A 55,357-nucleotide genomic window follows, 5' to 3' on the forward strand; every position below is an offset into this window, starting at 1 on the left:
ATCGTGGCATTGAGGGCAAGCAGGTTGGTCTGGCTGGCGATCTCGCTGATCAGGCTGGTGACGGCGCCCACCTTGCCCGCCGCGTCCGACAATTTGGCGATGGTGACCTGGGCCTGGCTCGATGCTTCCACCGCTTCCAGCGTCAGGGTGCGCGACGAATTCACCTGGGTTGCAATCTCGGCGATCGATGAGCTGAGCTGCATCGAGGCGGTCGCCACTGTCCGTGCGGTGGACAGTGATTGTTCGGCGGCTGCCGCCACGCTGCTGCTGTTGTTGCCGAGCTTGACGGCGCTGTCGCTCATCAGGCCGGCATGTTCGTTCATCCGCTGGGTACCGGCGGCGACATCGCCGACCACATGCTTGACCTCGCGTTCGACCGTCTCTGCCATCTCGCGCAGCGCCTTTGTGGTGGCTTCGCTCGTCGCGCGGTGGCGCTGTTCTTCCTCATGGGCCTCGGCCTCGGCCTTTTGCGCGAATTTGAGTTTGAACTGCTCGATTGAACGCGCCATGTCGCCGAGTTCATCGTGTCGCTTCAAGCCGGGCAGGGCTATGCCGAAATCGCCTTCGCCGAGCTTGGTCACGGCGGTGGTCATGGCGACAATGGCGCGCGACATGGTCCGCGCATTGCCGATGCTCGACAGGCCAAGCAGGACGATCACGGCGAGGGCGACGATGATCACCTGCCGGTTGTTGTCCCAGACCTGCGCCTTCAGATCGTCCACATAGGCGCCCGTGCCGATGACCCAGCCCCAGGGCGCAAAGCCCGTGACATAGGACGTCTTCGGCTGCGGCGCATCGACGCCCGGCTTCGGCCACTGATAGTCGTAATAGCCGCCGCCGGAGGCGCGCACGAGTGCAGCGAAGTCCACGAAGATCGACTTGCCGTCGGGATCTTTCGTGGTCGACAGATCGGTGCCGTCGAGTTCGGGGCGGGTCGGATGCATGATCATCCGCGGCGTCAGGTCGTTGATCCAGAAATAGTTGTTGTTGTCGTAGCGCAGTTTTGCGATGCGCGTCGCGGCATTCTGCTTGGCCTGCGCTTCGGTGCCGCGTCCCTTTTGCGCCTGGTCGTATTCGTCCTGCGCGATGCTGCGTGCGAGATCGACGAGATGATGCAGTTCAGCCTGACGCTGCTGCTTCAGCGCATCGGCGAGCTTGGTGGCCTGGAATGTCGCGAGTCCGATCAATCCGCAAAAGCTGAGCCCGATGATGCAATAGATGCGCAGGCTGATCGAAAACCGAAGATGCGTCATGGATATGCCCCGAACAGATTCGCTCAGTGAACGAGCGGCCCGTCGTAGGTCACATTGCGGGTACTTCCATAAAGTTAATCCGCGCGTCCTCGCGCGTGCGGAAACGCCTTTATTTATAGATGATTTGATCTAGATCAATTGTCGGACGTGTGGCGTCCTGTGCTCACAAATCTGCTTTCACAAGATCCCACATCAGCCGATAGGTCCCGCGCGAAATCAATGTCGCGCCGGCTGTGGCGATGGCGGAATCAAACCGGCCCTCCATGGTGCGCGCGACGGCATCGGCATCGGTGCCGTCGATCAGCACATACCAGTCGCGGGCCGCCGGGTTCGGCGCGGCGGGATCATCCGTCAGCGGCTTCGACAGCCGCGGATCGCTCTCCATCAGATGCATCGAGATGATGTCATGGATCATGCCGGGATCGAGCAGGGCGCGCAGCGCCTCGCGCAGGCTATCGACATCGCCTTCCGGCGGCCGGATGCGGACCAGGCCGAGCGCGGCACCGCGCCCCTGGCCGCGGCTCACGGTGATCCGTGCCACCGAGCGCAGCATGTTCTTGAAGCGGCCGATATTGGCGAGCGACCAGGCGGTCTGGTTGGCCAGTGCCGTGCGATAGGCGTCGCTGTCCAGCACATCGAATGTCGCGGTGGAATACAGGCCGAGATATTTCGGCGCGGCATTCACCGCGACATAGCGCCGTGCTTCGAGAAATCCATCGATGGCAACGCGCTCGGCGAGATGCTCGCGGTCATACCATTGGTTGAACTCCTGTTCATGCACGGCGTCGATATCCATCGACGTCATCAGCATTCCGGTTCCGGCCATGGGCATGATGCAGTCCTATTTCAATTTTGACGCCACATCCGCGATCGCCTTCATGACAGCATCGCGCACGCCGGGATCATACAGGCTATGTCCGGCGCCTTCGACGATTCGCACCTCGGCATCGCTCCAGCGCGCAGCGAGGGCATGCGAATTCACGGGCGGGCAGAGCAGGTCATAACGGCCCTGCACGATGACGCCGGGGATGCCGTTCAGCTTTCCCGCCTCGTCCATCAACTGCCGCGGCCGCATGAAGGCGCCATGCAGGAAGTAATGCGCTTCCATCGCCGGTGTGGCCGGCATCGGCCCGGTCGTGCTGGCGAGTGCCGCACGATCGAGCCGCGTGCGTTTTGGCGCCACTTCGGAAAGGATCGACTCGGTGCCGCCCCAGGCGCGGATCGCCGGGATGTGCACGGCCGGATCGGCATCGAGAATGCGGCGATAGAAGTTAGGTAGCGGATCGCTGCGCTCGCTCTCGGGCAGCACGCTGAGATAATCCTCGTGCAGGCCCGGATAATGCCGTGGCAGGATCACGTTGAACACATCGTGCAGCTCGTCACGCGTGCCGAAGAACGTGGCGCGCAATACGATCCCACTGACATGCTCCGGATGCGCCTGCGCATAGGCCAGCGCTAGCGTGGCGCCCCATGAGCCGCCGACCACCAGCCATTTGTCGAAACCGAATTTGCGGCGGATCGTCTCCATATCCGCAATCAGATGCGGCAGCGTGTTGTGCTCGCGCAGTCCCTTCGGCCTGCTGCGCCCGGCGCCGCGCTGGTCGAACAGAACGGTGTGAAAACGTTGCGGATCGAACAATCGGCGATGATCGGGCTGGCAGCCCGAGCCCGGCCCGCCATGCAGATAGACCGCAGGAATGCCGTCGTTGCGGCCGACGCTCTCCACATAGATGGAATGGCCGTTGCCGACATCGAGATGGTCGGATGTAAGCGGCGTAAACGCATCGCCGGATACGGGGGCAGGGGAGTCAGCGGCCATGCGTGTCGTCGGCTTCGAGCGTGCCGCCCTTGAAATTGCGATAGAGGAAGCGATCGGCGCCCTCGCTGGATTCGGTCTCGGCGAGCTTGAAGATCTCTTCATGCCGCGGTGACAGCGTGCAGGCGGGATCGGTGTTGCCCGCATCGCCGGTCAGCGCAAAAGCCTGGCAGCGGCAGCCGCCGAGATCCACTTCCTTGAATTCGCAGCTCTGGCACGGCTCCGGCATCCATCCGGTGCCGCGATAGCGGTTGAAGGCTTCGGAATTCTGCCAGATCCACGCGATGGAGTGATTGCTGCGCACGCTTTCGAAATCGAGCCCGGTGATGGTCTCGGCCGCGTGGCAGGGCAGCACCTTGCCCGCCGGCGAGATGTTGAAGAACTGCCGGCCCCAGCCGCCCATGCATTTCTTTGGCCGCAGCGCGTAATAATCCGGCACTACATAATCGATATCGAGAATGCCCTTGAGGCGGACACGGGCGTCATCGACAATGCGGGAGGTGTCGTCGATCTGGTCGATGGTCGGCATCAGGGCAGCGCGGTTCTTCAGCGCCCAGCCGTAATATTGCACATTGGCGACTTCCAGCCGGTCGGCATCGAGGTCGACGGCCATCTGGATGATGTCAGCCAGCTGATGCAGGTTCTGCCGGTGCATCACCGCATTCACGGTCAACGGCAGGTCCAGCTCGCGCGTCCAGCGCGCCACCTCGATCTTCTTCGCATGGCCGCCGCGATAGCCGCCGACGCGGTCGGCCACCATAGGCTCATTGCCCTGGAAGCTGATCTGCACATGGCAAAGCCCCGCATCTGCCAGCGCTTCAAGCTTGTCGCGCGACAGCAGCACCGCCGACGTAATCAAATTCGAATACAGCCCGACATCCGTCGCATGCTGCACCAGCTCCACGATATCCTTGCGCGCCGTCGGCTCGCCGCCGGAAAAATGGATCTGCAGCACGCCGATCTCGGCGAGTTCGCTGAGCACCTTCTTCCATTCGTCGGTGCTGAGTTCGCTATTGGCGCGATCCAGCTCGACCGGATTCGAACAATAGGGGCACTGCAGTGGGCAGCGATGCGTCAGCTCGGCCAGCACCGCGAGCGGAATACCAAAAGTCTCCGCCGTCGAACGTGTGCGCTCCAGCACGGCGAGGCTGTCATGGGGCACGATCGGTGAGGCATCGGTGAGTGCAGAATCTTGAACAAAGTTGCTCATACGGTCTTCTCCCGCGCTTGCGTGAGAAAGCCCTTGTCGGCGAGATCCTGCAGCATGGCGATGACGTCATTGCCGATGTCGCCGCGTGGCGCATTGTATTTGGCGGCCAGCAGATCGACGATCTCGGCGACACTGCGCACGCCATCGCACAGCTGCAAGATCTCCACCGCGATCTCATCGGGCGCCAGCACGCGTTCGGGCGCCAGGATCACCCAGACCTGCCGCGTCTCGTCGAATTTCAGCCGGGCGTGGCGCGGCAAGATCGGCTTGCTCGCCTCGGAGACTTCCATGCGACGGCTGCGCGGCTGCTCCGTCATGATCGATCTCTAGTTGGCCGTGGGCACAAAGGCGCCCGGCGGCACATGGCCATCCACATAGGCATGATATAGCGCGTCGAGCTGCACCCACAACACATTGGTCTTGAAGATCAGCGCATTGGCCACCAGCCGGCGTTCCGCGGGCGTTGTGGCATGCTGCTTAACGTAGTCGAGCGCGAAACCGGCATCGCGCGGTGCCTGGGTCAGGCGGCGGCTGAAATAGCTCATGATGTCCGGATTGACGAAATCATAGTGCGTCAGCATGCCGGAAATGCGTTCTTCATGCAGGTTCGGCGCAAACAGCTCTGTCAGCGAGGAAGCGATCGCCTCCAGCGGCGAGCGGTCGCGGACATAATGCACATAGGCCTCCACGGCGAAGCGCGTGGCGGGCAGGATGCCTTCGGTGGATTCGACATAGGCGCTGTCGAGCCCGAGACCCTCGGTCAGCTTCAGCCAGCGCTCGATGCCGCCTTCCGCGCCGACATCGCCATCGTGATCCTCGATGCGATGCCGCCATTCCAGCCGCGTGGCGCGATCGCGGAAGCGGGAGATGACCACCGCATCCTTGATGGGGATCGTGCTCTGGTAATAATAGCGGTTCAGCGCCCAGGCCTGCACCTGGCCCTTGTTGAGCTTGCCGCCATGCAGCAGCTTATGAAACGGATGCAGGCTGTGATAGCGCGTGGCGCCGATCTCGCGCAGCGCTGCTTCCAGCTGCTCGGCATTGTCGAGCGGCACGCTGTTGTCGATCGAAAGCGCGGATAGTTTCACAGCGTGATCTCCATCCCGTTATGGGGGATCTGCCAGCCGGTGGTCGTCAGTGCCGCGCGCTCGGCGGAGTCGCGCAGCAAGGCTGGGTTCGAATTGTTGATGTGCAGAAAGAATTTCTGCCCGATGCCTGCATTGGCCAGCGACGCAATCGCGCCGTCCTCGCCGGACATGGCGATATGCCCCATGCTCTGTCCGGTCTTCTGGCCAAGCCCGGCCGCGATGAGTTCATCATCGCGCCACACCGTACCATCGAAAAACACCAGCGGCGTGCCGCGGATGCGTTCGGTCAATTCCGGCGTCACGCGCGCGCAGGCGGCGATGAAATAGAAATGCTTGCCGCTCGCGGTTTCGCTGATGCGCAGGCCCAGCGTATCGCCGTCGCCATCGGCGCCAGCCGGATGCGCCTCTCCTTCGAGATACCATGCACCCTTGCCGGGTACCGTGAACGGCAGCACCTCGAGGCCCGATGCGGTGCCGTCCTGCAGGCGTGGCGCAAAACTGCGATCCACCTCGATCGCCTCGCGCTTCACGTTCGTCTCGGAAAGCACGTTGAAAATACTGTTGGCTTTGAGGATCGCCAGCACGCGCTCATGCCCGTAGATGGTGAAGGGCGAGCCCTCGCGCATGGAGAGCAGCCCGGCCACCGCATCCACTTCGGCATTGGTCAGGATCACGCCTGCGATCGGCGAATGGCGCAGCGCGCCATCCTGCGGATGTAGCTGCGGCGTCTCGGTGACCTGTTGCCGCAGGTCGGGGGAGGCATTGATGAGGAACCAGTTGCGGCCATCGGCGCTGACAGCGATGGAGGCCTGGCCGCTTTGCAATTCAGGCTTGCCGCTGCGTGCGGCCCGGCACATCGGGCAGCCGCAATTCCACTGCGGAATGCCGCCGCCGGCTGCGGCTCCAAGAACGACGATACGCAACATCAGGTCGCCTCAAGCCAGCGAGATAAAAGAGAGCGGAGAGTCGAAAAGGGCGCCTTCCCGGAAAAACCGGCAAGACGCCCTGTTCGGCTCCGACGTCGAATCTTACTTGCGCGCGGCGCAAGCGTACATGTTGATTTCCATGCCGACCGCAACTTCGACGATTTTCGGTGCTTTCCAGGCCATGATGCTCTCCCGCTCTTGAATGCAGTCGATCCTGCATGGGGTAAGTGTAATCGCTGGCAAAAGGTTCGCCAACTGCTTCGTCATCAGAATGTGAGGGATGGGATGCAGCTTAGAGGATAAAAAATCACGTTTGCGTGCGCTGCACCATAATCCGCAATGCAACATTGCAAAGGCTGCCGTGTTTCTTAACCTTGTATGAGTGATTGCGGCAAAAACCATCGCCCGCTGCTCGCAGCAATATCCAGGAAGTTCGGGGATCGTCATGCCACGTTATTTCTTCAACACCCGCCTCGGTGAGGAAGTCGTCGATGATCCCGATGGCGAATTGCTGCGCAATCCCGATCACGCCTGGGAAGTTGCACGCTCCATGATCATGCAATTGCTGCGCTCAGAGGGCACGCAGCGCGATCTTTTGGCCGCAGTGCTGGAAGTCACCGACGAGCAGGGCGAGATCGTGCTGGAATTCCCTTTCAGCGAAGCGCTGCTGGATTCCGCGGATTCGACCACGCGCCATTGAGGCGTGCGTGGCAGTGGCGCGCATGGTTTTGGTTGCGCGGAGGTACTGAAATATCGGACAGTGAATCTCGGAAAGCCCCGGACTGCGCGACGAGGATTCGTGACGGTCGATAGAGGGCTTCCTTCGAAAGGGAGAGATTCATGACCATTTATGCGTCCGCACGGCAGGCGTTGCTCGCCGGCGTTTTCATTGGCGTCTTTGCAACCGGCGCCTTTGCCCAGCAATCCGATACGGCCCCCGCTGCTTCGCCGCCCGCCGCTGCGCCGGCTCCCGCGGCCACACCTGCTCCGGCCGCTGCTGCCGCACCGGCTCTGCCGCCGGGCTCGCCGCTGATCGGCCGTCCCGCCGACAATGCCGCTGCCGCCAAGCTTGCGCCGGTCGCACCGCCGCCGATTCCATCCGCCGCAGACAAGCTGCCGATCGCCAAGCTGAAAGTGCCGGCCGGCTTCAATGTGGAAGTCTATGCTGCCGGCATGGCCAATGCGCGCTCCATGCGCGAAGGCGACAAGGGCACCGTGTTCGTCGGCTCGCGCCTGGTCGACAAGGTCTATGCGATCGTCAATCAGGACGGCAAGCGCCAGGTGAAAGTGCTGGCCTCGGGCCTCTATCGTCCGAACGGTTTGGCCTTCAAGGACGGTACGCTCTATATCGGCGAGCTGTCGAAAATCTCGAAGATCGAGAAGGTGGAAGACAATCTCGACAATCCGCCGAAGCCCGTGATGATTTACGACAAGCTGCCGAAGGACGAGGCCCATGGCTGGAAGTTCATCGGCATCGGCCCGGACAACAAGCTCTATGTCCCCGTCGGCCAGCCCGGCAACAGCGTGCTGCATAGCGAGGAGCACGGCCAGATCCGCCGCATGAATCTCGATGGCTCCGGCGCCGAAGTCATCTTGCGCGGCATGCGCAACACCGTCGGCTTCGACTGGAATCCCGAAACCAAGCAACTGTACTTCACCGACAATGGCCGCGACTGGATGTCGGAGACGGTTCCGGAGGACGAGCTCAACCGCGTCACCAAGGTCGGCGAGAATTTCGGCGCGCCGTTCTGCCACCAGGGCAATATCCTCGATCCCGAACTCGGCTGGGGCAAGTCCTGCGCCGACTACACGGCGCCGGTCGGCCTGCTCGGCGCACATACGGCGGCGCTCGGCATGCGCTTCTACAATGGCAAGCAATTCCCGGCCGCCTACAAGAACGCGATCTTCATCGCGCGTCATGGCTCGTGGAATAAGTCGCAGAAGCTCGGCGGCGACGTCGTCGTCGCCAAGCTGAACAAGGACGGCACGGTGAAGTCGATCGAGCCGTTCCTCACCGGCTTCATCGAGGACAACAAATATGTCGGCCGTCCCGTGGACGTACTGCCGATGAAGGATGGTTCGCTCTTGGTCTCCGACGACTGGAACGGCGCCATCTATCGCATCAGCTACGGCAAGCCGAAGGTGGCCGACAAGAAGTGACGATGGATAGTGCTGGGCCTGCATGGTTCGAGACGCCCGCTTCGCGGGCTCCTCACCATGAGGGTCTTCTACCAATCCATACTCTTCCCTCATCCTGAGGAGCGGCCTTCTCAGGCCGCGTCTCGAAGGATGGCCGCATCCTCACCCTGATCCTCTCCCCGCAAGCGGGGAGAGGAGACACGACCGCCGTCGCTATTTCAGAATACAGAAAGTAAGTCCCCGATGCGCCCGTTCGCAGTCATCGTCGCTCTACTTGTTTCCTCGTCCTCACTTTCCGCCGCCGAGCCCATCGCCGAACGCGTCGCACCGTGTCTCGCCTGCCATGGCGAGAAGGGCACGTCGGAAACCGAGATCACGCCATCGCTCGGCGCGCAGCAGCCGGCCTACACGCTGATCCAGCTCTATATGTTTCGCGAGAAGCTGCGGACCTTCGAGCCGATGAACGAGATGGCGAAGGATCTCACCGACGACGATCTGCGTACATTTTCCGACTACATCGCCACGCTGCCGAAGCCGGTGGCCGTCGAGGGCGGCGATCCCGCGCGCCTGCAGGCGGCGAAGGCGCTGACCTCGCAATTCCGCTGCGACAGCTGCCACAATGCCGACTTCGCCGGCCGCGACAACATCCCGCGCATCGCAGGCCAGCGCGAGGATTATCTCGCCAAGACCATGCGCGAATATAAGGACAATTCACGGCACGGCTATGATGCGACGATGGCTGACGTGATGCAGCCGATCAGCGACGCGCAGATCGTGGAGCTGGCCTATTATCTGGCGCGGGTGAAGTGACACACGCTCGACGTCCGTAGGATGGGTTGAGCGTCGGCCGTAGGCCGTCGCTATAACCCATCGGCGGAGTTTGCCGCACCGACGGAATGACGGGTTTTCGCGGAGTTTATCATCGGGCGCGCTTCGCGCGACCCGTTGGCTCAACCCATCCTACCACCTGTCGCCTTCGTTCTATTTTTGTTCTTGACAAAATTCCCATCGCCACCATACTCCCTCCCGTCTTGTTCGGTGAGGGGCGCTTCATGAGGCGTCATTGAGCGGAACATGGATGCGGCGCCTGCGGGCCGGGGGAGGACGTATCCCCCAGCACTCGGGTGGTCGAGGGTCACCGTCCGGGCCCAATACGGGGCCCTGCCGCTAGCGCGGCTGGACGTGGTGCGGGCGAAGGCGGAGAAATCCGTCGGATGACTCCCATTGTGGAGTGCCCAGTACCCGGAAGAACGGTCCTTCGATCAGGAAGAACGTCGCGGTGGCGCGCCGTAAGGCGTTGCGGCTCAGGCTTGCTGGCGATCCAGCAGGCAAGAGCAGCGTCAAGTCCACTCAAGTGCGCCTTGCGGCGTGCCACCTCCCCTTATGTCTTTGAGGGGAGAACTGCTCACACCTCGGACGCTCCGGCGCCGCGAGACAGCAATGCCGTACCCGCATTTGGCATTCACGGCACATGCTGCGATAAAACCGGCCGCAAATACGGGAGCACTGCATGAATGATCTCTGGCGTCTGTCGGCCTCGGAACTCGCTGGTCTCATCAAGACGCGGCAAGTGTCTGCAAAAGAGGCGGCGCAATCCGGTCTCGACAGGCTCGATGCTGCGAATCCCGCGATCAATGCCGTGGTCGATCATCGTCCCGAAGAAGTTCTCGCGCAGGCCGAGGCCGTCGATGCCGCGCTCGCGCGTGGCTTGAATGTCGGCCCGCTCGCCGGTGTGCCCGTCACCGTGAAGGTGAATATCGACTACAAGGGCTATGCGACCTCGAACGGCGTCAAGATCCAGAACGAGATCATCGCCACGAGCAACAGCCCGGTGATCGACAATCTTATCAAGGCCGGCGCCGTCATTCTCGGCCGTACCAATTGCCCGGCTTTCTCCTATCGCTGGTTCACCACCAACCAGCTCTATGGTGACACGAAGAATCCACGTGATCCCTCGCTGACGCCCGGCGGCTCATCCGGTGGCGCCGGTGCATCGGTCGCAGCCGGCATCGGCCATATCGCTCATGGCACCGATATCGCAGGCTCCATCCGCTATCCCGCTTATGCCTGCGGCGTGCATGGATTGCGTCCCACCGTCGGCCGCATCGCTGCCTATAATCAGGCGCTGCCCGAGCGCATCATCTCCGGCCAGATCACCGCGGTGTCGGGTCCGCTCGCGCGCACCATCGCGGATATCCGCCTCGGCCTCGAAGCCATGGCGCAACCCGACGTGCGCGATCCCTGGTATGTGCCGGTGCCGCTGATCGGCGAGCCGCGTGAAAAGCGCGTCGCCATGTGTCTGCGCCCGGACGGACTCGAAATCACCAAGGCCGTGGAAAGCGCGGTGCGCGATGCCGGCAAGCGGCTGGAGCGGGCAGGGTGGAACGTCGAGGAAGTCGAGAACACCCCGGCGCTGCGCGAAGCCGCTCTCCTGCAGACGACGATCTGGTTCGGCGATGGCTATCAGGGCATGCTGGACGCGGCCGAGCGCGAGGGCGATCCCGCAGCGCTCGTCTGCCTGCGCGGGCAGAAAGACAAGCTGAAGGACTTCGACAATGGCGGCCTGTCGCGTGCATTGGTGCGCCGCTCCACATTCGTTCGTGACTGGGAACTGTTCCTGCAGCGTTACGCGGTCGTGCTGATGCCGATGTCCGGCGAATTGCCGTTCCCCGACAATCTCGATCTGGAGGGTGAGGAAGGTTTTGCGCGCGTCTGGGCGGCACAAATGCCCCAGATCGGCATTCCCTTCATGGGGCTACCGGCGCTGAGCGTTGCAACGGGCCTCGTTGGCCGCACGCCGACTGGCGTCCAACTCGTTGCCGGCCGCTATCGCGAGGATCTCTGCCTCGCAGCCGGCGAAGCGATCGAGGCCGGCGGCACACCGCCGATGCCTTGCGATCCCATCACTGCATGAGGCCCGATGAGCAGCATCTATGATTTCAAAGCCGACTCGCTGAAAGGCGATACGGTGTCGCTGAAAGACTTCGAAGGCCGTGTGCTGCTGGTGGTCAACACCGCCAGTGCCTGCGGTTTCACGCCGCAATATGAAGGCCTCGAAAAACTGCAGCAGGATTTTGGCGCCCGCGGCTTCACCGTGCTCGGTTTTCCCTGCAACCAGTTCGGCGGCCAGGAGCCCGGCACGGCCGAGGAGATCGCCGGCTTCTGCCAGAAGACCTATGACGTCTCGTTTCCGATGTTTGCCAAGATCGACGTCAATGGCGGGCTGGCCCACCCATTGTATAATTTCCTCAAATCTGAGAAATCGGGCCTGCTGGGGTCGGCGATCAAATGGAATTTCACCAAATTCCTGATCGACCGCTCCGGCCGGGTGGTCGATCGTTTTTCGCCGACCACCAAACCCGAATCCCTGCGCGACAAGATCGAGGCCCTGCTATGACCGAGACCACCAAGCCCGCCATCCCGGACCATCTGTCGGTGGATCCGCGCAGCCCGCATTACAACGAGGCGGTTCTGCAGTTCGATGTCGGCATCCGCTTCAAGGGCGTCGAAAAGAGCAATGTCGAGGAATACTGCATCAGCGAGGGCTGGGTGCGCGTCCCTGCCGGCGCCGCCAAGGACCGCCATGGCAATCCCTTGCTGATCAAGCTGTCGGGCGACGTCGAGGCCTATTACCGCGACTGATCCGTAGGGCGGATGAGGCGAAGCCGTCATCCGCCGCGGAGTTTCAACCATCAAATCGGCCGGCGGATGACGCGTCGTTAATCCGCCCTACGCCATCGCCGACCGCAGTGCAGCACGACTGACTAGCAAAAAGGCGCTGCCCGGCTAAATTTGAAGCTTAAAATAATCGCGGGTTCTGGTTATGCTGCCGGCATTGGGCATGACCAATGAAGGACCGGGAATGAAAGTGGCAACGCTGCGCTCGGACGCTCAGACCAGGCTGGAAGCTGTACGTCAGCCTGCGCAGGCGATGATCGAGATCGATCACGTCTCGCAGCGCTTTCAGACGTCGGGTCGCCAGAGCCATCTCGCGCTGTCGGATATCAATCTCAGCATCGAGGATGGCGCCTTCGTTTCCATCCTCGGGCCTTCGGGTTGTGGCAAGTCCACGCTGCTTTATATCGTCGGTGGCTTCGTCAAGCCGACCGAAGGCAGCGTGAAAGTCAAAGGCAAGGCGATCACGGGTCCTGGTCCTGATCGCGGTCCGGTGTTTCAGGAATTCGCGCTGTTTCCGTGGAAGAACGTCCTCGGCAATGTCATGTATGGCATGCTGCAGCAGGGCATGAAGAAGTCCGAAGCCGAGGCGCGCGGCCGCAAGCTGCTCGAAATGGTCGGCCTCAAGGGCTACGAAAAATTCTATCCGAAAGAACTCTCCGGCGGCATGAAGCAGCGCGTCGCCATCGCGCGCACGCTGGCTTACGATCCGTCCGTGCTCTTGATGGACGAACCCTTCGGCGCCCTCGATGCGCATACGCGCACGCGGCTGCAGAACGACCTGCTCGATATCTGGGATACCCAGCGCAAGACGGTGCTGTTCGTCACCCATTCGGTGGAAGAGGCGGTCTATCTCTCCGACAAGGTGATCGTGATGTCGCGCTCGCCGGGTACCATCAAGGAAATCATCGACATCGACCTGCAGCGCCCGCGCAAGCGCGCTGATCTGTTGCTCGATGCGCGTTTCCAGAAATACATCGTCGATATCGAGAAGATGATCGACGACGGCCAGGAAGCGCACTGATGTCGCCGCGCCGCATCCTCAAGGCGCTGTCGCCGCTGTTCGCGTGCATCGGTCTGCTCGTGGTCTGGCAGATTGCCTCGATGCGATTGGGGACCGAAAGCTTTCCGACCGCGATCGAGACGCTGAAGGCGGTGCCGGCGATCCTCACCGACAAGGAATCGATCCGTAACATTCTCGATTCCATGCGCCGCATGGCCATCGGCCTCACGCTGGCGGTGCTGTTCGCGATCCCGCTCGGCCTGATGATGGGCCGCGTCAAGGCGGTGGCGAATTTCTTCAATCCGCTGATGATGATCATCTATCCCGTGCCGAAAGCAGCGCTGATGCCCATCATCATGCTGTGGCTCGGCGTCGGCGATGTCTCCAAAACGCTGGTGATCTTTCTCGGCGTGAGCCTGCCCATCATCTATCACTCGTTCCAGGGTGGCAAAGCCGTGGAAGAAAAGATGCTGTGGTCGGGTGCGGCGATGGGCATGTCGGCGCCATCGCGCATGCTGCGCATCGTGCTGCCCGCTGCCTTGCCGGAAATTCTCACCGGTTGCCGCACAGGTCTGGTGCTGGCGCTGATCACGATGATCACATCCGAGATGATCGCGCGCCAGTCGGGCGCCGGCAATATTCTCTTCAATGCGCTCGATATGGCGCAATACGACACCGTCTTCGCCATGATCCTGATTGTCGGCCTGATGGGCATCATCTTCGATGCGGTGTTCGAGAAGGTCCGCATGTCGCTTGTGCGCTGGTCGCAGCCGCGCGACGACATGCCCCTGAGCTTTACCTGAGGAGCAGGGCATGAGCGAACGCATCAACTCCTTTCTCTTCGGTCTCATTCCCATCGCGCTGTTCCTGGCGCTGTGGCAGTCGCTGATTTCGTTCGGTTATGCGCCGACCAATCTGTTGCCGCCGCCTGGTGCTGTGTTCGGGCGTCTGGCGACGCAGTTCTTCACCGCCGATTTCATGCATGATCTCGGTGCGACCCTGATCCGCCTGTTCGCCGGCTTCGGCATCGCCGTGGTGCTCGGGGTGTTGATCGGCCTTGCGGCTGCGGTGAATCCGGCGATCAATGCCGTGGTGAAGCCGCTGGTGCGCGTGCTCGCTCCGATCCCGAAAGTCGCGCTCTATCCGGCGCTGCTCTTGATCCTCGGCTTCGATCACGCCTCGAAGATCACGCTGGTCACCGCCGATGCACTGTTTCCGATCCTGCTCTCGACCTATTACAACGCGTCCATGGTCGAGCAGAAACTGATCTGGTCGGCGCAGGCGGCGGGCACGCCGCGCTGGCAGATTCTGTTCAAGGTGGTGTTGCCGGCTGCGATGCCGTCGATTCTCACCGGCTGCCGCATCGGTTTGGTGATCTCCTGCATCGTGGTGTTCCTGGCCGAGATGATCACCTCATCCGATGGCCTCGGTCACATGCTGGTGCAGGCCGCACGCACGTTCCAGACCGTGGACATGTTCGTGCCCCTGATCATGATCTCGCTGCTGGGCCTGATCCTGAACAGTCTGCTGCACACGCTCCGCGGACATTTGCTGCGCGGATTTCCGGAAGTCTAACTCCGATCCCTCATGGTGAGGAGGCGCGAAGCGCCGTCTCGAACCATGAGATGCGGCGCTCCGTCGCCATCCTTCGAGACGCCGCTGCGCGGCTCCTCAGGATGAGGGCAAAGTGTGAGGCGCCTTACAGCACCGGCGGCTTCTGCAACTGGAAATGCTTCAGCAGATCCACGAATGCCGACAGTCGACCCTCGCGATAGGCATCCACATCGAGGCCTTCGTAATTCAAAAAGCCTTCACCCGTCCGCAGGCCGATCTTTCCTTCAGCCATGTTGCGCCCGATGATCTCCGGCGCGGCGTAGCGATCATTGTTCAACGCGCCGGTCATATATTTGCTGGCGTAATACAGAATATCGCCGCCGCCCCAATCGATGAATTCGAGCAGGCCCAGCACGGCGAAGCGGAAGCCGAAGCCGTATTTGATCGCCTTGTCCAGATCTTCCGGCGAGGCGACGCCTTCCTCGACCATGCGCGCGGCTTCGTTCATGGCCAGCGCCTGAATGCGCGGCACGATGTAGCCGGGCGATGCAGCGCAGACGACCGGCACCTTGCCGATACCTTCGAGCAGCTCTTTCACCTTCACGGTGACAGCCGGATCGGTCTTCGCGCCCGGCGAGACTTCGACCAGCGGCACGAGATAAGCGGGGTTCAGCCAATGCGCATTGAGGAAGCGCTCCGGCTTTTCGATCGCGCTGGAGAGATCATCGACGAGAATGGTCGACGTGGTGGAGGCGATGATCGGCTCGGGGCCAGCCAGCTGCGATGCGCGGGCCAGGGCCTCGCGCTTCTGGTCCAGCACTTCAGGCACGCCCTCGAAGATGATCGCCGAGCTGCTGAGCGCAATCCCTGCATCGGCTTCCGGCAGGACGCGGACACGCGACACCAGTGTCTCGATATCGGTGTCTTTCAGCAGGCCGAAGCGCGCCATGCTCGCAAAGGTCTTGCGGACTTCACCGATCGCCTCAACCTGAAGCGCCTTGAACTTGTCGGTCTCGCGCGGCTTGAAATCGACGATGGCCACCTCGTGGCCCGCATAGGCGAAGGCCACGGCAATGCCGCGGCCCATGCGACCTGCGCCAAGGCAGGCGATCAGCGGACGGGCGCTCATGCGGCATAGCCTTCGCGCAACAGCTTCTGCAGCGCATCGCGCGAGAGATCGCCGAAGCCGAGCGAGGCCAGCGTGCGTCCACCCTGCAAGAAGTTCTCGCCGCAGATGGCGCCGCCGATCGCGAGGAACGCCTTCACCAGCGGCGTCTCGACGCCCGCGAGCTGCGCGCAGGACAGGAAGAAGGAGAGGCCGGTGCGTAGATCCTCGCGCATGTAGCGATGCTCCAGCAGCACGATATTCTCGCGCCAGTCGCCGCTGTCGGTGAGGCGATCATGCGAGCCGCGGCCATACATCCACTCTTCGCCTTCGCGATTGTAGTGATGCACCAGCGGGAAATGCGGGCCGTGATAGCCGAGTGCCTCGCGGATCGCGATGCGTTCACCATCGAGCTGGTCGGTGACGCGGCGGATCGCGGCCTGCGTGCCTTCCTTGTGGATGTCCCAGGTCGGGAAATGTTCGAGCGGCCCGGCATTCATCACGATCAGCGGCGGATGGATGATCGGCCCCGCATTCATCAGAGCGCCCGACAGCGCATCGCCGCAGGGCTCGATGACGCCCGGGAATGCCTTGTCGATGACCTTGCAGGCGTAATCAGAGAGCGACAGCGGAAACACACCGGTCGGCAGCCGCTTGGCGCGGATGGTGATGGCGACCTCGAATGGCCCGTGCTTGCGTGCCAGCCATGGCAGCGTGCCGGTTTCCGCAAAGGCGACCTTGGCCTTGTTGCCGGCATCATGCGCGGCCTTGGCAAAAATCATCGCGCCAAACGTCGCGGGCGGCAGATAGACGACCTGGCCATCGGTCAGGTGTGGTGCGATCTGCCTAGCAATATCCGGCTGGGCGAAGGCCGGCGCGGGGCAGAGGATCAGCTCGACGCCGTCGATGGCCGCCGCGATGTCGGTGGTCACGAGCGCAAGCTGCGTGTCATGCGTGCCCTGCGCATTCTTCACGGTGATGCGCGAGCCGGCTGCCTTGTGCGCGGCGACAGCCTCGGCGTCACGCCGCCACAGGCGAACATCATGGCCCTGCAGCGCAAAATCACCTGCGGCCGCGAAAGAGCCGTTGCCGCCGCCGAGTACTGCGATCTTCATTCTCTCAAGCTCCCAATCAATACGGCGCCAGCACACTCAGTCCTCATCCTGAGGAGCGCGCAATTGCGCGCGTCTCGAAGGATGGCCGCAAGCGCCGGTGCCCTGCAGCTCATGGGTCGAGGCGGCGCTCACACGCCTCCTCACCGTGAGGGATCGAGTGTATGGCCTCATGTCGAGGCCTTTGTCTCTTGCTTCAATTTGAAATGCTGCACCTTGCCGAGCGCGGTGCGCGGCAGGTCTGTGACGAAGATGATGTCGCGTGGATGCTTGAAGCGGGCCAGCTGTGTCGCTACATGCGCTTTCAGGATCTCGGCGGTGCAAGCGCAATCCGGCCGCAGCACCACATAGGCGACCGGCACTTCCTGCCATTTCGGGTCGGCCATCCCGATCACGCCCACATCGGCGACGTCGGGATGTTCCAGCAGCACGCGCTCGATCTCGGCGGGATACACGTTTTCGCCACCGGAAATGATCATGTTCTTCTTGCGGTCATGCACGAAGAAATAGCCGTCGGCATCGCGCGTGCCGATATCGCCGGTGCGATACCAGCCGTCATGCAGCGCATCGCGTGTTGCAGTCTCGTTGCCCCAATATTCGTAGAACACGTTCGGCCCGCGCACGATGATCTCGCCGGCCGTGTTTGCGGGGCGCTCAAGGCCGTTATCGTCCACCACCATGGCTTCGCAGCACAGGCCGGGCAGTCCTGTCGAGCCGATCCGCGAATAATCTCCGCCCAGTCGCGTATAGACGGCAATCGGGCATGTTTCCGTCGAACCATAAACCTGCAGCACCGGAATGCCGCGATCCGCGAAGCGCGCGATCAGATGCGGAGGCACGATGCTGGAGCCGGTGGAGACGGCGCGCAGGCAAGACAGGTCCGTGGTTTTCCAGGCCGGATGCTCGCTGACGGCCTGAATTGTGGCAGGCACCAGCACGGTCAGCGTCGGTCGCTCATGGGCAATGGTCGCGAGCGTCGAGTCTGGCGTAAAGCGCGCATGGATGGTCACGGTGGCGCCGTGATGCAGCGCCGGCGTGGTCTGGATATTGAGCCCGCCCACATGGAAGAACGGCAGCACGGTGAGGACATGGTCGTCCGATGTGAGGCCATGCATGTGCTGGCTCATCACCCCGTTCCAGAGCAGCGCCTCCTGGCGCAGCACGGCTCCCTTTGGTCGGCCTGTGGTGCCGGATGTGTAGACGATGAGCAGCGGGCAGGAGAGATCGGTATGCGGGTTGTGGCCGTCGCCGGACGCCTTGGCGAGCAGAGCCTCGAATGTCTGGGCTGGCGCAGGCGGCGTGAAATCCAGCGCGATCACGCGAGTGTCGGGCAGGTCGGTCGCAAGCTGCGGCAGGATCGCGGCAAAGCCTTCTTCCAGCACCAGCACTTTCACCGAGGCATCGGACAGGATGAACAGTTGCTCGGCGACTGCGAGCCGCCAGTTCAGTGGCACGAGGATCGCGCCGAGTCTGGCGCAGGCATAGAGCAGGACGAGATAGTCGGGGCGGTTGAGACTGAGGATCGCGACGCGATCGCCTCGCCCGACGCCGCATTCTGCTTTCAGTGCCTTCGCCGTCGCCTCGATGCGTGTGTTGAACGCGGCATAGGAAAGCGTCGTGCCCTCGAAATGAATCGCAGGCTTATCCGGCGTGAAAGCCGCGTTGCGGGCGATGAGGCTGGAGAGATCCACGATCCATATCCGTTGTAGTCGTCATTGCGAGCGAAGCGAAGCAATCCAGACTTTGCGAGAAGCGAAGGCTGGATTGCTTCGTCGCTCCGCTCCTCGCAATGACGGCGTGTTACTCGTCCTTCTCGCCGGGCTCATACAGCGCTTCGCGCCCGATACGATCGAGGCAAAGTTCGGCCGTCCACGGCAGCATCAGTGCGCCGCAGCGGCTGTCGCGATAGATGCGCTCCAGCGGCAGCGTCTTCAGCATCGACTGGCCGCCGCAGGTGCGGATCGCCAGCGCCGCCAGTTCATTGGCGCCTTCCATCACGGTGAACTGCGCGGCGTAGGCACGCAGCACCTGCTCCTTGGTCGGGTTGGCGCAGGCCTCGGTGACGGCCTGGAACCAGATGCCCTTGATCTGCTCCAGCTTCACCTGCATCTGCGCCACCGCGATCTGCTTGGTCGGATACATGCGGCGCTTCACCGGCGGCATGCCGGGCACTTCGCCGCGCAGATATTTGACGGTGAAATCATACGACGCCTGGGCAAGGCCCATGTAAGTCGGCGACAATGTCATGAACATATGCGGCCAGCGCATCGCGGCCTGGAAATATACGCCGCGCGGCATCAGCGCGGAATCGGCGGGGACGAACACGTCCTTGAAGATCAGCGTGCGCGAGACGGTGCCTCGCATGCCGAGCGGATCCCAGTCGCCGACCACGGAGACGCCGTCGGACTTGGCATCGATCGCCAGATAGAGCGTGTTGCGGCGGGACGCCTTTTCGCCCTCGACGGTTTCGGTACAAAGCACGCCGTAGAAATCGGCGGAGCCGGAGAGTGATGCAAAGATCTTCTTGCCGTTGACGATCCAGCCGCCATCGACAGGTTTGGCTTCGGTGCCGAAAGCCACGCCGCCGGCAGCTGCTGCGCCACCTTCGGAGAACGGCTGCGCATAGATCGCGCCGTCTTCGAGGATACGCTTGTAATGCACCGCGCGGCGGCGCTCGTGATCGGCGCGGGTCTGCGCATCCATGTCGAGGTCATCGGCCAGCGGGCCGGACCACAGCGTCGAACAGACATGCATGTTCCAGGTCAGCGCCGTGGCGCCGCAATAGCGGCCGATTTCGGCGGCGGCGAGCGAATAGGTCTGGTAGTCCGCGCCCGAACCACCATTGGCCTTGGGCACCGAGATGCCGAGCAGGCCGGCTTTGTGCATGTCGCGATAGTTCTCGATCGGGAAGATCGCCTCGCGATCCCATTTCGATGCGCGCGGCGCGAAATTGGTCTGCGCCAGTTCGCGGGCTTTGGTGATCAGTGCAGCCTGCTCGTCTTTGAGACGATAGGCCTTCGGATCGAACATCGGTTTATCGAGCACGATGCCATCGAGCTTGGAGGCGGGCACGTTCATGAGGAAGATCCCGAGAGGTTGTGAGTGGTCTTGAGGAAGTCGGCAATCACGTCGTTGAATTCATTCGGGCGTTCGAAGCTGGCGAGATGTCCGACGCCTTCGAGTTCGACATAGGTCGCGCCGGGCACCATGCTGGCCATCTTCGCCATCGTCTTGGCTGGCGCATTGTTATCCTTGGAGCCGGACAGCAGCAGCGTCGGCACTTTGATGTTTGCAATTTCGTTGCGGAGATTGAATCCGATCATCGATTTCATCGAGGCGCGATAGGTGTCGGGCTTGACGGACGCCATGCAGTCGCGCGCGAGGTCGAGGCCCTTCGGATCGGCATCGTCGCCGATCAGGCCGGCCACGAGATTGGGGGCCATCGACACCATGGTCTCGCCGCGATCCAGCGGGCCCAGACGGGCATCGATAAAGTTCTTCTGCCACTCGCCATCGGAACTGCCGAACACGGATGTGGTCTGCGCCAACACAGCGGCGCCGGCGAGATCGGGATAGTCATGCAGGAACCGCTGCACGATCATGCCGCCGATGGAATGACCGACCAGCACCGGCTTCCTGGCCCCGACCGCTGCGAGAAAGTCTTTCAGCGCAGCTGCAAAATTTGGAATGCTCGGCTCATCGAGCTGCTGCGATCCGCCGTAGCCGGGCGCGTCCCAGCCGATGGTGAAGTAGCGATCGCCGAATGTATCGATCTGGGGACGCCAGCCACGGCCGGCACCGCCGATCCCGTGAAGAAACACCAGCGGCGTCATCGACGCATCGCCTTTGGCTTCGTAGCCGAAGCGGCCGTCCTTGGTTGTCAGGGCTTGCGAGTGCGGCACGTGATGGCCTCCTGTACGAGCGGACGTGATAATCCTAGCACGACCGATATATATGAAAAGCGATAGTTTTAGACTTAAAGGGTCTAGAACTGCCTAGTGCGCGTGCAATGCAGCACCAATTTTCAGCGGTTTGATGTCGGGCGTTCTTAGTCCCCTCGCTCCGCTCTTGCGGGGAGAGGGTCAGGGAGAGGGGAGCCCCCGCGAGCGCGGAATTTGTAGAGGCTCTCTCTCCTTGACCCTCTCCGGCGGGCGGGAGAGGGGACATGACGTGCAGAGCGCAACAACAATCGCCCTTGCCGGAAATTTCTTTAGGTTTAAAACAATCGCGGATCGCGCGAGACAAGGAAGCCGCCATGCCCGACACCACATTTCTCACCTGGCCGTTTTTCGAAGACCATCATCGCAAGCTGGCCACGGATCTGTCGCGCTGGGCTGCGGACAATGTCGCCGGCCTCGTCGATCACCACGACACCGATGGCTCCTGCCGCAAGCTGGTGAAGGCGATGGGCGAAGCGGGCTGGCTGCGCGCCGCGGTGCCGGCAGCCTATGGCGGGCTGTATGACAAATTCGACGTCCGCGCGCTGTGCCTGATCCGCGAGACGCTGGCCTATCAGAACGGCCTCGCGGATTTTGCCTTCGCGATGCAGGGGCTCGGCACCGGGCCGATTACGCTTTATGGCTCGGAAGAGATCAAGCAGCGCTATCTGCCGCGCGTCGCCAAAGGCGAGGCGATCGCTGCCTTCGCATTGTCGGAGCCCGATGCCGGCTCGGACGTCGCCGCAATGAGCACGACCGCGGTATCCGATGGTCCCGATCATGTGCGCATCAACGGTCTGAAGACCTGGATCTCGAACGGCGGCATCGCCGATCAATATGTCGTCTTCGTGCGCACGGGCGAGGCCGGCGCGCGCGGTATCAGTGCATTCGTTGTCGATGCCGATACGCCCGGCTTCACCATCGGCGAGCGCATCGACGTCATCGCGCCGCATCCGCTGGCGACGCTGCATTTCAATGATTGCCGCGTGCCGGTAAAGAACCGCATCGGCGGGGAGGGCGAAGGCTTCAAGGTCGCCATGGCGACGCTCGACGTGTTCCGCTCCACGGTCGGTGCTGCAGCTCTCGGCCTCGGCCGCCGCGCCCTCGACGAAGGCCTGCACCGCTCGGTGACGCGAAAAATGTTTGGCCATACGCTGGGCGATCTGCAGCTCACGCAAGCCGGCCTTGCCGAGATGGCGACGTCCATCGATGCTTCGGCATTGCTGGTCTATCGCGCCGCCTGGACCAAGGATCAGGGCGTGCCCCGCGTGACGCGCGAAGCCGCCATGGCCAAGATGTATGCCACCGAAGCCGCGCAGAGCGTGATCGATCGCGCGGTGCAGATCTTTGGCGGCCTCGGCGTGCAGTCGGGCGTCAAGGTGGAGGAGCTCTATCGCGAGATCCGCGCGCTGCGCATCTATGAAGGTGCCACGGAAGTGCAGAAAGTCGTGATCGGACGTGATCTGATCAAGTCGGCGCAGGCTGGCCTCTAACTGTCTTTTGACCACGCTCCAACTGCCATCCCCGCGAAAGCGGTGATCCAGTAGACACTCACTGGAGTGCGACACGCGACCGTCGCCGTTTACTGGATCGCCCGCTTTCGCGGGCGATGACAACTCGAGTGCAAGGCGAGGTCAGACGAGCGCAGCTTGGTCCTTGGCGACGGGCGCGAGTTTGGGCTCCGCCCGATACCCCGGCGCCGACGCCAGAAACCTTGCATAGGCATCGGCATCAGGCGGCGAAAACTTTTCCGCCAGCGCGCCGCGCCGTTTCACGGTCGCGCCCATATCATCGAGCAATTCGTCAAAATGCTTGAAGTGATACGGCGCCACGCAGAGCCCGCCATAGACACCGGCCGCGGGACGTTCCGTGCGCTTGAAACGTAGCATCATGTCCATATTCGCCTGCATCTCATCAGCCGTCGGCTGTTTCGCCAGCTGGCCATCGGCGTAACGCACCAGCCAGTTTGCGGCCATCTCTGCCGTCAGCACCGAGCAAAAGCTCGAATTGAAGCCGACAAATCCCATCTCCGGCAGATCAGGATTGGCGATCACGCGATACAGCCGATACTGCCCGTCAGGCTGAACGAGCTTGTCGCGATAGGCTTGCGGCAGGAACGGCACGTCGAGCTTGAAGCCGATCGCGAGAATGGCCATGTCGGCCTCCACGCGCTGGCCGCCGGCCATCACGATGGTCTTGCCGTCATAGTGATCGAAGGTGCCGCGGATCGCGGTGATGCGGCCATCGGCCACCATCGGAAAGAAGCCGGGCGTGGCGATGGGCACTGAACAGTTCACGCCATCCTCGAAGCGCGCTTCCGGCACCATGTCGCATTTGCCGAGCTTGAGCTGGACCTTGAGCAGGCTTTCCAGCCCGCGCCAGTGCGCCCAGACGAACGGCTTTGCGATCGCATGCTTGATGCGCGACAGTGCGCTGAGGCCCCAGCCGGGAAACATCTCTTCCTGCGCGCGAATATAGAGGATGCGTTTGAAGTTGATCAGCCCGCCGACGAAATAGGGAATGCGCCACACCGGTTCACGATAGACGAAGGTGACGGCGCTGGCGCCAGCTTTCACCGAATGCACGGCGATATCCGTGGCGGATTTCGAGCCGCCGAGCACCACGACCTTCTTGCCTTTGACGCGCGAGGGATCGGTGTGCTCCGCCGAATGCAGGATCACGCCGCCGGCGGCCTTGAAGCCGTCCTCGCCATAGTGATGCAGCTCCTTGCGTTCGTTGAACTGGCCGGTACAGACGGCGACGAAATCATAGTCGGTGATCGCATCGCGCCCGGCATGATCGCGTGTCGCCACCGCCCAGCCGGGCTGCCCGTCGCCGCGGCGTTCGACGGCACTGACTGTGGTGTTGAAGTGCATCAGCGGCAGCAGGCCATGTCTGCCCGCGTAGTCCGCAAGATAGGCATGCACCTGCGGCCCCTTCGGCCATTCCGGATAGCTCTCTGGCATTGGCTTGTCGGTAAAGCGATAGAGCTCTTTCGGGCTCTGGGTCTGCACCTCGGGATATGAGCGTGCCGGTTCCCAGACGCCGCCGAGATCGCCGCTGCGTTCCAGGATGGTGACGCGGTGGCCATGGCCCTTGAAAGCCTTGGCCGCCGCGAGCCCTGCAATGCCGGCACCGATGACGCAGACATTCTTTTGCATGACCATGACCGTGTCTCCTGTTGTCTTGCAAGAATTTGGGACGCAGATCGCCGGGCGCACAGGCGAGGGCCTGCGCGGTGGGATTTGCGGGGTGAATGAGAGGCCGTCATTGCCAGCGGAGCGAAGCAATCCAGTTCTTCGCTTGCGTCTGTCTGGATTGCTTCGTCGCTGACGCTTCTCGCAATGACGATGGACGGCTAGTCGTTCGCTTCCGGCGGCAGGAAGTCGACGTCGTGCTCGGCGGAAATCCGCACGATCTCGGCGACGTCGCTCAGATTATCCAGCTTCTTGAACAGCGCTTCGAGCTTCGCCGCCGGCGATACCCAGAACAGGGCCCGCGCCGGTTTGTCCGATTTGTTGAAATAGCCATGCGGAATCCCCCGCGGCAGCCGCACGAGATCGCCGGCATGGGCGCGCACCCATTTGCCATCGAGTTTGAGATCGAGCGTGCCTTCCTGCACCAGGATGAATTCTTCCTGGGTGGGATGGATATGCACGGGCACGAACTGGCCGGGCTCGCTGTTGGTTTCGAAAGCGAAGGTCGAGTCGGTCACGGCCTTCGGGAAATAGACCTGGCCGAGAATATTCCAGGTCGTGCCGCCATACCCCGTGCCGTTTTCGGTGATGCCTTTTTCGAGTTCAGCCATGTCTTGCTCCTCCGTTATCTGATCGTGAGATGCTGCGTCGGTTCGCACCCGCCCGCTAGCCGTTGAACGAAATCGCCGTCCGGTGGACGAAATAATTCGAGCCGTTGCAGCCGGCCTATTGCGACGCACATGCGCATTCGTTGTGCAGAGCGGCAAAATTTCCGGCGTCCGGGCGGCTTGTTCGGCCCGGGATCCGTTGATTAGTATCAATCCCGACAAAGCGAGCAGTCGAACCATGGCGATGGGTGGAGCGGTCTCAATGAGCGACGGCGCGGTGCCTGCACGGCTCGCCGCCTTTGCCCGTGTCTGCACCACGGATGTGGACGAGGCTGCCGACGAGATCGGTCGCATCTTCTGCCCGCACGGGCTGGCGCCGACAGGGCGCAGCGGCCCGCATTTCCATGCGCATCACAACAGCGCCGATTTCGGCGGCTTCTCGATCAATTACGTGTCTTACGGCGGCTCGGTCAGCATCGATCCCGGCTGCCTCGATCGCTTCTTCCTGCTGCAGGTGCCGTTGCGCGGCCATGCCCGCGTCAGCACCGGCGGCCGGATGGTGAGTGCGAGTGCTGGACGCACCGCGTCGCTGCTGTCGCCGACATTGCCGACGCGGATGGTCTGGCAGGACGACTGCGCCCAGTTGATCCTGCTGATGGAGAGACGCGTGGTCGAGCAACGGGCCGCGGCGCTGGCCGAGCGCGCCGATGGCGTGATCGAATTCGATCCGGATGTCGATCTGACCACGCCATGCGGCCGCGCCTTGCGCGCGCAGCTCGATTATCTCGTCGATCTCGCCGAACATGCCGGTCCGGATCAGGCATTCTCCGCGACGCTGACGGCCATGCTGCGCGAGGCGGCACTCAGCCTGCTGCTCACCGGGCAGCACCACAGCTTTACCGATGCCATCGCACAGATGGATCATCGCCCGGCGCCATTGCCCGGCGTGATCAGAAAGGCCCGGCACTATCTTGAGGCCCATGCCACAGAGCCGCTGGATCTGGAACGCATGGCGCGCGCGGCCGGCATCGGCATCCGTTCGTTGCAGCTCGGCTTCCAGCGGCACTTCGGCACCTCCATCTCGCAGATGCTGCAGGATATCCGGCTGACGCATCTGCATGCGCGGCTGCACGCCGCCAAGCCCTGCGAGCGGGTGATCGATATCGCCTTCGATCTCGGTTTCACCCATCCGAGCCGCATGGCCAGCGCCTATCGCGCGCGGTTCGGCGAAAGCCCCTCGGACACGCTGCGCCGCGGGGGCTGAGTGAAGATCAATCTCCCTTGTCGTCGCCCGGCCTGACCGGGCAATCCAGTAAACTCAGCTCTTTTGGTGTGTACTGGGTCACCCGGTCGAGCCGGGTGACGACAAGATGAGCAGGTCGCTTTCTTGCAAAAGCTTGAAGTTTAAAATATATCCGGCAGGCGCATCCAAGCTGGAAGGCCTGCCATGTCCTTGTCCCGTTCCTCCCACGCTCTGGTCACCGGCGGCGGCCGCGGCATCGGCCGCGCCATTGCGGCCTCATTGGTGAAGGCGGGTGCGACCGTCACCATCATGGGCCGTAATCTCAAAGTGCTGGACGAAGTCGTCGCGGCCGGCGATGCACATCATGCGCTGTCCGCTGATGTCTCCGATCAGGCTGCGATGCAAGCGGCGATCGCTGAAGCCGCGAAGCGCCAGCCCATCGATATTCTCGTCGCCAATGCAGGCGCTGCGGAATCCGCGCCATTCCTGAAATCCGATGCCGCGCTGTTCCAGCGCATGATGGATGTGAATTTCATGGGCGTCGTGCATGCGATTCACGCTGTGTTGCCCGACATGGTCGCGCGCAAACAGGGCCGCATCATCGCTGTCGCATCGACCGCTGGCCTCAAGGGCTACGGCTATGTCAGCGCCTATGTCGCGGCGAAACATGCCGTTGTCGGCCTCGTGCGCTCGCTGGCGCTGGAAGTTGCCACCAAGAATGTCACCGTGAATGCGGTGTGCCCAGGCTTCACCGAGACCGATCTGCTCGAAGGCTCCATCGACAACATCATGAGCAAGACCGGCCGGACGCGTGAGCAGGCCATTGCCGAGCTTGCGAAACACAATCCGCAGGGCCGTCTCGTGAAGCCCGAAGAAGTCGCCGACGCCGTGCTCTGGCTGGCAGGCGCGGGCGCAGGTTCCATCACAGGGCAAAGCATCGCCGTCGCCGGCGGTGAAGTGTAAGCTTCAATCCAAGAATACGATCTCAGGGAAACGTCATGACTGCACTCGTCAAGAACAAGGTCGCCAATCCCGTCACGCTGCCGCTGGCGGACTACAAGCCCGAGCATTTCCTGCTCAAGGTCGATGGTCGCATCGCCACGGTGACGCTGAACCGGCCCGAGAAGAAAAATCCGCTGACGTTCCAGAGCTATCGCGAACTCACCGATTTCTTCCGCGCTTGCGCGTTCGACGATCAGGTCACCACCATTGTCGTCACCGGTGCCGGCGGCAATTTCTCGTCGGGTGGCGACGTGTTCGAGATCATCGGCCCGCTGATCGAGATGAACACGCGGGACCTCACCGCCTTCACCCGCATGACCGGCGATCTCGTCAAGGCCATGCGCGCCTGTCCGCAGCCCATCATCGCCGCTGTCGAAGGCATCTGTGCCGGCGCCGGAGCGATCATGGCGATGGCGTCGGATATGCGCCTGGCTGCCACCGGCGCCAAGGTCGGCTTCCTGTTCAACAAGGTCGGCCTAGCCGGCTGCGACATGGGTGCCTGCGCGATCCTGCCGCGCATCATCGGCCAGGCCCGCGCCTCGGAGCTGCTCTATACCGGCCGCTTCATGAGCGCGGAGGAGGGCGAGCGCTGGGGCTTCTTCAGCCGCATCGTGGCACCGGAGGCGGTGCTGTCGGACGCACAGACGCTGGCCAGGCAGATCAGCGAAGGACCGACTTACGCCAACACCATGACCAAGCGCATGCTGGCCATGGAATGGGCGATGTCGGTGGACGAGGCCATCGAAGCGGAGGCCGTGGCGCAGGCGCTGTGCATGACCACGGAAGATTTTTCGCGCGCCTATCATGCGTTTGCCAACAAGCAGAAGCCGGTATTCGAGGGGAATTGAAGTCACCATCGTCATTGCGAGGAGCGCAGCGACGAAGCAATCCAGGTCTTTCTTCGTGCGGCTCTGGATTGCTTCGCTGCGCTCGCAATGACGGCGGTTGGGCCCCAGGCCACGGCCACTGACGTTTTGATGTGCATCAAAGCCAGCAGCATGCCGATTGATCAGGCTTGCCAGAAATTGCTTTAGGTTTAAAATATCTCCCATTCAGGCACTGCGGAGGCTGACATGAAGATCGCGATTATCGGTGGTGGGCCGGCGGGCCTCTATTCTGCGATCCTGCTGAAGAAGCAGCGGCCGCAGGCGCAGATCACGGTCTATGAGCGCAATCGGCCGGACGACACTTTCGGCTTCGGCGTCGTGTTTTCCGACACCACGCTCGACACGTTCGAGAAATACGATCTCCCGAGCTATCAGCGCATCACCCAGGAATTCGCCTACTGGGACGACATCGCGATCCATTTTCGCGGCACGCAGCATCGAGTCGGCGGCAACGGTTTCTGCGGCTGCTCGCGCCGCACGCTGCTGCTGATCTTGCAGGACCGCGCCCGCGAACTCGGCGTGCATCTGATTTTCGAGGCCGATATCACCGACGAGTCGCGCTTCGCCGATTGCGATCTGGTGCTGCTGGCGGACGGCATCAACAGCCACTTCCGCAACAAATATATCGAACACTTTTCGCCCGAGATCGATCTGCGCACCAACAAGTTCACCTGGATGGGCTCGACCAAGCCGCTCGATGCCTTCACCTTTCTGTTCCAGGAAACAGAGTGGGGCCCGTTCATCGCGCATGCCTATCAGTATGAAGCGGGCCGCTCGACCTGGATCTTCGAGACCGATGCCGAGACGTTCAAGCGCGCCGGCCTCGAAGGCCTCGGCGAGCAGGAGTCGGCCGATCGCATGCATGCGATCTTCAAGGACTTCCTCGGTGACCACAAGCTGCTGATCAACCGTTCGATGTGGCGCAACTTCCCGATGATGCGCAACAAGCGCTGGGTGAAGGACAATATGGTCCTGCTCGGCGACGCCAAGGCAACCGCGCATTACTCCATCGGCTCCGGCACCAAGCTCGCGATGGAAGACGCCATCGCGCTGTATGAAGCGATGGGCAAGGCGCCGACCGTCGAAGCGGCGCTGCATGCCTACGAGACCGGCCGCCGCGAGGAGACCGAGAAGATCCAGCATTCCGCCGACGTGTCGCTGGTCTGGTTCGAACATCTCGAACGCTTCTGGGATTTCGACCCCGTGCAATTCGCCTTCGGCCTGATGACGCGTTCCAAGGCGATCACCTACGATAACCTCGCACTGCGTGCGCCGGATTTTGTCAAGCAGGTCGACAAGGTGTTCGCGAAGCAGGTGAAGGCGCAAGGATTCGACGTCGATCTCGACAAGCCCGAAGTGCCGATGTTCCAGCCGTTCAGGCTGCGCGACATGGTGCTGGCCAATCGCGCCGTGGTCTCGCCGATGTGCATGTATTCGGCGAAAGACGGCGTGCCGAATGATTTCCATCTCGTCCATTACGGCGCGCGCGCCATGGGCGGCGCCGGCCTCGTCTTCACCGAGATGGTCTGCATCAGCAAGGATGCGCGCATCACCCCCGGCTGCGCGGGTCTGTGGACCGATGAGCAGGAAGCGCAGTGGACGCGTATCGTCGATTTCGTGCACGGCCAGTCGGCGGCCAAGATCTGCCTGCAGCTCGGCCATGCCGGCCGCAAGGGCGCCAGCAAGCTGATGTGGGAGGGAATGGACCGTCCGCTCTCGGAAGGTGCCTGGGACATCGTCTCGGCATCGCCGCTGCCCTACTATCCGGACAGCCAGGTGCCCGCCGAACTCGACCGTGCCGGCATGGACAAGGTGAAGGCCGATTTCGTCGCCGCGACGTTGCGCGCCGATCGCTGTGGCTTCGACATGCTGGAGATGCACACCGCACACGGCTATCTGCTGGCGAGCTTCCTGTCGCCGCTCACCAATAGCCGCACCGATGAATATGGTGGCTCCGTAGAAAACCGCCTGCGCTTCCCGCTCGAAGTATTCGCGGCGATGCGCGCGGCATGGCCGAAGCACAAGCCGATGTCGGTGCGCCTGTCGGCCACCGACTGGGCCGAAGGCGGCAACACCGGGGATGACGCGGTGCTGTTCGCGCGTGCCTTCGCCGAAGCCGGCGTCGATCTCGCCGATATCTCCACCGGCCAGACGGTGAAGGAATCCCGACCGATCTATGGCCGCATGTTCCAGACCCCGTATTCCGATCAGGTCCGCAACGAAGCCAATGTCGCGACCATGTGCGTCGGCAACATCACCACGGCAGATCAGGTCAATACGATCATCGCCGCCGGCCGCGCCGATCTGGTCGCGCTTGGCCGTCCGCATCTGATCGATCCGTCGTTCACCATCAAGGCCGCGGCCTGGTATGGTGCAAAGGAGGCCTATTGCCCGCCGCAATATATGCCCGGCAAGGATCAGATCTACCGCAACAGCGTGCGCGAGAAGCAGGATTTCGACGACCTGAAAATTAAGGCTAAGCCGAAAACCCGCGCTGAAATGCGCGCGGAAGCGGCAAAGTCACTTGCAGCTGAATAGTTGAGCATGCGACGTTTTCCCCTCGCCCCGCTTGCGGGGAGAGGGTGGCCGCGCGAAGCGCGGTCGGGTGAGGGGGAGCCTCCACAGACGCCGAGTTTGCGGAGGCTCCCCCTCACCCGACATCCACATGCTTCGCATGTGAATGTCGACCTCTCCCCGCAAGCGGGGAGAGGTTAAAAAGCGTTGCGTCAAGCGGAGTAGAGCGGATGAAAGCAATCATCGTCGGCGGCGGCATTGGTGGATTGACGACGGCATTGATGCTGCGGGCACGCGGCATCGATTGCGAACTCTACGAGCAGGCGGATACGATCCGCGAACTCGGCGTCGGCATCAACACGCTGACCCATGCGATCCGCGAACTCACCGGCCTCGGTCTGCTCGACAAACTCGACGCCATCGCCATCCGCACCGACGAGCTGCACTATCTCAATCGCCATGGCCAGGAAGTCTGGCGCGAGAAGCGCGGCTATGGTGCCGGCTTCGACGTGCCGCAATTCTCCATCCATCGCGGTCGTCTGCAGACCGTCATCCATCGTGCGGTGGAAGAGCGGCTCGGCAAGGACGCGATCCATACCGGCTGCAAGCTCGGCTCCTTCACGCAGGACGAAGGCGGCGTCACCGCTTATTTTTTCGATCGCGACAACAACCATGTGAAGACCGCGCGCGGCGATATCCTGATCGGTGCCGACGGCATTCATTCCAAGGTGCGCAACACGCTGTTTCCGAATGAGGGCGGTCCGATCTGGAACGGGCTGATGCTCTGGCGCGGTGCCCGCGACTGGCCGACCTTCCTCACCGGCAATTCCATGATCGTCGCCGGCGGCCTGCATGCCAAGGTCGTGGTCTATCCGATCGCGGAAGGCGAGTCGCCCGCGAGCCGCCTGACCAATTGGGCCGTGCTGGTGAAGACCGGCGAGGGTGGCTCACTGCCGCCGCGCCGGGAAGACTGGTCGCGGATCGGCAAGCGCGACGAGCTGATGCCGCATGTGGCGCGTTTCAAGGTGCCGCATATCGACGTGCCCGCCTTGATCTCGGCGACGCCGGAATTCTGGGAATACCCCTGCTGCGACCGTGATCCCCTGCCGTTCTGGACCAGCGGCCGCGTCACGCTGCTTGGCGATGCTGCCCATCCGATGTATCCGGTCGGCTCCAACGGCGCCTCGCAGGCGATCCTCGATGCGCGCGCGCTGGCGGATGCCCTGGCCCATGCGGAGCATCCGCGCCAGGCGCTGATGGCCTATGAGCGCAAGCGCCTGCCGATGACGGCGGAGATCGTGCGTGCCAATCGGCGTGGTGGGCCTGAGGGTGTCATCGATGCGGTGGAGCAGATCGCGCCGGACGGCTTCGACCATATCGACAACGTGCTGAGCTACGCCCAGCGCGAGGCGATCGTGAAGGGCTATGCGCATAAAGCCGGCTTCGGTGCGCAGCCGGGATTGTCGGTGGTGAACGGGTAGCTTGTGGTCAGTTCCCTAGCTCACGCAAGCTGATCGCTTGTGATGGCGAAACAGCCCGCGGCCATCCTTCGAGACGCGCGCAGAGCGCGCTCCTCAGGATGAGGGAGAGAGCCTGGTGCGATAGAAGACCCTCATGGTGAGGAGCCCGCGAAGCGGGCGTCTCGAACCATGCAGGCCGAGCTCTATCCTCATCCATTGGCGATCACCATGCCGCAAGCGGCAGCGTCGTAAGCCTCACGCCCCCGGAGGCGGCGGCAAAAAGTGGATGTTGTATTCCGTGGCCAGCGCCACCACGTCCTCGGGCTTCTGCTCCTTCATATTGTGGATTGCCCAGAACAGATCATACAGCCGGCGCGACGGTGACACCCAGAACAGCACTTTGGCGTTCTGGTCCGACTTGTTGAAAATCCCGTGCGGAATGCCGCGCTCGAGGCGCACCAGATCGCCGGGGGTCGCCGAGGTCTCGTTGCCGCCGAGGAAGAAATCGAGCTTGCCTTCGAGGATGTAGAGATACTCGTCCTGGTCCGGATGGATATGCGGCGGCACGAATGTGCCGGGCGGGAACGTGGCGTGCCACGAGAACGAATCCTCGCTCAGATTCTTCGGCACATAGATCTGGCCGAGGATGTTCCAGGTGATGCCCTGCATGCCCTCATTGGCCCGGGTGATGCCGGCGGTCTCGGTTTTTGTCATGCTCTCTCCTTGTCAAATAGGTCGTCGTAGGATGGGTTGAGCGAAGCGATACCCATCACCACGAGCGCTTGCGGTGATGGGCATCGCTTCGCTAAACCCATCCTACGAACCTTATCACACATGCAGGAACCGATCTTTCACGGTTGAATCGCTCTTCAATTGCTCGGACGTGCCGGTCCAGACGACACGACCCTTTTCGATCACCACATGACGATCCGCAAAGGCCGCGAGCGCATCGACATTCTTGTCGATCACCAGAATGGACTGCTTCTCTGCCTTGAGCTTTTTCAGGCAATTCCAGATCTCGAGCCGGATCAGCGGCGCAAGGCCTTCGGTCGCTTCGTCGAGAATGAGCAGCTTTGGATTGGTCATCAGCGCGCGACCGACCGCGAGCATCTGCTGCTCGCCACCCGAGAGCTGCGTGCCGAGATTGCTGCGACGTTCCTTCAATCGCGGAAACAGGTCGTAGATCTTGTCCAGCGTCCAGCGCGCCGGCGGATGGCGCACGGCGGCTGTCGCAATCAGGTTCTCTTCCACCGTCAGCGTCGGAAAGATCTGGCGGCCTTCCGGCACCAGGCCAATGCCCGCCTGCGCGATGCGATACGACGGCTGCCCGGCCATCGGCTTGTTGTCGAAGGTGATGCTGCCGCCGGTCGGATGCAGCAGGCCCATGATGGCATTGATGGTGGTCGTCTTGCCCATGCCGTTGCGGCCGAGCAGGGTCACCACCTCGCCGGCATTGATATGCAGCGAGATATCGAACAGCACTTTGGCCGCGCCATAGGCGGCCTGCAGGTTTGATACAGCGAGCATCAGGCGGCCTCCTCGCCGAGATAGGCGGCGCGCACTTCCGCATTGTCGCGAATGTCCTGCGGCGCACCACAGGCGATGATGCGGCCATAGACCAGCACCGAGACGCGATCGGCCAGCGCGAATACCGCATCCATGTCGTGCTCGATCAGGATGATCGGCAGTTCCTTGCGCAGCTCCTGCAGGATATTGATCAGGCGTTGCGATTCATCGTGGCTGGTGCCGGCCAGCGGTTCGTCGAGCAGCAGCAGTTTTGGCTTGGCAGCCAGCGCGATCGCGATCTCGAGCTGGCGCTTTTCGCCGTGCGACATCTGTCCGGCGGGCACGCGGGCGCGTGCGCCGAGGCCGAAGCGCGTCAGCAGCCCCATCGCTGTGTCGTTGAGATCGCGTTCGCTGGCGGCATTGCCGAGAAAGCGGAAGCTCGATCCATCGCGGGCTTGCGCGGCAATAGCGACATTCTCCAGCGCCGAGAAACGCGGCAGGATGGAGGTGATCTGGAACGAGCGCACGAGGCCGCGCTGGGCCCGCGCCGCCATCGGCAGCGGCACCATGTCCTCGCCGTCGAAAATGATACGACCGCTATCGGGCTTCGCGTGGCCGGAGATCTGGTGGATCAGCGTCGTCTTGCCGGCACCATTGGGGCCGATGATGGCGTGCAGCTCGCCGGGCCTGACATCGAAGGTGACGTCATCGGTCACGCGCAGCGCGCCGTAGTTCTTGGTCAGGTTCTGCAACTGCAGGAGTGCGCCACTCATGACTTGCCTCCGAACAGGCTCTGGATGCCGCCGCGGGCGAACAGCACCACGAGGATCAGGATCGGGCCGAAGATCATCGCCCAGTTCTCGGTGTAATGCGACAGCACGTCGGCGAGGATGGTGAAGGCCGCAGCCCCAAGGATCGCGCCATGCAGCGAGCCGAGGCCGCCCAGCACCAGCACGAAGATCAACTCACCCGAGCGCTGCCAAGCGGTGTAAGCGGGGCTGACGAATTCGGTCTGGTTGGCGAGCAGGAAGCCGGACACGCCGGCAATGAGCCCAGCGATGACATAGGCGGTGAGCTGATAGCGATAGGGCGCAAAGCCGATCGCCTCCATGCGCACCGGATTCTCGCGGATGCCGCGCAGTACCCGGCCGAAGCGCGAGGCGACCACGGCGCGGAGCAGGAGGTAGGCGCCGAGCAGCACGCCGAAGGTGACGTAATACATCGCGAGATCGTTCTTCATGAATTTCAGGCCGAAGAACGTGCTGCGCGCGGCCAGCGTCAGGCCGTCGTCGCCGCCATATGCCGCCAGCGATGTGGTGAGGAAGAACAGCATCTGGCCGAAGGCCAGCGTGATCATGATGAAATAGACGCCCTTGGTGCGCAGCGAGATCGCGCCGGTGATCAGCGCGAAGACGACCGACGACGCGATCACCGCGGCGAGCTGCACGAAGCCGTCGGTGATGCCGTGGCTGGCCAGGATCGCGACGCTGTAGGCGCCGAGCCCGACAAAGGCGGCATGGCCGAACGAGATCATGGCGCCGTAGCCGATCAGCAGATCCAGCGCCATGGCGCCGAGCGCCAGGATCATGATGCGGGTGACGATGGCGAGGATGTAGTTCTGCGAGCCGAACAGCAGCACCAGCGGCACCAGTGCGAAAGCTGCGAAGATGACCACGGGCAGGATCATCGCGCGCCGGTTGCGCGGCGATGGCGCGAGAGCCGGGGCGGCGTCGAGGTCGACAAGATTGTTCATGGGTCTGCTCCCGTTACTTCTTGGCCGGGAACAGGCCGGACGGCCGGAAGAACAGCACGGCGGCCATCAGGATATAGATCAGCATCGGCGCCACCGCGCGGCCGGTCTGGCTGGCGGCGGAGGGATCGAGCAGCGCGCGCAGCAACACCGGCGCGAAGAAGCGCCCGAGCGTATCGACGAGGCCGATCAAGAGTGCCGAGATGAAGGCGCCGCGGATCGAGCCGATGCCGCCGATCACAATGACCACGAAAGCGAGGATCAGCACATTGTCGCCCATGCCGGGCTCCACCGACAGGATCGGCGCCACCATGGCGCCGGCAAAGCCGGCCAGCATGGCGCCGACGCCGAACACGATGGTGAACAGCAGGCGGATATTGACGCCAAGCGCAGACACCATCGCCGCATTGCTGGCGCCGGCCCGCACCAGCATGCCGAGCTTGGTCTTGTTGACGACGAGATAGAGCGCGAGGCCGACAAGGAGGCCGACGGCAATGATGACGAGACGCCAGACGGGATACAGCAGCCCGTCGGTGATCTCGACGGCACCCGACAGCGCATCGGGGATCGGGACATTCAGCGGGGCGGCACCCCAGACATATTTGACGGCCTGGTTGAGGAAGATGATGACGCCGAAAGTGGCGAGCACCTGATCGAGATGATCGCGGTCGTAGAGATGCCGGAAGATCAATATCTCCAGCAGCAGCCCGAAGACGAGGGCGGCCGGCAGCGCCAGCGCCACGCCGGTGAAGAAGCTGCCCGTCATGGCGGTGAAGGCGGCGACCAGATAGGCACCGACCATATACTGCACGCCGTGGGCGAGATTGATGAAATCCATCACGCCGAACACCAGCGTCAGGCCGGCAGCGATCAGGAACAGGATCAGCCCGAATTGCAGGCCGTTGAGAACCTGGACGAGGGCGAGGGTGATGGTCATTTCGAGCGATACTTATTGTTCGAGGCAATTGCCAGAATGTGTCGTCCCCGCGCAGGCGGGGACCCATACACGCCGTCGATGTCATTGAAGCGCCGTCGTTGTCGTTCAGCGTTTCAACCATCACATCGGAGGTTATGGATCTCCGCTTTCGCGGGGACGACATGTTGCGCTTACTGCGTCGCGCAATCCTTCGCATAGCGATCGGCGTAGTTCGAGAACACCTTCTCCACGATCTCGGTCTGGAACTTGCCATCGGCCCGCTTGGCGACCTTGGTCAGATAGAAGTCCTGGATCGGGTAGTTGTTGTTGCTGAACTTGAAGCTGCCGCGCACCGAGGTGAAGTCGGCCTTCTTCAGTGCTGCGATCACCTTGGCCTTGTCTGACAGATCGCCCTTCACGGCGGTGACGGCGCTGTTGATCAACAGGCCCGCATCATAGGCCTGGAAGGCATAGGTCGCCGGCACGCTGTTATAGGCCTTCTCATATTCAGCCACGAACTTCTTGTTCGCCGCCGTGTCGAGATTCGGTGCCCAGTTCGAGCCGCCGAGCATGCCGATGGCGGCATCCTGCTGCGCCGGCAGCGTCGCTTCGTCCACGGTGAAGGTGGAGAGGAACGGGATGCGATCGAGCAGGCCGGCCTGCTTGTACTGCTTGACGAGATTCACGCCCATGCCGCCCGGCATGAAGGTGAGCACGGCGTCAGGCTTCATCGACGCGATCTTCGACAGCTCCGCCTGGAAGTCGAGCGTGCCGAGCGGGATGAAGCTCTCCTCGACGATCTCGCCCTTGAAATCCATCTTCACGCCGGCGACGAAGTCCTTGCCGGCCTGGTAGTTCGGCGTCATCAGATAGATTTTCTTGAAGCCGCGCTTCTGCGCGACATTGCCAAGGATCTGGTGGATCTGGTCGTTCTGATACGACGTGACATACAGATACGGGCTGCATTCCTTGCCGGCGAAGCTGGACGGGCCGGCATTCGGCGAGATCAGGAAGGTCTTGTTTTCGATCACCGGCTTCTGGATCGCGCCCAGAATGTTCGAGAAGATCGGGCCGACCACGAAATCGACCTTGTCGCGCTCGAGCAGGCCCTTCACCTTGGTCACGGCCACGTCGGGCTTGAGTTCGTCATCGACGACGATGACTTCGACATCCTTGCCGCCGAACTTGCCGCCGGCATCCTTGACGGCGAGGTTGAGGCCGTCGCGCACCTGCTGGCCGAGCACGGCGCCGGCGCCGGACAGCGACACGATCACGCCGATCTTGATCTTCTCCTGCGCGAGCGCCGGCATGGCGGTGGCGCTCATCAATGCGGCAAGCGCTGCCAGTTTGAGATGCTTCTTCATGGTTGTCCTCCTCCGATCGACCGCGACAGGCAGTCGAAAAAGCCATGGCCCAAAGCACTGGACCCAAAAAATTTGTGTTCTTTTGCCCGCAGCTTAAGCTGAGCGCGGCAGCTGCCGCAAGCAATGTTGCTCAGTCTTTGGGCGCAAGAACGCGATATGAGAGACTATGCAAGCGGCAGGCCAATTTAGTTGAAGCTTAAAGAATTATTTGAAATCAAGCATCGATGCTCCTGCGGCGTTTTGGCTTGCGGTTGTGTGAAAATTGCTTGAAGGTCAAAAGATCGCAGTTGCAGCATAACGTTGTGGATGGCTGGCGGTGTTTGCCGCCGCCGGGATGACCGGACTGGTAAGATTGCATCATGATTCTCGACTCCGAGACCAAGGCTGTCGAACTCCCCGAAGATCACGGCGACGAGCTGCGGCTGTGGCTGCGCCTCCTGACCTGCACCACTCTGATCGAGGGCGAGGTGCGCAGCCGTCTGCGCGAGCGTTTTGATGTCACGCTGCCGCGCTTCGATCTGATGGCGCAGCTCGACAAGGTGCCGGATGGCATGACCCTGTCGGATGTCTCCAAGCGCATGATGGTGTCCAACGGCAATGTGACCGGCCTGGTCGAGCGCCTGGTCGAATCCGGCCATGTGGATCGCCGCACGTCGGAGACCGATCGCCGCGTCCAGGTCATTCGCCTCACAAAGCTTGGCCGGGCCGAATTCCGCCGCATGGCGGAGGAGCACGAGACCTGGATTGCGGAGATCTTTACGGACCTCACGCCGAAGGATGTGCGCGAATTGATGCGCCTGCTGGCGAAGACAAAAGGCTCGGCGCAAAAGGCCGGGCAAAAAGCATCTAAACTTCCGTAACAAGGCGCCATGACTGCGATCGATCTCGAGGCCGAATACAACAACCGCGCCCGCGTGCCGGAAAGCGGCGAGCTGATCGCCGGCTGGGCAAGGGATGCAAAGGCTTGGCGCGAGCAAGGCCATGCGCCCCGCGTCATCTCCTATGGTGCAGGTGCGCGCAATACGATCGACTATTTCGCGGCGGCCAATGACACCAGCCCCGTCGTCGTCTTCATCCATGGCGGCTATTGGCAGGCGCTGGATGCCTCCTTCTTCAGTCATCTGTCGCGCGGCCTGACCAGCCACGGCATCAGCGTCGCGATGCCGAATTATGATCTCTGCCCGCAGGTCTCCGTCGCCGATATCGTCGCGCAGATGCGCGCGGCGGTTCGCGAACTCGCAAAACTCGGCCGCCCGCTGGTGATTGCCGGCCATTCCGCCGGCGGCCATCTCGCCGCCTGCATGCTGGCCACCGACTGGCAGGTTATCGATCCCGCATTGCCGAAAAAGACGGTGATCGCTGCCTACGCCATTTCCGGCCTGTTCGATCTGCCGCCTCTGGTGCCGACCTCGATCAACAAAGCGCTGCAGATGGACGAGGCCAGCGCCCGTGCGGTTAGTCCTTTATTCGGGCCGCTGCCGAGCCATGGCAGCCTCGATGCCGTGGTGGGCGGCGAGGAGAGCAGCGAGTATTTTCGCCAGAGCCGCAGCATCGTGGATGCCTGGGGCCAGGCGATCCCGACGCGCTATGGCACCGTTCCGGGCGCCAATCATTTCACGGCGATTGCGCCGCTGGCCGATCCGGAGTCGGCTATGGTGCTACGGCTGAAGGCGCTTGCAGCCTAGCAGCGCCCTTGTGGAAGCGCGCCCTCACCCGGATCGCAAACGCGATCGACCTCTCCCCGGTGGGGAGAGGTGAAGAGAGAGCTCCGTTACCTTCACCTCTCCCCACCGGGGAGAGGTCGCCGCGTCTTCGCGGCGGGTGAGGGGGCTCTCCGTGACGCTCCGGCTACTCCTTGAGCCGACTGCCCAAACTATCCGCTTCAATCCCCAGCTCCCGCCAAAAATTTCAGCGTGCCCCCAATTTCCGCAGTTGCGCCGATATGTTTTAAGTCTAAAATGATTTCCAACGACGCCGCGATGCGTCCGGACGCAGGAGCATGTCATGGCCGCTGCCGATACACCGACGGGGAAGCGCTACACCGCGCATGTTGACACCTTCGCGTGGGACAACATGCCGCCGGCCGATCAATTGCCGGAATTCACCTTCACGCGTCCCGAGTTTCACTATCCCGAACGCATCAATTGCGTGGTGCCGTTCCTCGATCGCTGGGTCGAAGAGGGCCGTGGCGATGCCATGTGCATGATCGGGCCGAACGAGAGCTACACCTATCGACAGCTCTATGAGCTGGTGAACAAGATCAGCAATGTGCTGGTCGGCAAGCTCGGCCTCGTCCCCGGTGGCCGCGTGCTGCTGCGCTCCGCCAATAGTCCGATGATGGTTGCCGCCTATCTCGCCATCATCAAGGCTGGCGGCGTCTGCGTCGCCACCATGCCGCTGTTGCGTGCGAAAGAGCTGATTTATCCGATCCAGAAGGCGAAGATCGCGATCGCGCTGTGCGACGGCAAACTCTCCGACGAACTGGACAAGGCCGCCGCCAGCGCGCCCGAGCTCAAGCGTGCGGTCTATTGGGGCACCGGCCGCGATGACTCGCTGGAAGCGCTGATCGCGGACGCCAGCCCTGAATTCAAGGCGGTTGATACCGCGTCCGACGACATCTGCCTGATCGCCTTCACCTCTGGCACCACCGGCGATCCCAAAGGCACCATGCATTTCCACCGCGACATGCTCGCTGTGTGTGATGGTTTTGCCCGCAATGTGCTGCGCGCCTCGCCCGATGATCGCTTCATCGGTTCGGCGCCGCTCGCCTTTACATTCGGTTTTGGCGGCGTGCTGTTTCCGTTGCATATCGGCGCGTCCTTTGTCGTGCCGGAAAAGTCCACGCCGGACGATCTCGCCAAGGAGATTGCCAAGCACAAGGTCACCGTCACCTTTACGGCGCCCACCGCCTATCGCGCGATCCTCAGCAAGATAGATGACTACGATCTGTCGAGCCTGCGCAAATGCGTCTCCGCCGGCGAAACGCTGCCGAAGGGCACCTTCGATGCCTGGCACAAAGCGACCGGCATCAAGCTGATGGATGGCATCGGCGGCACCGAAATGCTGCACATCTTCATCTGCGCCATCGAGGAAGAAATCCGCCCAGGCTCCACCGGCAAGCCGGTACCGGGTTATGAAGCCAAGATCGTCGATGACAACGGCAATGATGTCCTGCCCGGCACCATGGGTCGTCTCGCCGTGCGCGGCCCCACGGGCTGCAAATACATGTCCGATCCGCGCCAGACCAAATATGTCCAGAATGGCTGGAACCTGACTGGCGACACCTTCGTCATGGATGAGGACGGTTACTTCTGGTACCAGTCGCGCTCCGACGACATGATCGTGTCGTCCGGCTACAATATTGCCGGTCCTGATGTCGAAGGCGCGTTGCTCACCCATGATGCGGTGGCGGAAGCCGGTGTCGTCGGTTGTCCCGATGCCGATCGCGGCATGATCGTGAAGGCCTATGTGGTGTTGGCACCGGGCCATACGGCGAGTGATGCGCTGGTGGCGGAGTTGCAGAACCACGTCAAACGTGAGATTGCGCCGTATAAATATCCGCGCGCGATCGAATTCGTGCAGCAGCTACCGAAGACCCAGACTGGCAAGCTGCAGCGCTTTGCGCTGCGCAAGCTCGCCGCAGATACGGCATCGGTTGCAGCCTGAACATGACATTTGAATTGAGGAGTATTGCCCGGTGACGTCACCAAAAGGGCCGACATTGACCGTTGTGCCAGGCGCAAAGACCGACAGCGCACCGTCCGGCGTGCGCACTCTGCAGCCGAGCGGCTGGCCGAAGCCGAAAGGCTACGCCAATGGCATGACCGCGGACGGCCGCATCGTCGTCACCGGCGGCGTGATCGGCTGGGATGTCGAGGAGAAGCTGCAGCCGGATTTCATCGGCCAGGTGCGTCAGGCCCTGCAGAACATCAAGGACATCCTCAGCGAAGGCGGCGCCAGGCCCGAGCATCTGGTGCGCCTGACCTGGTATGTGATCGATATCGAAGAATATATGGGCAGCCTGAAAGAACTCGGCCGCGCCTATCGCGATATTTTTGGCGCGCATTATCCGGCGATGGCATTGGTGCAGGTGGTGCGTCTCGTCGAACGCGCGGCACGGGTGGAGATCGAGGCGACGGCGGTGGTGCCGCGCTGACCAAGCGCTGATGTGCGTGGAAGCGACGCGCGGAGAGGAGTGCTCCCTCCCTCAAGCGGCAAGGCCGCGCAGTGGGAGGGCCGGGGTGGGGCGCCCCACGTGACGTCGGAGTTTGTGGAGACACCTCACCCGTCACTCGCCCTACGAAGCTTCGCTTCGTCAGGCTCGTTCCACCCTCCCCACGGCGCCGCTGCGCGGCTTGGGGGAGGAAAAGATCGTCTCACTTCGCGGTCACAAACTCCGTCGGGCTCTTTCCCGTCACCTGCCGGAACGCATGCGAAAACGCCGGAAAGCTCGCATAGCCCAGCTCCGATGCGAGCTGCTTCACCGACATACTTTCATTCACCGACAGCCGCTCGATCGCCGCGGCCATACGCGCGCGCTGGCACCAGCTCTTGAAGCTCAATTGCGTTTCTGTCGAAAATAGCCGCGACAGCGTCCGCGTCGATGTCCCCACCATCTGCGCCAGTGTCTCGATCTCGTAATGACGCGTGGGATCGGCGAGCACGATCTCCGCGGCGCGCCGGCAACGCGGCTCCTGCGGCAGCGGCATGAAAGTGGTGGGATCGCTGGCTTGTTGTAGTTCAAGCAGTGCCAGCCGGATCAGGAGATCGATCCGCACGGGATCACTGCGGCCATCGAACAGCGCCAGGATCGCCTCATGCAGCAGCCGCGAGACACGGACGACGAATTCAGAGGCCAACTCCCGATTGGCATCACGCGCCAGTCGCTCCGGATTGAAATAGAGCGAGCGCATCTCGATATCGGCGAGCACGTCGATGGCATGGGGCAGGCGGGCCGGCACCCAGACCGCGCGATCCGGCGGCACCAGCCAGCGGCCTTTCGGCGTCGTCACCTGCATGGTGCCGGCAGCAGCATAAACCAGCTGGGCTTCGCGATGGGCATGGGTATCCAGGCGTGTGCCCTTGGGATAGCGGGTCGCCAGCATATGGACGCCGTCCGGTGTCGATCGGCGGCGGTCGGATAGAGCCAGGATTGGCGTGTCCACGATAGTCATTGGCGACATCCCGTTGCGCTCAATCCTTATAAACGCATCACAGGTCGCTTTGGAAATCGATTCATGAACTCGCCAGCCCGTGTCATCACCCTCGTCAATGTCGCCCATTTCATCGATCACTACGCGATGCTGATCTTTGCAGCGGCGGTGCTCGTGATGGGGCCGGCCATGGGCAAGACCTATACGGAGCTGCTTCCTTACGCGACGCCGGGCTTTGTCGCCTTCGGCGCGGGATCGCTGTTCACCGGCTGGCTCGGCGATCGCTGGAGCCGCCGCCACATGATGGTGATTTTCTTTTACGGCATCGGCCTGTCGATGATCGCGGTCGGCTTCGTGCAGACTCCGCTGCAGCTCGGCGCGGCGCTGTTCGCCGTTGGCCTGTTTGCCTCGATCTATCATCCGGTCGGCACTGCGATGATCGTGTCCTATGCCGACAAGCTTGGCAGTGCGATGGGCGTCAATGGCGTGTTCGGCAATTTTGGCGTGGCGTCGTCGGCGTTGATCACCGGCGTCGTCGGCCAATATCTCGGATGGCGTTGGGCCTTTATCATTCCTGGCCTCGTCACCATCGCCGCCGGCGTCGTGTTCATGCTGCAGGTCGCGCATGAAGATCGCTCTGGATTCAAGCAGGCCGCTGCCCAGGCGCGCGTGGCAAAGTCCGATATGTGGCGGGTCATTCTCGCGCTGCTGGTGACGGTGATTGCGATCTCCACCGTGTTCAATGCGATCACTGTGGCATTGCCAAAACTGTTTGCCGAGCGGCTGACGGAGCTGACGCAGAGCCCGGCCACGCTTGGTATCATCGCAGCCTGCGTTTATGTGTTCGGTGCGCTGACGCAGTACAATATCGGATGGCTGATCGATCGCTATTCGCTGAAGGCCGTATGTCTGCCGCTCTCGCTGTTGCTGGCGCCGTTTTTGTATTTCGCAGCATCGATGTCGAATGTGTCGCTGATCCTGGTTGCCATCGGCGTCATCATCGGCCTGTTCGGGCAGATCACTGTCAACGAGACGATCGTTGGCAAATACACTGCGGAGGAGTGGCGTTCGCGTGCCTATGCCGTTCGTTACTTTGTCGGCTTCACGGCTGCGGGCGCATCGGTTGGTCTGGTCGCGTGGCTGTATGAGGTTGGCGGATTCATGCTGATGTTGCATTCCTTTGCCGCGCTATCAGTGCTGGTCATTATCGCAGCCCTGATCCTGCCGCCGGAACTACCGGCAGAAACGCAAAGCTGATCTTCAGCGAATTCGCTTGGCGGACGCTGCACTGCGGTATAGATAAACCTAGCCGCCCCCTGTGTGCCGTTTTGGCCGGGGCCGAGTAGCTTATTGCTTTTCGCGCAGCCTTCGTAGCCAGTCGCTTTCCGTGGACCACCTTTGCGTGGACCACAGGGAATGAGTCGCGATTTGAGGTGTTGCATCGCTAAGCAAAGATTCCACATTTCGGAAACATTGCCGCGTTGTCAGGACCTGTTGTGCTGGACTCACTTGCCGATTTTGAAACGCTTGTCGATGAGATCTATGAAGCGAGCGTGATGGCCGATCGTTGGCCGCAGCTTCTCGATCGCCTTGCGGCCATTGCGGACGGCGAGGGCGCGCTGATCTTTGCCGCCGCGCCGGGCCAACCACGTTGGTTGTCGTCGGAGCGCATTCACGACCGCATCGATCGCTGGACCCGCAGCCCCTTCGCGCAGCGGAACCCGCGCAGCGAGCGGCTTGTTCCCAATACCGAAGCGCGCTTTCTCACCGATCTGGATCGCTTCACCGAAGCAGAGCTTGATGCCGAGCCGTTCTATCGCGACGTCTTGCGCTCTGTCGGCTTTGGCTGGTGTGTCGGCACGACGATTCGGTCGCCGGCGGGCGATACGCTCGTGGTCTCCATCGAGAAGGCCTATGCCAAGGGGCCGGTCGAGCGGGCAACCGCAGAGAAGCTGGATATCCTGCGTCCGCATATTGCCCGCGCGGCGGTGCTGTCCGGCCGTCTCGGCTTCGAACGCGCACGGACCGCGGTCAACACGCTTGACCTCATCGGCCTTCCGGCTGCGGCGGTGACGCCATCAGGCAAAGCCGTGGCCGCCAATCCGGGGTTCCTCGCTCTCAGCCCGGCCGTTCATGTCGGTGCGCAAGATCACGTGCAGTTCACATCGACAGCTGCGCAGATCATGTTCAAGGAAGCGCTGACGGTTCCGGCGTCGCTGACCAAAGCGGGCCGCTCGATTCCTGTCGCAGGCAGCGATGCGAATGCGCCGTTCATCGCTCACGTCTTGCCGTTGCGCCTGTCGGGCCTCGATCTGTTTGCTGGCGCCGTGTCCATCGTGTTCCTGACACCGGTCACCGAGCAGCGCAGTCCCGGTCCGGAACTGCTGCAGGCCCTATTCGACCTCACGCCGGCCGAAGCGCGCATCGCCAGTCTGGTGATCGACGGCAAGTCGGTGGACTCGATCTCGAAAATCCAGAGTGTCAGCCTGAACACCGTCCGCACGCAGTTGAAGTCGGTGTTCATGAAGACGGGTGTCGATCGGCAGGTCGATCTCGTGCGCCTGCTCGGGCAGCGTCACGGCCAGCCGAATTCCTGATTCCGCGACGCAACAGAAAAAGGCCGGCGATGAAGCCGGCCTTGATCCTCAGTATCCCCACTCAAAAGGTCTGCGTCGTCAATATATGGTCCGCCGAAGCGGTAAATTGAAACCGTAAAGCTGCTAACACAGCCATGAAACCAGTTTCCCAATACCGACGTAGGCTATCCTGCAGAACGTAGCGTCACCAATATGGGTGAAAGTTGCCGAATTCCTTGACTGAGCGTCTCATTTGATAAAACCGGCGGAACTTTTGGGACGAGGCGTTTACAAAAACTGTCATTCGCCTCGCGGCTGGCGCCAGCCGATGACTTGGGCCTCCACGATGTGACCCGTTCTCGCATTGCGCCATTGTCCGTCAGCATGAACGCAGGCAAAGGGCAGCAGATAGGTGCCGCTTTTGTCTTCGCACAGGACCTGCACGGCCTCGGCAGGCTGCGGTGTGCCCTGAGTGTTGAATTCCGCCAGCCGTTGATCGCGTGTCACCATTGTAAGCTCCGGCCGAAGGAACGGCACGGGGGCGTGAGTCGTTCCCATCAGGTCAATTTGACAGTGGGTCATGAATGCCGTTGCTCTCATGGTCGAAAGATGACGAAAGGACACGACATGCGCCGCTGTACAGTTTTCGCCCTGACTTTTCTTGCTGTCGTCAGCGGCTCCGCAGCAAAAGCGCAGGATGTGCCCGGTATCGAAATCTGCACGGCCGAGAAAACCATGGAGCGGCGTACCGGCTGCCTGCAGAGCAATGTCAATTTCCTGCAGCAGAGCATCGGCAAATTGCGTCTCGAGCAGCAGGCGAAGCTCGATGCGGCCAATCGCCAGGTTGATGCGCTGAAGGCGACGGTGACGAGCCTGCAGAAGACGGTCGAGGATCTGCAGGCGACGCAGAAAGCTGCGTCACCTGCGAAAAGCACACCGGCAGCCGCACCCGCGAAGGATGCCGCACCGGCGGCCAAGGACGGCGTGAAATAGGCGCCGCCGCTTACGATTCCTTCTCGCCGGACATCAGCGGACCGAACAATTCCCAGCTTTCGCCCTTGAAGCGCATCATCTGCAATTGATCGAGTGGGCTGAAGTCGATCGGGCTGGTCTTGATCTTGGTGCCCGGCAGATAGATCCCGATCTCCATGTTGAGATTGGCGGCCTGCCGCATGATGTTCTCGCGGGTGAGATCGTCGCCGCATTGCTTGAGCGCCTGCACGATGCCTTGCGAGACGCCGTAACCGAATACAGTGGCGCCGTCGTCCTTGTCGCCTTCGGGATAATACTTGTCCATGAAGGCGCTCCATTCCTTCATGCCCGCATCATCCTTCCAGGTCGGATCCTTCGGGTCCTTCATATAGGCCGCGCTCAGCACATCCTGCGCATTCACATAACCGGCAGGCTTCATGACGCTGCCTACCGATGCCGAGACATTGGTGACGATGTGGACGGGCTTCCATCCCATCTCTCCGACTTTCTTGATCGCCTGTGCGGCAAATTTTGGTGTGGCGATATTGATGAAGATATCGGGGTTGGCGGCCTTGATCTGCACGATCTGCGAATCCACCGTCGGCGACGCCGTCTCGTAAGGCACTTCGGAGACGATGTAGTCCTTCAGCTTGTCGCCGAAGCCTTCATGCAGGCCGACAATATAGTCCTTGCCGAAATCATCATTGGCATAGAGCACGCCGACTTTTTTGCCGGGATGGTTCTTCATGATGTATTGCGCATAGATGCGGGCTTCGGCCTGGTAGCTGGGCTGCCATCCCATGGTCCACGGAAAGTTCTTGGGATCGGCCCATTTCGCGGCGCCTGTCGAGACGAATAGCTGGGGTACCTTCTTGGTGTTCATGTATTTCTGGATCGCCGTGTTCCCGGGCGTACCCAGCGGGTTCATGATGAACAGTACCTCGTCATTCTCGACAAGTTTGCGCGCTTGCTCGACCGTCTTCGGCGGCGAATAGCCGTCATCGTAGCTGATGAAAATGATCTTGCGGCCGTTGATGCCGCCTTTCTCGTTGATCATCTTGAAATAGGCCGCCTCGGTCTTGCCGATGGTGGCGTAGGACGAGGCCGGGCCGCTATAGGGCATGATATTGCCGATCTTGATCTCGGTATCACTGGCGCCGGTGTCGTATTTCTTTTGTGCGTGGGCGGTGGTGGTCAGAGCCAAGAATCCGAAAGAGGCGAAGCAGGCGAGCGTCATTGCTCGCAGGACTTTCAAGTCATGCATGATGAATTGTCCTCCCTTTGGTTCGATCAACCGCATCGCCTGTCTGCGCAGGCTTCAATGATACGGCTCGAATGTCGGGGAGTATGCACCAAGCCTGATGCTTGGAAAGCGAGATGCTGAGGCAATCGTCGCCGCGGCGCACAAGCGCCGCGGTATTGCAATGCACGGGGCTTAGCGGCCTTTGAAGTCCGCCGGGCGCTTTTCAAGGAACGACGCCATGCCTTCGCGAAAGTCGTCGGTGCGAAACAGCGGCAGCAATTGCAGGAAGACGTGATGGACGTGCTCGCCGAAATTCTCGGACAGGCCGGCGCGCATCATGCGCTTGGCCGCTTGTACGGCGAGCGGCGCATTGGCCGCGATCTCGGCAGCGACAGCGCGACCGCGCGCCTGCAATTCGGCATCGGCCACGACTTCGTTGGTCAGGCCCATCTCGAGGCTCTCGCTTGCCGATAGCGTACGGCCGGTGAAGATGAGTTCGGCCGCCTTGGCCCAGCCGATCATGCGCGGCAGAAACCATGTACCGCCGGATTCCGGCACCACGCCGCGCTTGACGAATGCGGCCGCGAACTTGGCGCTCTCGCCCATGATGCGGATGTCGCAATTGAGCGCGATGTCCATCCCATAGCCGGCAGCTGCACCATTGAGCAGGCAGATGGTCGGCTTCTCCATGTTGAACATGACGATGGGCTGTGCGGATTTCATATCGAGCGTGGTGCGTGAACTGTTGGCATCGTTCGCCGAACCGATGCCTTTGCCCTGGGTGGCACTGACCATGTCGAGCCCGGCGCAGAACATGCGGCCGGCGGCGGTCAGCACCACCACGCGCACGTCCGGATCGGCATCGGCCTTCAGGAAGAGAGCGCTGAGCTGCGCCAGCATCTCGCGTGAAATCGTGTTCATCCGCTCGGGGCGATTGAGCGTGATCGTCGCGATATTGTCGGCGATGGAATAAAGCACTTCATCGGATGTCGTCGGATCGGACATGGCTTCCTCTTGGCGTTTCTTTTTGCGTTCTATTTTGTGATCGCAGCTAAGGCGGAATGGTGCTGGCGTGCAAGTGGCCATGCATTTGCGCGCCTTGGCAGGAGGAGGGTGGTTTGATCTACTTCTCTCATTCACGCACCGGCAGTGATCGGTGATCCAAGAATAAGCCAAAGAAAATCCGAGGGAGAGCTTGTCCATGTCCAGCCCCAACATCCGTGTTCTCGCCACTGATCTCGCATTCCCCGAAGGCCCGGTGGTGATGCCGGATGGCTCGGTCGTGCTGGTCGAAATCCGTGCGCAGCAATTGACGCGGGTCTATCCCGATGGCCGCAAGGAAGTCGTCGCCAAGATTCCGGGCGGTCCCAATGGTGCGGCGCTCGGCCCGGACGGCAAGATGTACATCACGAATAATGGCGGCTTCAGCTGGGTGCCGTCGCGTGGCACCTTGATGCCACACGCACCGGAGCCGCATGAATATATCGGTGGCGCGATCCAGCGCGTCGATCTTGCATCGGGCAAGGTCGAGACGCTGTTCACCAAATGCGGCGAGCATAATCTCAAGGGCCCCAACGATCTCGTCTTCGACAAGCAGGGCGGCCTGTGGTTCAGCGAGCTCGGCAAGCGCCGGGCCCGCGACATGGATGTCGGCGGCGCCTATTACATCAAGCCCGGCATGAGCGAGATCACCGAGCAGGTGATCGGCGTGTTGCCCGCCAATGGCATTGGCCTCTCGCCGGACGAGAAGACCATGTATATCGCCGAGACGCCGACCGGCCGCTTGTGGGCCTATAATGTCGGCGCGCCCGGCGAGGTGGTGGCGGGCGATACGATCTATCGCGGCGAGCGCGGCCGGCCGATCTGTGGTCTCGGCGGCTATCAGATGTTCGACTCGCTGGCGGTGGAAGCCTCCGGCAATGTCTGCGTCGCCACGCTTGTGAGCGGTTGCATTTCGGTGATTGCTCCGGACGGCAAATTGGTCGAACAAGTGGAGACAGGCGATCGCGTGACGACGAATATCGCGTTCGGCGGACCAGAGCTGAAGACGGCCTATATCACGCTGTCGGGCAAAGGAGAGCTGATTGCGGTGGACTGGCCCCGTGGTGGTCTGCCACTGAATTTTCTCAATAAGTAAGGATCATCGATGCCGTGGCTTGAACCTGTCACCCTGAACGGACCTCACGCCCGGCTCGAACCTCTCGCCAAAGCCCATAGCGACGGCCTGATTGCGGCCGCGCAGGACGGCGACCTGTCAAAAATCTGGTACACCGCGATCCCGTCGCCCGAAAAGATGGATGCCGAAATCGATCGGCGTCTGTCGCTGCAGGCCTCGGGCGCGATGCTGCCTTGGACGGTGAAGGATGCGACTGGCAAGATCGCCGGCATGACGACTTACATGAATGTCGATGCCGCCAATCGCCGGGTCGAGATCGGTTCGACCTGGTATGGCAAGTGGGTCCAGCGCACAGCACTCAACACGCAGTGCAAGCTGCTACTGCTGCAGCACGCCTTCGAGAAGCTGGATTGTATTGCGGTGGAATTCCGCACGCATTTCTTCAACCACCAGTCCCGCCGCGCCATCGAGCGTCTCGGTGCCAAGCAGGATGGCATTTTGCGGAATCACCAGATCGCGCCGAACGGCACGCTGCGTGACACCGTGGTCTACAGCATCCTGCCCGGCGAATGGCCGACGGTGAAGGCGCATCTGACGTATCAGCTGGATGAAAAGCCAAGGTAACGGCCATCTCATCCACTCCGTCCTCATCCTGAGGAGCGCGCTTTGCGCGCGTCTCGAAGGATGGCTTCGGAGCTGCACATCTCATGGTTCGAGACGGCGCCAAGCGGCGCCTCCTCACCATGAGGCAGAGTGTTAGGCGCGCGCTTTCGGATAAACCCGGTCGATCAATTTCCGGCAATAGTCCGGCGTCGGCGGCTCTTGGCTGATCAGGATGCGATAGACGATGGGCGCGACGACATGATCGATGACTTCATCGATGTCGAACGGTGTCTCACCGCGCATCTTGGCCCGTTCGGTAAGGGTCGTGAGATGGTCATTGGTGAAACTGCAGCAAACGCAGGACGCGCCCTCAGCGGCGTCCAGTGTCCCGTCCCGCAGCAATGCCCGGCCGACCGGAGATGACATCTCCTCGGCATATTGCTCGATGAAGGCCCGCAGGTCGGTCTCTACCGCGCCGGTGTCGTCGGGCTCCCCGATCGGCCGTAGCCTGGCCACGGCGACATCGGCCAGCAGCGATTGCAGGTCGCCCCAGCGTCGATAGATGGTGGAGGGCGTGACGCCGGCTTCGGCCGCAATCTGCGGCACAGTGATCTGGTTTCGGGTGGAAAGCCCGCCCAATTTACGGACAGCCTCATGCACCGCGTTCTGGATCCGCGCGCTGCGTCCGCCTGTTCTTGTCCGTTCTTTCGTCGTCATGACCGTCCTTGGCGCATGAGCCATGCGGAAATGTGAGAGGTTCTTAACGCAAAGTATTTGCTTTAAGCCTGTCGGCGCCCTAAGTTCACTAACGCAATTAGTTAGCCTTTGGGAGGCCGCGATGCAAGGAAGCCCCGGTGAGACCTGCATGTCCGAAGCGCCAAGCGATCTGCCCATGAAGCGCGCGCCGCTCTGGGCCATGGCGGCCTTCAGCTTCGTCTCGGCCGCCACGGTGGTCGGCAGCAGCAGTGCAGCCACGCCGTTGTATCGGCTCTATCAGGAAAGCATGCATCTCACGCCGCTGATGATCACGCTGGTCTTCGCGGTCTATGCGATCAGCCTGCTGGCGGCACTGCTGACGGTCGGAGGCCTGTCAGATTATATCGGCCGTCGGCCCCTGATCCTGGCGGGGTTGCTGATCAATGCCGTGGCCATGATGTTGTTTTCCTATGCCACCGATGTCGGCGACTTGCTTCTCGCGCGCGCAGTGCAGGGGCTCTGCGTGGGCGCATCGACGACGACGCTCGGCGCCGCCATCCTCGATAGCGACCGCAAGCGCGGTCCGCTGCTCAACAGCGTCAGTGCGTTTGTCGGCCTGATGGTTGGCGCGCTCGGTGCCGGGCTGCTCGTGACATTCGCGCCCGATCCGTTCCATCTCGTGTATGAAGTGTTGTTCGCGATCACGGTGCTGCTGATCGTATTGCTGTGGTTCATGCCCGAGACAGTGTCGCGCAAGTCTGGCGCGCTTGCGTCATTGAAGCCGAACCTTCGCGTGCCTCCGCAATCGCGCGCGGCTTTGCTGTTGGTGGCGCCAGCGACGATTGCAAGCTGGGCGCTTGGCGGATTCTATCTGTCGCTCATGCCGACCATCGTGGCTGTCACCATGGGTGTCAGTGCGCCATGGGTCGGCGGTGTCGTGGTGGCGGTGTTGATGCTGTCAGGCGCGTTATCCGTCGGGGCGTTGCGCCATCTGCCAGCACGTCGATTGCTGCTGATCGGGACATTTACTCTGTCCATCGGCGTCGCGGTCACGCTGCTTGGCATCCAGCAACACAGCACCGTCGCGCTGTTCCTTGGAACAGCGATTGCCGGTATCGGTTTTGGATCGTCCTTCGCAGGTGTTCTCAGCACATTGCTGCCCACCGCCGAAGCGCATCAGCGCGCCGGCCTGCTGGCCACCTTTTACGTGATCTCGTATCTGGCCTTCAGCCTGCCGGCACTGGCGGCCGGCGTCTCGGTGCCATTCGTCGGGTTGGCTGTCGTCGCCTATGTCTATGGCGCGGTGGTGATCGTGCTCGCCGTCATCTCCCTGATCGCCTCGCTGCGCAAAGCGGCGTGAGGTCAGATCGCGTCTGGATGGTACAGCGTATCCACCGTCACCGTTCCGACGGCGCGTGATACGCAAGGACAGATCTTTGCGTTGCCGCTCTTCTGGTGATCGCTGAAGAATACGTCGCGATGGTCGATCTCGCCGTCCACGGCAAGCACGTCGATGGCGCAGACGCCACACTCGCCGCGTTCGCAGTCCGACATCACCTCGAAGCCGGCGTCGTTGAGCGCCGACAGCATCGAACGGCCCTGCGGCACCACGATCTCTGCGCCGCTATCTTTCAGACGGACGCGGAATTCGCTGGTGGGCAACAGGCCGCTGGAGCCGAAGGTCTCATAGCGCAGATCGGCCGGTTCGCGGCCAGCTGCGTTCCAGGCGCCGCGGGCCGCTTCGAGCATGCGCATGGGGCCGCAGAGAATGACGATGGCATCGGCGGGGAGCGCTGCAAAGGTGGACGAAAAATCCAGTCGTGTGCCTTCATCGCTGGCGTGGACGGTGAGGCGATCACCGAGCAAAGCTGCGAGCTCGTCGAGATAGGCGGCATTGCCGCGTGCTTTCACGGCATAATGCAGATGCAGATCGATCGCCTTGCAGTGGAGCGCCGAGGCAATGCCGGTGATTGGCGTGATGCCGATGCCGCCGCCGATCAGGCAATAGGTCTTGCGAGTCCAGTCGATGTCGTACAGCGATGACGGCGAGGAGATGTCCAGCCGGGCACCGGCCTGCAAGGCCCACATGGCTTGCGAGCCGCCGCGGCTATCGGGCGCCAATCGCACGGCGATGCGCAGCATCTCGCTGTTGCGCTCGCCCACCAGCGAATAGGACCGGGTCTGCGGCTGGCCATCGATGAGAAGGCTGACATTGATGTGGCTGCCGAGCGGATAGGACGGCAGCGCGATGTCTGGCTTCAATGTGATCTCGCGAATGTCAGGGGCGACATTGCGCGTGGCCTCGACGCGGCATCCCATCCAGTGTTCTGCAAAACGCATGAAAACTCTCCGTCAGTCCGTCGGTGCCGATGTGAGCAGCGCCAGCGCCGGCAGCAGATCGAGGTGGCTGCGATTACGTAGCGCGAGGCGCAGATTGCGTACCGCGAGCCGCGCATGTTCGCGCATGATCGCCTCGGCGCGCGCGCCTTCGCGATTCTCGATAGCATCGACGACGATGCGGTGATGCTCCTGCCCGATGAGCAGAATGTTGTGCGCCTCCGGCAGCGCCGACTGCGCCATCACGAAAGCGCTGGGCGAGGCGAAAGGCATTGCGGCGACGCGGTCGATCTGCCGGATCACCGGCGCGCTGCCGGAGAGATCAGTCAGCAGTGCATGGAAACGTGCATTCATGGTCACATAGGCGGAGAAAGCCTCGACCGAAATTGGATCCTGCCGCACCAGCTGATCGAGATCCGCGAGGCACTCTTTCAGCGGCTCAAGATTGCGCGCGCTGGCGCCGCGCTCGGCGGCGAAGCGGGCGGCCAGGCCTTCCAGCGTGCCGCGGAGTTCGATGGAATCGAGGATGTCACGCTCTGAAAAAGCCTTCACCATGAAGCCGCCGGACGGGATCGCCTGCAGCAGGCCTTCGTCCTCCAGCCGCACCAGAGCCAGCCGTACCGGCGTGCGCGACACGCCGGTGATCTCGACGGCCTGCAATTCGCTGATGCGTTCGCCGGAGCGCAGTTGCGCGGACAGGATCATGTCGCGGAGCGCGAGCTGCGCGCGCACGGTCTGCGAGACAGAGCGGTCGGATTCGCTCATCGGGTCACTCCGCGGCTTGCAAGCGCGGCGGGCCCTCGCGCTCGACCATGCGGTCGATGACGCGGCGGGCCCACATGGCGCCGGCATCGATATTGAGATTGTAGAACACGCGATCCGGGTTCTCGGTCATCGCCTTCTGCTGCGCTTCGAGGATCAGCTCGTCCTCGTGAAAAATGCCGGCAACGCCCTCGCGGATAGCAGTGGTGATCTTCTGTTCGGTGAGGCGGTAGTTGCGCACGAACGCCCAGAAATAGTGGCAGGTGGTTTCGGTCTCGGGCGTCATGGTGTTGAGCACGAAGCCGTTGACGCCCTGCGAGCGATCGCCTTCTGGCGCGCCGGTGCCGGCGGGGGCCACGCCGACATCGATATTGACGGTGCAGGGCGCCTCGAAGCGGATGATCTGCCAGCGATCGACGGGGCCGGGTTTCTGCAACTGCGCGGCCCAGAACGGCGGCGCTTCGATGCCCTTCATCCAGCGTGTCACGGTGACGGTCTTGTCGCCATGGGTGACGTCGAACGGCGCCTCGGCGACGTCGTCCTGACCGATGCTGGAGCCGTGCACGAAGGTCTCGTGGGTGAGGTCCATCAGATTATCGACGACGAGCCGGTAGTCGCATTTGACTTGAATGGTCTTGCCGTCGCCGGCCCATGCGGGATCGTCATTCCAGTGCATGTCCGGCACGAGAGCGGGGTCGGCCAGCGCCGGATCGCCCATCCATAGCCAGATGAAACGGTGCCGCTCGACGACGGGATAGGAGCGCACGCAGGCGGAGGGATTGATGGTTTCCTGCGAGGGCATGAAGGTGCAGCGGCCCTGCGCGTTGTATTTCAGCCCATGATAGCCGCAGACCACGGTGTCGCCTTCGAGGCGGCCCTTGGAGAGCGGCACCAGCCGGTGCCAGCAGGCATCTTCCAGCGCGCTGACGCCGCCATCGGCGCGGCGATACATGACCACATGCTTGCCGCAGATCGTGCGCGGATACAGCGCGCGCTTGATATCCACGTCCCAGGCCGCGGCGTACCAGGCATTCATCGGAAATGAAGCAGGCATCGGTTTCCTCCTTGGCGCCTTTTGGCGTTCCAGATGTATACAGATCAGCGGGTTGGAGGCAGCCTATAACGTATTTCCTGCTGTTGGAAAGCGATAATGTATACCGGCGTAGGCGGTCTCGACTGAAGTAGGTACTAAAAAACCGCCCGTCAGGGCGGTTTTCGTGTCGATCTGTATACGGCGCGATCAGACTTCCCGGCGGTTCAGGAACGCCAGTCGCTCGAACAGGTGTACGTCCTGCTCGTTCTTTAGCAGGGCGCCATGCAGCGGCGGGATCAGCTTTCGGGGATCGCGTTCGCGCAGTTGCTCCGGCGACATGTCCTCATTGACCAGCAGCTTCAGCCAGTCGAGCAGTTCCGAGGTGGAGGGTTTCTTCTTCAGGCCTGGCACGTCGCGCACCTCGAAGAAAATGCGCATGGCCTCGGCGACCAGGCGCTGCTTGATGCCAGGGAAATGCACCTCGACGATCTGGTTCATCGTCTCCATTTCCGGAAACTTGATGTAGTGGAAGAAGCAGCGGCGCAGGAAGGCGTCGGGCAGTTCCTTTTCGTTATTTGAGGTGATGATCACCACGGGGCG

General features: G+C 62.1%; 55 protein-coding genes (2 of these 55 cut by a window edge). 25 read left to right on the forward strand and 30 right to left on the reverse strand.

All coding sequences use genetic code 11. The features are described 5' to 3' along the window. From AC1RQ5_RS10505 to pqqA, 8 genes are all read right to left on the reverse strand, one after another. Positions 1-1,253 carry the 5' portion of a cache domain-containing protein gene (locus AC1RQ5_RS10505; RefSeq protein WP_493198781.1) on the reverse strand. 730 nt of this gene lie to the left of the window's left edge, so the window shows 1,253 of its 1,983 coding nt (coding positions 1-1,253); the start codon lies at positions 1,251-1,253; its stop codon lies off the left edge, out of view. Positions 1,254-1,416: 163 nt separating this feature from the next. Then, a complete protein-coding gene (locus AC1RQ5_RS10510; protein ID WP_493198783.1) occupies positions 1,417-2,085 on the reverse strand; it encodes a hypothetical protein in 669 nt (222 codons plus the stop codon). A 9-nt stretch (positions 2,086-2,094) separates the two neighbouring features. Then, complete coding sequence (pip, locus tag AC1RQ5_RS10515; RefSeq protein ID WP_493198785.1) at positions 2,095-3,072, reverse strand: prolyl aminopeptidase; 978 nt, start codon at positions 3,070-3,072, stop codon at positions 2,095-2,097. Further along, positions 3,062-4,279, reverse strand: coding sequence for a pyrroloquinoline quinone biosynthesis protein PqqE (gene pqqE / locus AC1RQ5_RS10520; RefSeq protein ID WP_493198787.1), 1,218 nt, complete (start codon positions 4,277-4,279; stop codon positions 3,062-3,064). The genes pip and pqqE overlap by 11 nt, the downstream gene beginning before the upstream one ends. After that, a complete protein-coding gene (gene pqqD / locus AC1RQ5_RS10525; RefSeq protein ID WP_493198788.1) occupies positions 4,276-4,596 on the reverse strand; it encodes a pyrroloquinoline quinone biosynthesis peptide chaperone PqqD in 321 nt (106 codons plus the stop codon). The genes pqqE and pqqD overlap by 4 nt, the downstream gene beginning before the upstream one ends. 9 nt (positions 4,597-4,605) lie before the next feature. After that, the gene (pqqC, locus tag AC1RQ5_RS10530; RefSeq protein WP_493198790.1) at positions 4,606-5,367 is read right to left on the reverse strand and encodes a pyrroloquinoline-quinone synthase PqqC; all 762 of its coding nucleotides are present in this window, start codon (positions 5,365-5,367) and stop codon (positions 4,606-4,608) included. Continuing rightward, positions 5,364-6,293 (reverse strand): pyrroloquinoline quinone biosynthesis protein PqqB, encoded by a 930-nt coding sequence (pqqB, locus tag AC1RQ5_RS10535; RefSeq protein WP_493198792.1) that lies wholly within the window; start codon positions 6,291-6,293, stop codon positions 5,364-5,366. The genes pqqC and pqqB overlap by 4 nt, the downstream gene beginning before the upstream one ends. A gap of 102 nt (positions 6,294-6,395) precedes the next feature. Next, entirely contained in the window at positions 6,396-6,476 is an 81-nt protein-coding gene (gene pqqA / locus AC1RQ5_RS10540) for a pyrroloquinoline quinone precursor peptide PqqA (RefSeq protein WP_089267584.1), read from the reverse strand. Between the two features lie 262 nt (positions 6,477-6,738). On the opposite strand from pqqA, the gene AC1RQ5_RS10545 reads away from it, so the two are divergent. The 9 genes from AC1RQ5_RS10545 (at position 6,739) to AC1RQ5_RS10585 (ending at position 14,685) form a co-directional block, all read left to right on the forward strand. After that, positions 6,739-6,993, forward strand: a complete 255-nt coding sequence (locus AC1RQ5_RS10545; protein WP_398477504.1) for a DUF6894 family protein — start codon at positions 6,739-6,741, stop codon at positions 6,991-6,993. A gap of 140 nt (positions 6,994-7,133) precedes the next feature. Beyond that, the gene (locus tag AC1RQ5_RS10550) at positions 7,134-8,453 is read left to right on the forward strand and encodes a PQQ-dependent sugar dehydrogenase (RefSeq protein ID WP_493198795.1); all 1,320 of its coding nucleotides are present in this window, start codon (positions 7,134-7,136) and stop codon (positions 8,451-8,453) included. A 222-nt stretch (positions 8,454-8,675) separates the two neighbouring features. Beyond that, positions 8,676-9,242: a c-type cytochrome gene (locus AC1RQ5_RS10555; protein ID WP_493198797.1), complete on the forward strand. Its 567-nt coding sequence runs from the start codon at positions 8,676-8,678 to the stop codon at positions 9,240-9,242. Between the two features lie 700 nt (positions 9,243-9,942). Beyond that, positions 9,943-11,346: an amidase family protein gene (locus tag AC1RQ5_RS10560; protein WP_493198799.1), complete on the forward strand. Its 1,404-nt coding sequence runs from the start codon at positions 9,943-9,945 to the stop codon at positions 11,344-11,346. A 6-nt stretch (positions 11,347-11,352) separates the two neighbouring features. Further along, complete coding sequence (locus tag AC1RQ5_RS10565; RefSeq protein ID WP_493198801.1) at positions 11,353-11,829, forward strand: glutathione peroxidase; 477 nt, start codon at positions 11,353-11,355, stop codon at positions 11,827-11,829. Continuing rightward, positions 11,826-12,074 carry a DUF3297 family protein gene (locus AC1RQ5_RS10570; protein WP_398477493.1) on the forward strand — a complete coding sequence of 83 codons (249 nt, stop codon included), beginning with the start codon at positions 11,826-11,828 and terminating at the stop codon, positions 12,072-12,074. Before AC1RQ5_RS10565 ends, AC1RQ5_RS10570 begins: the two co-directional genes overlap by 4 nt. A gap of 220 nt (positions 12,075-12,294) precedes the next feature. Beyond that, positions 12,295-13,131 carry an ABC transporter ATP-binding protein gene (locus AC1RQ5_RS10575; RefSeq protein ID WP_398477491.1) on the forward strand — a complete coding sequence of 279 codons (837 nt, stop codon included), beginning with the start codon at positions 12,295-12,297 and terminating at the stop codon, positions 13,129-13,131. Then, positions 13,131-13,913, forward strand: a complete 783-nt coding sequence (locus AC1RQ5_RS10580; protein WP_398477489.1) for an ABC transporter permease — start codon at positions 13,131-13,133, stop codon at positions 13,911-13,913. Before AC1RQ5_RS10575 ends, AC1RQ5_RS10580 begins: the two co-directional genes overlap by 1 nt. 10 nt (positions 13,914-13,923) lie before the next feature. Further along, a complete protein-coding gene (locus AC1RQ5_RS10585) occupies positions 13,924-14,685 on the forward strand; it encodes an ABC transporter permease (RefSeq protein ID WP_493198804.1) in 762 nt (253 codons plus the stop codon). A gap of 124 nt (positions 14,686-14,809) precedes the next feature. On the opposite strand, the gene AC1RQ5_RS10590 is transcribed toward AC1RQ5_RS10585, so the two are convergent. The 5 genes from AC1RQ5_RS10590 to AC1RQ5_RS10610 form a co-directional block, all read right to left on the reverse strand. Continuing rightward, complete coding sequence (locus AC1RQ5_RS10590) at positions 14,810-15,793, reverse strand: 3-hydroxybutyryl-CoA dehydrogenase (protein ID WP_493198806.1); 984 nt, start codon at positions 15,791-15,793, stop codon at positions 14,810-14,812. After that, positions 15,790-16,884 (reverse strand): NAD/NADP octopine/nopaline dehydrogenase family protein, encoded by a 1,095-nt coding sequence (locus tag AC1RQ5_RS10595; RefSeq protein ID WP_493198808.1) that lies wholly within the window; start codon positions 16,882-16,884, stop codon positions 15,790-15,792. Before AC1RQ5_RS10595 ends, AC1RQ5_RS10590 begins: the two co-directional genes overlap by 4 nt. 167 nt (positions 16,885-17,051) lie before the next feature. Then, entirely contained in the window at positions 17,052-18,572 is a 1,521-nt protein-coding gene (locus tag AC1RQ5_RS10600; RefSeq protein WP_493198810.1) for a class I adenylate-forming enzyme family protein, read from the reverse strand. A gap of 109 nt (positions 18,573-18,681) precedes the next feature. Continuing rightward, entirely contained in the window at positions 18,682-19,959 is a 1,278-nt protein-coding gene (locus tag AC1RQ5_RS10605; protein ID WP_493198812.1) for an acyl-CoA dehydrogenase family protein, read from the reverse strand. Next, positions 19,956-20,783 carry an alpha/beta fold hydrolase gene (locus AC1RQ5_RS10610; protein ID WP_493198814.1) on the reverse strand — a complete coding sequence of 276 codons (828 nt, stop codon included), beginning with the start codon at positions 20,781-20,783 and terminating at the stop codon, positions 19,956-19,958. The genes AC1RQ5_RS10605 and AC1RQ5_RS10610 overlap by 4 nt, the downstream gene beginning before the upstream one ends. Positions 20,784-21,136: 353 nt before the next feature. Here AC1RQ5_RS10610 and AC1RQ5_RS10615 point away from each other — a divergent pair, with 353 nt between their 5' ends. After that, complete coding sequence (locus AC1RQ5_RS10615; RefSeq protein WP_493198815.1) at positions 21,137-22,312, forward strand: acyl-CoA dehydrogenase family protein; 1,176 nt, start codon at positions 21,137-21,139, stop codon at positions 22,310-22,312. 141 nt (positions 22,313-22,453) lie between these two features. Here AC1RQ5_RS10615 and AC1RQ5_RS10620 read toward each other — a convergent pair whose 3' ends face one another. Then, positions 22,454-23,986, reverse strand: coding sequence for a flavin-containing monooxygenase (locus AC1RQ5_RS10620; RefSeq protein WP_493198817.1), 1,533 nt, complete (start codon positions 23,984-23,986; stop codon positions 22,454-22,456). A gap of 191 nt (positions 23,987-24,177) precedes the next feature. Continuing rightward, complete coding sequence (locus AC1RQ5_RS10625; protein ID WP_398477470.1) at positions 24,178-24,627, reverse strand: cupin domain-containing protein; 450 nt, start codon at positions 24,625-24,627, stop codon at positions 24,178-24,180. 259 nt (positions 24,628-24,886) lie between these two features. On the opposite strand from AC1RQ5_RS10625, the gene AC1RQ5_RS10630 reads away from it, so the two are divergent. The 5 genes from AC1RQ5_RS10630 (at position 24,887) to AC1RQ5_RS10650 (ending at position 31,751) form a co-directional block, all read left to right on the forward strand. Then, the gene (locus tag AC1RQ5_RS10630; protein ID WP_493198819.1) at positions 24,887-25,888 is read left to right on the forward strand and encodes an AraC family transcriptional regulator; all 1,002 of its coding nucleotides are present in this window, start codon (positions 24,887-24,889) and stop codon (positions 25,886-25,888) included. Between the two features lie 183 nt (positions 25,889-26,071). Beyond that, entirely contained in the window at positions 26,072-26,830 is a 759-nt protein-coding gene (locus AC1RQ5_RS10635) for an SDR family NAD(P)-dependent oxidoreductase (protein WP_493198821.1), read from the forward strand. 35 nt (positions 26,831-26,865) lie between these two features. Next, positions 26,866-27,717: an enoyl-CoA hydratase family protein gene (locus AC1RQ5_RS10640; RefSeq protein WP_493198822.1), complete on the forward strand. Its 852-nt coding sequence runs from the start codon at positions 26,866-26,868 to the stop codon at positions 27,715-27,717. A 225-nt stretch (positions 27,718-27,942) separates the two neighbouring features. Beyond that, entirely contained in the window at positions 27,943-30,294 is a 2,352-nt protein-coding gene (locus AC1RQ5_RS10645; protein ID WP_493198824.1) for a bifunctional salicylyl-CoA 5-hydroxylase/oxidoreductase, read from the forward strand. Between the two features lie 206 nt (positions 30,295-30,500). Further along, positions 30,501-31,751: a flavin-dependent oxidoreductase gene (locus tag AC1RQ5_RS10650; protein ID WP_493198825.1), complete on the forward strand. Its 1,251-nt coding sequence runs from the start codon at positions 30,501-30,503 to the stop codon at positions 31,749-31,751. A gap of 234 nt (positions 31,752-31,985) precedes the next feature. Here AC1RQ5_RS10650 and AC1RQ5_RS10655 read toward each other — a convergent pair whose 3' ends face one another. The 6 genes from AC1RQ5_RS10655 to AC1RQ5_RS10680 all read right to left on the reverse strand — a co-directional run bounded on the left by AC1RQ5_RS10655 (position 31,986) and on the right by AC1RQ5_RS10680 (position 37,266). Next, a complete protein-coding gene (locus tag AC1RQ5_RS10655; RefSeq protein WP_398482046.1) occupies positions 31,986-32,444 on the reverse strand; it encodes a cupin domain-containing protein in 459 nt (152 codons plus the stop codon). A 114-nt stretch (positions 32,445-32,558) separates the two neighbouring features. Further along, positions 32,559-33,257 carry an ABC transporter ATP-binding protein gene (locus AC1RQ5_RS10660; protein WP_493198827.1) on the reverse strand — a complete coding sequence of 233 codons (699 nt, stop codon included), beginning with the start codon at positions 33,255-33,257 and terminating at the stop codon, positions 32,559-32,561. Then, complete coding sequence (locus AC1RQ5_RS10665; protein ID WP_398482042.1) at positions 33,257-34,009, reverse strand: ABC transporter ATP-binding protein; 753 nt, start codon at positions 34,007-34,009, stop codon at positions 33,257-33,259. The genes AC1RQ5_RS10660 and AC1RQ5_RS10665 overlap by 1 nt, the downstream gene beginning before the upstream one ends. After that, a complete protein-coding gene (locus AC1RQ5_RS10670) occupies positions 34,006-34,989 on the reverse strand; it encodes a branched-chain amino acid ABC transporter permease (protein WP_493198828.1) in 984 nt (327 codons plus the stop codon). The genes AC1RQ5_RS10665 and AC1RQ5_RS10670 overlap by 4 nt, the downstream gene beginning before the upstream one ends. A gap of 13 nt (positions 34,990-35,002) precedes the next feature. After that, the gene (locus tag AC1RQ5_RS10675) at positions 35,003-35,923 is read right to left on the reverse strand and encodes a branched-chain amino acid ABC transporter permease (protein ID WP_398482038.1); all 921 of its coding nucleotides are present in this window, start codon (positions 35,921-35,923) and stop codon (positions 35,003-35,005) included. Positions 35,924-36,093: 170 nt separating this feature from the next. Further along, positions 36,094-37,266, reverse strand: a complete 1,173-nt coding sequence (locus AC1RQ5_RS10680; RefSeq protein WP_493198830.1) for an ABC transporter substrate-binding protein — start codon at positions 37,264-37,266, stop codon at positions 36,094-36,096. A 359-nt stretch (positions 37,267-37,625) separates the two neighbouring features. On the opposite strand from AC1RQ5_RS10680, the gene AC1RQ5_RS10685 reads away from it, so the two are divergent. The 4 genes from AC1RQ5_RS10685 to AC1RQ5_RS10700 all read left to right on the forward strand — a co-directional run bounded on the left by AC1RQ5_RS10685 (position 37,626) and on the right by AC1RQ5_RS10700 (position 41,422). Then, on the forward strand, positions 37,626-38,126 hold the full coding sequence (locus AC1RQ5_RS10685) for a MarR family winged helix-turn-helix transcriptional regulator (RefSeq protein ID WP_398482034.1): 501 nt from the start codon (positions 37,626-37,628) through the stop codon (positions 38,124-38,126). Between the two features lie 9 nt (positions 38,127-38,135). Then, on the forward strand, positions 38,136-38,951 hold the full coding sequence (locus AC1RQ5_RS10690) for an alpha/beta hydrolase (protein WP_493198831.1): 816 nt from the start codon (positions 38,136-38,138) through the stop codon (positions 38,949-38,951). Between the two features lie 319 nt (positions 38,952-39,270). Further along, positions 39,271-40,932: a benzoate-CoA ligase family protein gene (locus tag AC1RQ5_RS10695; RefSeq protein WP_493198832.1), complete on the forward strand. Its 1,662-nt coding sequence runs from the start codon at positions 39,271-39,273 to the stop codon at positions 40,930-40,932. A gap of 31 nt (positions 40,933-40,963) precedes the next feature. Continuing rightward, positions 40,964-41,422, forward strand: a complete 459-nt coding sequence (locus AC1RQ5_RS10700) for a RidA family protein (protein ID WP_398482028.1) — start codon at positions 40,964-40,966, stop codon at positions 41,420-41,422. Positions 41,423-41,642: 220 nt separating this feature from the next. Here the strand turns inward: AC1RQ5_RS10700 and AC1RQ5_RS10705 are convergent, their stop codons facing one another. Continuing rightward, positions 41,643-42,440, reverse strand: a complete 798-nt coding sequence (locus tag AC1RQ5_RS10705) for an AraC family transcriptional regulator (protein WP_493198834.1) — start codon at positions 42,438-42,440, stop codon at positions 41,643-41,645. A gap of 63 nt (positions 42,441-42,503) precedes the next feature. On the opposite strand from AC1RQ5_RS10705, the gene AC1RQ5_RS10710 reads away from it, so the two are divergent. Together AC1RQ5_RS10710 and AC1RQ5_RS10715 are read left to right on the forward strand one after the other, a co-directional pair. Then, positions 42,504-43,676, forward strand: a complete 1,173-nt coding sequence (locus AC1RQ5_RS10710) for an MFS transporter (protein WP_493198836.1) — start codon at positions 42,504-42,506, stop codon at positions 43,674-43,676. A 239-nt stretch (positions 43,677-43,915) separates the two neighbouring features. After that, positions 43,916-45,016 (forward strand): helix-turn-helix transcriptional regulator, encoded by a 1,101-nt coding sequence (locus AC1RQ5_RS10715; RefSeq protein ID WP_493198837.1) that lies wholly within the window; start codon positions 43,916-43,918, stop codon positions 45,014-45,016. A 279-nt stretch (positions 45,017-45,295) separates the two neighbouring features. Here AC1RQ5_RS10715 and AC1RQ5_RS10720 read toward each other — a convergent pair whose 3' ends face one another. Further along, the gene (locus tag AC1RQ5_RS10720) at positions 45,296-45,505 is read right to left on the reverse strand and encodes a hypothetical protein (protein WP_398482020.1); all 210 of its coding nucleotides are present in this window, start codon (positions 45,503-45,505) and stop codon (positions 45,296-45,298) included. 117 nt (positions 45,506-45,622) lie between these two features. On the opposite strand from AC1RQ5_RS10720, the gene AC1RQ5_RS10725 reads away from it, so the two are divergent. Continuing rightward, positions 45,623-45,988 (forward strand): hypothetical protein, encoded by a 366-nt coding sequence (locus AC1RQ5_RS10725; protein ID WP_493198838.1) that lies wholly within the window; start codon positions 45,623-45,625, stop codon positions 45,986-45,988. A 10-nt stretch (positions 45,989-45,998) separates the two neighbouring features. On the opposite strand, the gene AC1RQ5_RS10730 is transcribed toward AC1RQ5_RS10725, so the two are convergent. Together AC1RQ5_RS10730 and AC1RQ5_RS10735 are read right to left on the reverse strand one after the other, a co-directional pair. Then, on the reverse strand, positions 45,999-47,204 hold the full coding sequence (locus AC1RQ5_RS10730; protein ID WP_493203382.1) for an ABC transporter substrate-binding protein: 1,206 nt from the start codon (positions 47,202-47,204) through the stop codon (positions 45,999-46,001). Positions 47,205-47,402: 198 nt separating this feature from the next. Next, positions 47,403-48,215, reverse strand: a complete 813-nt coding sequence (locus tag AC1RQ5_RS10735; protein ID WP_493198840.1) for an enoyl-CoA hydratase/isomerase family protein — start codon at positions 48,213-48,215, stop codon at positions 47,403-47,405. 196 nt (positions 48,216-48,411) lie between these two features. Here AC1RQ5_RS10735 and AC1RQ5_RS10740 point away from each other — a divergent pair, with 196 nt between their 5' ends. Continuing rightward, a complete protein-coding gene (locus AC1RQ5_RS10740; RefSeq protein WP_493198841.1) occupies positions 48,412-49,347 on the forward strand; it encodes an SMP-30/gluconolactonase/LRE family protein in 936 nt (311 codons plus the stop codon). 9 nt (positions 49,348-49,356) lie between these two features. Continuing rightward, positions 49,357-49,950: a GNAT family N-acetyltransferase gene (locus AC1RQ5_RS10745; RefSeq protein WP_493198842.1), complete on the forward strand. Its 594-nt coding sequence runs from the start codon at positions 49,357-49,359 to the stop codon at positions 49,948-49,950. A 132-nt stretch (positions 49,951-50,082) separates the two neighbouring features. On the opposite strand, the gene AC1RQ5_RS10750 is transcribed toward AC1RQ5_RS10745, so the two are convergent. Then, positions 50,083-50,646 (reverse strand): TetR/AcrR family transcriptional regulator, encoded by a 564-nt coding sequence (locus tag AC1RQ5_RS10750; protein ID WP_493198843.1) that lies wholly within the window; start codon positions 50,644-50,646, stop codon positions 50,083-50,085. Between the two features lie 148 nt (positions 50,647-50,794). On the opposite strand from AC1RQ5_RS10750, the gene AC1RQ5_RS10755 reads away from it, so the two are divergent. Next, positions 50,795-51,985 (forward strand): MFS transporter, encoded by a 1,191-nt coding sequence (locus AC1RQ5_RS10755; RefSeq protein WP_398482007.1) that lies wholly within the window; start codon positions 50,795-50,797, stop codon positions 51,983-51,985. 2 nt (positions 51,986-51,987) lie between these two features. On the opposite strand, the gene AC1RQ5_RS10760 is transcribed toward AC1RQ5_RS10755, so the two are convergent. From AC1RQ5_RS10760 to AC1RQ5_RS10775, 4 genes are all read right to left on the reverse strand, one after another. Beyond that, positions 51,988-52,965, reverse strand: coding sequence for a PDR/VanB family oxidoreductase (locus AC1RQ5_RS10760; protein WP_493198845.1), 978 nt, complete (start codon positions 52,963-52,965; stop codon positions 51,988-51,990). A 12-nt stretch (positions 52,966-52,977) separates the two neighbouring features. Beyond that, positions 52,978-53,727, reverse strand: a complete 750-nt coding sequence (locus AC1RQ5_RS10765) for a GntR family transcriptional regulator (protein WP_493198846.1) — start codon at positions 53,725-53,727, stop codon at positions 52,978-52,980. Between the two features lie 4 nt (positions 53,728-53,731). Beyond that, complete coding sequence (locus AC1RQ5_RS10770; protein ID WP_493198848.1) at positions 53,732-54,778, reverse strand: aromatic ring-hydroxylating dioxygenase subunit alpha; 1,047 nt, start codon at positions 54,776-54,778, stop codon at positions 53,732-53,734. Positions 54,779-54,964: 186 nt separating this feature from the next. Further along, positions 54,965-55,357, reverse strand: the 3' end of a protein-coding gene (locus tag AC1RQ5_RS10775; protein ID WP_398481998.1) for an AAA family ATPase. 450 nt of this gene lie beyond the right edge of the window; the window shows 393 of its 843 coding nt (coding positions 451-843); its start codon lies beyond the right edge, outside the window; its stop codon occupies positions 54,965-54,967.

The organism is Tardiphaga sp. GW821-FHT12E02, from assembly GCF_058807155.1.

What these genes read in the sequence shown, in the direction of transcription:
- AC1RQ5_RS10510 (WP_493198783.1), bottom strand. Translation starts at nt 2,085, where the DNA reads ATGCCCATGGCCGGAACCGGAATGCTGATGACGTCGATGGATATCGAC.
- pip (WP_493198785.1), bottom strand. Translation starts at nt 3,072, where the DNA reads ATGGCCGCTGACTCCCCTGCCCCCGTATCCGGCGATGCGTTTACGCCG.
- pqqE (WP_493198787.1), bottom strand. Translation starts at nt 4,279, where the DNA reads ATGAGCAACTTTGTTCAAGATTCTGCACTCACCGATGCCTCACCGATC.
- pqqD (WP_493198788.1), bottom strand. Translation starts at nt 4,596, where the DNA reads ATGACGGAGCAGCCGCGCAGCCGTCGCATGGAAGTCTCCGAGGCGAGC.
- pqqB (WP_493198792.1), bottom strand. Translation starts at nt 6,293, where the DNA reads ATGTTGCGTATCGTCGTTCTTGGAGCCGCAGCCGGCGGCGGCATTCCG.
- pqqA (WP_089267584.1), bottom strand. Translation starts at nt 6,476, where the DNA reads ATGGCCTGGAAAGCACCGAAAATCGTCGAAGTTGCGGTCGGCATGGAA.
- AC1RQ5_RS10545 (WP_398477504.1), top strand. Translation starts at nt 6,739, where the DNA reads ATGCCACGTTATTTCTTCAACACCCGCCTCGGTGAGGAAGTCGTCGAT.
- AC1RQ5_RS10550 (WP_493198795.1), top strand. Translation starts at nt 7,134, where the DNA reads ATGACCATTTATGCGTCCGCACGGCAGGCGTTGCTCGCCGGCGTTTTC.
- AC1RQ5_RS10555 (WP_493198797.1), top strand. Translation starts at nt 8,676, where the DNA reads ATGCGCCCGTTCGCAGTCATCGTCGCTCTACTTGTTTCCTCGTCCTCA.
- AC1RQ5_RS10560 (WP_493198799.1), top strand. Translation starts at nt 9,943, where the DNA reads ATGAATGATCTCTGGCGTCTGTCGGCCTCGGAACTCGCTGGTCTCATC.
- AC1RQ5_RS10565 (WP_493198801.1), top strand. Translation starts at nt 11,353, where the DNA reads ATGAGCAGCATCTATGATTTCAAAGCCGACTCGCTGAAAGGCGATACG.
- AC1RQ5_RS10570 (WP_398477493.1), top strand. Translation starts at nt 11,826, where the DNA reads ATGACCGAGACCACCAAGCCCGCCATCCCGGACCATCTGTCGGTGGAT.
- AC1RQ5_RS10575 (WP_398477491.1), top strand. Translation starts at nt 12,295, where the DNA reads ATGAAAGTGGCAACGCTGCGCTCGGACGCTCAGACCAGGCTGGAAGCT.
- AC1RQ5_RS10580 (WP_398477489.1), top strand. Translation starts at nt 13,131, where the DNA reads ATGTCGCCGCGCCGCATCCTCAAGGCGCTGTCGCCGCTGTTCGCGTGC.
- AC1RQ5_RS10585 (WP_493198804.1), top strand. Translation starts at nt 13,924, where the DNA reads ATGAGCGAACGCATCAACTCCTTTCTCTTCGGTCTCATTCCCATCGCG.
- AC1RQ5_RS10590 (WP_493198806.1), bottom strand. Translation starts at nt 15,793, where the DNA reads ATGAGCGCCCGTCCGCTGATCGCCTGCCTTGGCGCAGGTCGCATGGGC.
- AC1RQ5_RS10595 (WP_493198808.1), bottom strand. Translation starts at nt 16,884, where the DNA reads ATGAAGATCGCAGTACTCGGCGGCGGCAACGGCTCTTTCGCGGCCGCA.
- AC1RQ5_RS10605 (WP_493198812.1), bottom strand. Translation starts at nt 19,959, where the DNA reads ATGAACGTGCCCGCCTCCAAGCTCGATGGCATCGTGCTCGATAAACCG.
- AC1RQ5_RS10615 (WP_493198815.1), top strand. Translation starts at nt 21,137, where the DNA reads ATGCCCGACACCACATTTCTCACCTGGCCGTTTTTCGAAGACCATCAT.
- AC1RQ5_RS10620 (WP_493198817.1), bottom strand. Translation starts at nt 23,986, where the DNA reads ATGGTCATGCAAAAGAATGTCTGCGTCATCGGTGCCGGCATTGCAGGG.
- AC1RQ5_RS10625 (WP_398477470.1), bottom strand. Translation starts at nt 24,627, where the DNA reads ATGGCTGAACTCGAAAAAGGCATCACCGAAAACGGCACGGGGTATGGC.
- AC1RQ5_RS10630 (WP_493198819.1), top strand. Translation starts at nt 24,887, where the DNA reads ATGAGCGACGGCGCGGTGCCTGCACGGCTCGCCGCCTTTGCCCGTGTC.
- AC1RQ5_RS10635 (WP_493198821.1), top strand. Translation starts at nt 26,072, where the DNA reads ATGTCCTTGTCCCGTTCCTCCCACGCTCTGGTCACCGGCGGCGGCCGC.
- AC1RQ5_RS10640 (WP_493198822.1), top strand. Translation starts at nt 26,866, where the DNA reads ATGACTGCACTCGTCAAGAACAAGGTCGCCAATCCCGTCACGCTGCCG.
- AC1RQ5_RS10645 (WP_493198824.1), top strand. Translation starts at nt 27,943, where the DNA reads ATGAAGATCGCGATTATCGGTGGTGGGCCGGCGGGCCTCTATTCTGCG.
- AC1RQ5_RS10650 (WP_493198825.1), top strand. Translation starts at nt 30,501, where the DNA reads ATGAAAGCAATCATCGTCGGCGGCGGCATTGGTGGATTGACGACGGCA.
- AC1RQ5_RS10655 (WP_398482046.1), bottom strand. Translation starts at nt 32,444, where the DNA reads ATGACAAAAACCGAGACCGCCGGCATCACCCGGGCCAATGAGGGCATG.
- AC1RQ5_RS10660 (WP_493198827.1), bottom strand. Translation starts at nt 33,257, where the DNA reads ATGCTCGCTGTATCAAACCTGCAGGCCGCCTATGGCGCGGCCAAAGTG.
- AC1RQ5_RS10665 (WP_398482042.1), bottom strand. Translation starts at nt 34,009, where the DNA reads ATGAGTGGCGCACTCCTGCAGTTGCAGAACCTGACCAAGAACTACGGC.
- AC1RQ5_RS10670 (WP_493198828.1), bottom strand. Translation starts at nt 34,989, where the DNA reads ATGAACAATCTTGTCGACCTCGACGCCGCCCCGGCTCTCGCGCCATCG.
- AC1RQ5_RS10675 (WP_398482038.1), bottom strand. Translation starts at nt 35,923, where the DNA reads ATGACCATCACCCTCGCCCTCGTCCAGGTTCTCAACGGCCTGCAATTC.
- AC1RQ5_RS10680 (WP_493198830.1), bottom strand. Translation starts at nt 37,266, where the DNA reads ATGAAGAAGCATCTCAAACTGGCAGCGCTTGCCGCATTGATGAGCGCC.
- AC1RQ5_RS10685 (WP_398482034.1), top strand. Translation starts at nt 37,626, where the DNA reads ATGATTCTCGACTCCGAGACCAAGGCTGTCGAACTCCCCGAAGATCAC.
- AC1RQ5_RS10690 (WP_493198831.1), top strand. Translation starts at nt 38,136, where the DNA reads ATGACTGCGATCGATCTCGAGGCCGAATACAACAACCGCGCCCGCGTG.
- AC1RQ5_RS10695 (WP_493198832.1), top strand. Translation starts at nt 39,271, where the DNA reads ATGGCCGCTGCCGATACACCGACGGGGAAGCGCTACACCGCGCATGTT.
- AC1RQ5_RS10705 (WP_493198834.1), bottom strand. Translation starts at nt 42,440, where the DNA reads ATGACTATCGTGGACACGCCAATCCTGGCTCTATCCGACCGCCGCCGA.
- AC1RQ5_RS10710 (WP_493198836.1), top strand. Translation starts at nt 42,504, where the DNA reads ATGAACTCGCCAGCCCGTGTCATCACCCTCGTCAATGTCGCCCATTTC.
- AC1RQ5_RS10720 (WP_398482020.1), bottom strand. Translation starts at nt 45,505, where the DNA reads ATGGTGACACGCGATCAACGGCTGGCGGAATTCAACACTCAGGGCACA.
- AC1RQ5_RS10725 (WP_493198838.1), top strand. Translation starts at nt 45,623, where the DNA reads ATGCGCCGCTGTACAGTTTTCGCCCTGACTTTTCTTGCTGTCGTCAGC.
- AC1RQ5_RS10730 (WP_493203382.1), bottom strand. Translation starts at nt 47,204, where the DNA reads ATGACGCTCGCCTGCTTCGCCTCTTTCGGATTCTTGGCTCTGACCACC.
- AC1RQ5_RS10735 (WP_493198840.1), bottom strand. Translation starts at nt 48,215, where the DNA reads ATGTCCGATCCGACGACATCCGATGAAGTGCTTTATTCCATCGCCGAC.
- AC1RQ5_RS10740 (WP_493198841.1), top strand. Translation starts at nt 48,412, where the DNA reads ATGTCCAGCCCCAACATCCGTGTTCTCGCCACTGATCTCGCATTCCCC.
- AC1RQ5_RS10745 (WP_493198842.1), top strand. Translation starts at nt 49,357, where the DNA reads ATGCCGTGGCTTGAACCTGTCACCCTGAACGGACCTCACGCCCGGCTC.
- AC1RQ5_RS10750 (WP_493198843.1), bottom strand. Translation starts at nt 50,646, where the DNA reads ATGACGACGAAAGAACGGACAAGAACAGGCGGACGCAGCGCGCGGATC.
- AC1RQ5_RS10755 (WP_398482007.1), top strand. Translation starts at nt 50,795, where the DNA reads ATGTCCGAAGCGCCAAGCGATCTGCCCATGAAGCGCGCGCCGCTCTGG.
- AC1RQ5_RS10760 (WP_493198845.1), bottom strand. Translation starts at nt 52,965, where the DNA reads ATGCGTTTTGCAGAACACTGGATGGGATGCCGCGTCGAGGCCACGCGC.
- AC1RQ5_RS10765 (WP_493198846.1), bottom strand. Translation starts at nt 53,727, where the DNA reads ATGAGCGAATCCGACCGCTCTGTCTCGCAGACCGTGCGCGCGCAGCTC.
- AC1RQ5_RS10770 (WP_493198848.1), bottom strand. Translation starts at nt 54,778, where the DNA reads ATGCCTGCTTCATTTCCGATGAATGCCTGGTACGCCGCGGCCTGGGAC.